The sequence below is a fragment of the Serratia sp. ASV30 genome (assembly GCF_016428815.1).
GTDB lineage: Bacteria > Pseudomonadota > Gammaproteobacteria > Enterobacterales > Enterobacteriaceae > Chania > Chania fonticola_C.
Map to the genome: position 1 here is coordinate 1 of NZ_JAELTL010000042.1, position 48,722 is coordinate 48,722.

The window sequence follows — 48,722 nt, forward strand, 5'->3', positions numbered from 1 at the left end:
CCGCGCGCGTTAATGCTTGGGCTGTTGGTGGCGGGGGCGGTCTATTGGGGCTGTACCGTAGCCGTGCTGCACTTCCATGCTTACGGCGAACATCAGGCGGCGGCCGCTTCGTTGCCGGGGATCGTGGTGCAACTGTTTGGCGAACATGCGCTGTGTATTGCCTGCATCATCGGCTATCTGGCCTGTTTTGCCAGCGTGAATATCTACACCCAGAGCTTTGCCCGCCTGGTCTGGTCTCAGGCCCAGGAAAAGCCTGCTAGCGGTTTAGCCAAACTCTCCGCGGGCCAGGTGCCGGTCAATGCACTGAGCGCGGTGGTCGGTTGCTGCCTGTTGTTCACTTTACTGATCTATACCCTGAAGCTGCCGTTGGATACGCTGCTGGTATACGCCAATGGCATTTTCGTGCTGATTTATCTGCTGTGTATGTTGGCGGGTTGGCGGATCTTGCAGGGGCGTTCGCGGTTGATGGCGATCGTTGGCTCCGCGTTGTGCTTGTTATTGCTGGTGATTATCGGCTGGAAAAGCCTGTATGCGTTGGCGATGTTGGTGCTGATCTGGTTGGTGCTGCCGCGTAAAACGCAGGCGGCGGTTTCCAAGCAATAAGGGCGCACTGGTGCGCCCCTTAGAACAACTTATTCGTCTGCTGGCTTGGCTACCGGCGCGGTATTCAGCTTGCCTTCCAGTTCGGTCAGACGCTGTTCCAGCAATGCCAGCTTTTCACGGGTGCGCAGTAGGATCTGGGTCTGCACGTCAAATTCTTCGCGGTTAACCAGATCCAGACGGGTCAACTGCGCTTGCAGTACCTGACGGATTTTTTTCTCAACGTCTTCCCCGAATTCACGTACGCCTTTAGGCATCGACTCTTGGACCTGGCGTGCGATCTGTTCAATTTTTTTCGGGTCAATCATGGCGTTTCCCTTTCTGATATTTGGTGGCTGATGCTTAGTGTAATGCGAGTTGCTCGCCGGATAAACTATTACCGTATTTGCTGCGCGATCCCTCATTACGCGACCGGATGGCTTGAAACACTAAAGCGATGGGGTTATAGTCGAGATGCTTATTCTCAGGGCGGGGTGCAAGTCCCCACCGGCGGTAAATCACCATTCACGGTGAAAGCCCGCGAGCGCTCAACCTATCTCTCAGGAGTGGGTTAGAGGTCAGCAGATCCGGTGTAATTCCGGGGCCGACGGTTATAGTCCGGATGGGAGAGAGTAACGACACCTGTCGGGCGTATGCCCCGCTTGCGTTATTTTTTTGGCTATTGGCATAGCCACTCCTCAAGATCGCCCTGGTTCTGGTAATCCATAATTTTAATGAGGTTTTTTACCATGAATCAGACTCTACTTTCAGATTTCGGCACGCCGGAAGAACGCGTTGAACGCGCTCTTGATGCATTGCGCAACGGGCGCGGTGTGATGGTGCTTGATGATGAAAACCGTGAAAACGAAGGTGACATGATCTTCGCCGCAGAAACCATGACCGTTGAACAGATGGCGCTGACCATTCGCCACGGTAGCGGCATTGTTTGCCTGTGTATCACTGAAGATCGCCGCCAGCAGCTCGAGCTGCCGATGATGGTCACCAACAACTCCAGTCAGTTCCAGACCGCCTTTACCGTGACGATTGAAGCGGCGCAGGGCGTGACCACTGGCGTATCGGCTAGCGATCGCCTGACGACTATCCGTGCAGCCATTGCAGACGGTGCCAAGCCAAGCGATCTGAACCGCCCAGGTCATGTGTTCCCGCTGCGTGCTCAGCCTGGTGGCGTATTGAACCGCCGTGGCCACACCGAAGCGACCATCGATCTGGTTTCAATGGCCGGTTTCAAACCCGCTGGCGTACTGTGCGAGTTGACTAACGATGACGGCAGCATGGCGCATGCGCCAGAAGTGATCACCTTTGCCAAGCAGCATGACATGGTGGTGCTGACTATCGAAGATCTGGTGGCCTATCGCCAGTCACGCGAAAAGAAAGCCAGCTGAGTTGCTGACTGAAGTGAAAAAGCCGCTGATGAAGCGGCTTTTTTTGTGCTTAAAATTCTTTAGCCGATACCGCCGCTTTGCAACAGCGTCAGGCTAAACCCCATCACCGCCATGCCGCACAGCACGCCGTAGCTTGGATTATTGTGTGGGTCGATCTCTTTGGCCAATGGCATCAGTTCATCTACCGACAGTGCCACCATAATCCCAGCCACCGCAGCCATAATCGACGCCATCACCACCGGTGAAACCATCGGGCCGAGCACCAGGAAGGCCAGTACGCCACCCAGAATTTCTGCCATTCCGGAGATCCCAGACCACAGTAGCGCTTTGGTTTTAGAGCCGGTTGCCGCATACACCGGCCCGGCGACTGCCAACCCTTCTGGAATATTGTGGATGGCGACCGCGAGCGCAATGCCCATCCCCAGTTCCAGATCGGCGCTGGCGGTGACAAAGGTGGCAATCCCTTCCGGGAAATTGTGCAGGCTGATGCCAAGCGTCAGCAGCATGGCGGTGCGTTTAAGGTTATGGGGCTTGATGGGTTTTTGCACCAGGTCTTGTGGGTGCTGGTGTGGCAGCATGCGATCCAGCGCAAAGTAGCCTAACAGCCCGAGCATAAACATGCCGTAGCCAAGCATGGGCGACATGCCGACGGTGTGCAGCGCAGCGGGCAGCATTTCCATCAATGAAATTAACAGCATAATCCCTGCGGCAAAGCCGAGCGCAAACGCCAGCAGGCGGTTGGAGGGCTTCTGGCCAATAATGCCGAGCAGGGCACCGACAAAGGTAGCGCCTCCGGCTAACAAGGTCAGGATCAGCGGTACAGACATGCATTCTCCTTGTATGCTAATAATATTTATCAGTTTCTGATACTAACAGAGCCAAGCCATAAATCGAGTGGATTTGGCTGATGGTTTCAATCGTTCCTGCCATTCAAATTTCTTGAAGATCACCATCAGGGTTATCCGGCTGCCTTGGTAAGGCAAACAGCGTAATGTAGTCAGCAGAACACTTGTCACGCTAACCAAGGATATTTTATGACCACCTCTCGTATGCCTGCACTCTTTCTTGGCCACGGAAGCCCGATGAACGTGCTGGAAGAAAACCGCTATACCCAGGCCTGGCGTGCGTTGGGTGAGCAATTGCCACGGCCAAAGGCGATCGTTGCTGTGTCTGCCCACTGGTACACTCGTGGGACGGCAGTGACGGCGATGGAACATCCAAAAACCATTCACGATTTTGGCGGCTTCCCGCAGGCGCTGTTTGATACACAGTATCCGGCACCGGGTTCACCAGAGCTGGCGGCAGAGCTGCAAAGCCTGTTGGCCCCGGCGCAGGTGATTGCCGATACCAGTGAATGGGGTTTGGATCACGGCAGTTGGGGCGTGCTGATCAAGATGTACCCGCAAGCCGATATCCCGGTGGTGCAGCTGAGCATCGATGGGACTCAACCAGCGGAATACCATTTTGAGCTGGGCCGTAAGCTGGCGGCGCTGCGCGATCGGGGGATAATGATCGTGGCCAGCGGCAACGTGGTGCATAACCTGCGCATGGTGAAATGGCAGGGTGACACCAGCCCGTATCCTTGGGCGGAGTCATTCAACCAGTACGTACGTGATAACCTGGATTATCAGGGCGAACATCACCCGCTGGTGAATTATATGCAGCATGAAGGCGCAGCGTTGTCGAACCCGACGCCAGAGCATTATCTGCCGTTGCTGTATGTATTGGGCGGTTGGGATGGTAAAGAGCCGATCTCGGTACCGATCGATGGGATCGAAATGGCCGCGCTGAGCATGCTTTCGGTGCAGGTTGGTTGAATAAAAAAGGCGCGAAAATTTCGCGCCTTTAGTTATTTCTGGTTTAACTGTTAGCCAAGAATAATATGCGGGTAGAAGCGCGACAGATCCTGGGTGATTAACTCGCGATCTTCACGCAGGCCAATACCGCAAGGCTGATCGTTGACCAACCAACTGCCGATCAGCGTATAACTGCCTTCAAACTGGGGCAATTGATGGAACTGCTGCACAATCATGCCTTCTTCGCCGTATGGCCCATCGACGCGCGCCACTTCCTGACCGTTCTGGACGATCTGGATGTTGGCACCCTCGCGTGAGAACAGCGGCTTGGTGACGTAATGATCCATTTGCGGATGATCGTCCTCGGCAAAGTAGGCTGGCAGCAGGTTTGGATGATCCGGGAACATTTCCCACAACAGTGGCAGCAGAGCCTTGTTGGAGATAATGCTCTTCCAGGCCGGTTCCAGCCAGCGTACGCCAGCATCTTCCAGCTTGGTGGAGAACATCTCGCGCAGCATAAATTCCCACGGATAGAGCTTGAACAGGTTACTGATAACCTGATTTTGCAGATCGGTGAACTGGCCTTTCTCGCCCAGGCCAATCTCTTCCATAAACAGGAATTCGGTCGGCAGGCCTGCTTCCAGCGCGCAGTCTTGCAGATATTGCACCGTACCGCGATCTTCCTCGCTGTCTTGGCAGCAGGCCAGATGCAGCAGGCTAAAGCCGTGGTTGGCTTGCAGATCGGCGAAACGTTCGATCAGTTTTTCTTGCAGGCTGTTGTACTGGTCAGCGGCGGGATCCAGCTTGCCGGCGTTGATCTGATCTTCCAGCCACAGCCATTGGAAGAACGCTGCCTCATACAATGAGGTTGGCGTATCGGCATTATTTTCCAACAGCTTGGGTGGATTGATGCCGTCATAGGCCAGGTCGAGGCGTGAATACAGCGAAGGCTGATTAGTGCGCCAGGAGCTGCGAACGAATTCCCAGGTGTGCTTGGGGATGCAGAATTTGGTCATCAGTTGATCGCTGTTGACCACCTTATCTACCACCTTCAGGCACATCTGGTGCAGTTCGGCGGTGGCATCTTCAATCTCTTCGATCTGTGCCAACGTGAATTGGTAATAGGCATCTTCACACCAGTAGGGTTCGCCGTACATGGTGTGAAAGGCGAAACCAAACTCGGTGGCTTTTTCGCGCCAGTCTGGGCGCTCGCTAATCGCAACGCGTTTCATGTCTTAACCGCCCATGCTGCGTGAGCTGCTGGAGGTAGCGCTGCTGCGTTGCATGCTGGTTTGTTTGGCCACGGACTCACCGAAGCCACCACGGGTAACGGTATTGGTCACCGCGGGTTTAGGGGCCATTGCGGTTTTAGGTACCGTCATGGAGCGGCCGCCTGCGGTTGCCGGGCCATAGCTTTTACCGCTGGCGTCAACAAACTTGCCGTTTGCTGGGCTGGCGGCGTTTTTAGAGGAAAACAGCGGCTGTTGAGCGTAGCCCCCGCCACCCATCATGCGGCCCATCATGTAGCCCGCCATCAGCGGCATCCACATGCTGCCACTGCTTTGTGATTCTGCGGCCATGCCAGCCTGTGCTGGAGCCTGAGTACATTGCGCTTCACCGAATTCGGCTACGCAGTCTTCACGAGTGGCATATTTAGGTGCGGTTTTTTCCGCTTCTTTCAGCGCGTTGTTATACGCGGTGGTGCACTGCTCGCTCATCGACGGGTTGGAGGTTGAACAATCGTCAGCATTTTTATACAGGGAAACCGTCTCATCCGCCTGTTCGCAGCCGGCCAGCATAAACACTGCGCTGATCGCCAAAGCCACGGGGGCAACACGGTAGCTGCGCCAGGATTTGCGGAAGGTGTCTTTGTTGATGTTTTTGGTCCGTTTCATCGATATTTATCCCATCATGCGGGCTGTATTCGCCCTTGCCCAGTAGTGGTCGATAGGATAGGTGAAAGATGCTCAAAATTAAAGCTGAAACACCCGCAGGATCCACTCTTTACGCACTTATACGTTACGGTGTGCGCCAGTTCGCTTTACTGCGTATAACTGCAGCAAAAGCGTTACATAATGGAACGTTTTGCCCGAAGCTACGTTCCATTATGTAACGTTTTTTTCCTTACTCGCCAAGCGGCCGGCAGGTCGTATAGTCAGCAACAGAACAATACGTCGATATCACCCTCTGAAATCTGAACGTTACTTGGTTAACGTCTCTACAAGGAGTCAGTTATGTTGAGAATCATTCAATCCCCGAGCAAATACATCCAGGGGGCCAATGCGTTGGCCTCCGTTGGCCAATATGCCAAAGCCCTTGCCGATCATTACTTTGTGATCGCCGACGATTTCGTCATGAAACTGGCGGGCGATACTGTGATGGGCAGCCTGCATCAGCACGGGGTGAAGTATCACGCTGGTACGTTTAATGGCGAATGCTGCCGCAAGGAAATCGACCGCCTTGGTCAGGAGCTGAAAAGCCACGGCTGCAAAGGGGTGATCGGCATCGGTGGCGGTAAAACGTTGGATACCGCCAAGGCGATTGCCTATTACCAGCATGTGCCAGTGGTTCTGATGCCAACCATTGCTTCGACGGATGCGCCTACCAGCGCGTTGTCGGTGATCTACAGCGAAAGCGGCGAGTTTGAAGAATACCTGATCTACCCCGCCAACCCGAATATGGTGGTGATGGACAGCGCCATTATCGCCAAAGCGCCGGTACGCCTGCTGGTGGCGGGCATGGGCGACGCGCTCTCCACCTATTTTGAAGCTCAGGCCTGCTTCGATGCCCAGGCCACCAGCATGGCGGGCGGCAAGTCTACGTTGGCGGCGCTCAATCTGGCGCGTCTATGCTATGAAACGCTGTTGGCTGAAGGAGTCAAGGCCAAGCTGGCTGCGGAGTCTGGTGTGGTCACCGAAGCGGTGGAGCGCATCATTGAAGCCAACACCTATCTGAGCGGTATTGGTTTTGAAAGCAGCGGTCTGGCGGCGGCGCATGCCATCCACAACGGTTTCACCGTGTTGGAAGAGTGCCATCATCTGTATCACGGGGAAAAAGTGGCGTTCGGCACCCTGTCTCAGTTGGTGCTGCAAAACAGCCCAATGGCACAGATTGAAACGGTGCTGAACTTCTGCCAGCAGGTCGGGTTACCGATCACCCTGGCACAAATGGGCGTCACCGGTGAACTGACAGAAAAAATCGGCAAGGTGGCAGAGGCCAGCTGTGCCAAAGGTGAAACCATCCACAACATGCCGTTTAGCGTAACGCCGGAAAGCGTATTGGCGGCTATCCTGACGGCAGACAAACTGGGCAGCGCCTGGTTGCAACGCGCATAAATCATCGGGCGCGCTCAACGCGCCCGCTGTTCTCTACAGAGGAATTAACCGTGAAAAAGCTAATCAATCAGGTCGATTCGGTACTTAACGAACAGTTACTCGGCATGGCTGCCGCTCACCCGGAGCTGCAGGTGCATCAGGATCCTGTGTTTGTGACCCGCACGGCGGGGCCGATCCCAGGCAAAGTGGCGATCCTGTCTGGCGGTGGTAGTGGCCATGAGCCGATGCACTGCGGCTTCGTGGGCGAGGGAATGCTGGACGGTGCCTGCCCAGGGGAGATTTTCACCTCACCGACGCCGGATAAAATGTACGACTGCGGCCAAGCTATTGACGGCGGCGCCGGGGTGTTGCTGATCATCAAGAACTACACCGGTGACATCCTCAACTTTGAAACGGCGACCGAATTGCTGCATGACAGCGGCGTGCCAGTGGCAACGGTGCTGGTGGATGACGACGTAGCGGTCAAAGATAGCCTGTTCACCGCAGGCCGACGTGGCGTTGCCAATACGGTGCTGATGGAGAAACTGCTCGGCGCGGCAGCGGTACGGGGTGACGATCTGGACGCGCTGGTCACACTGGGGCACAAAATCAACAACCAAGGCCACTCGCTAGGGATTGCTCTGGGCGCTTGCACCGTGCCTGCGGCAGGTAAACCGTCGTTTACTTTGGCGGATAACGAGATGGAGTTCGGCGTTGGCATCCACGGCGAACCGGGGATCGAACGGCGGACGTTCACCACCCTCGATCAAACGGTGGATGACATGTTCGCTACCCTGATCGATAACGGCGATTACCAGCGTACGATCCGCGTTTGGGATCGCCAGCAAGGGGAATGGCGTGAAGAGAGCCAAAGCAAACGAGCCTTGACGCAGGGCGATCGGGTGATTGCGCTGGTTAATAACCTGGGGGCTACGCCGCTTTCCGAACTGTACGGGGTTTACCACCGTTTGGCACAGCGCTGTGCTGCGGCCGGGATCGTCATTGAGCGCAATCTGGTGGGATCATACTGCACCGCATTGGATATGCAGGGGGTTTCCATCACCTTGCTGCAAGTGGATGACGAGCTGTTATCGCTGTGGGATGCGCCGGTGAACACGCCAGCGCTGCGCTGGGGCTGAGGAGGAAACATGACATTAAGCAAACAGCAGGTCGTTGAGTGGTTGATGCGTTGTGGTGAGGTCTTTACCCGCGAACGCGATTTCTTGACTCAGTTGGATAGCGATATCGGCGATGGCGACCACGGCCTGAATATGAACCGTGGCTTTAGCAAGGTGGTAGAAAAGCTGCCTTCGGTAGCGGACAAGGACATCGGCTTTATTCTCAAAAACACCGGTATGACGCTGCTCTCCAGCGTTGGTGGTGCCAGTGGTCCGCTGTTCGGCACCTTCTTCATCCGTGCGGCTCAGGCGGCCAACGCCAAGCAGAGCCTGGATCTGGCGGAGTTGAAGCAGGTGATCCAGGAAGGCGCGGAAGGCGTAGCGATGCGTGGCAAGGCAGAGCCGGGCGATAAAACCATGTGTGATGTCTGGGGGCCGGTCGTCGCAAGCCTGGGCGAGTCGTTACAGCAGCAGCTCAGCGTGACCCAGGCGCTACAACAGGCCGCCGTTCGGGCGGAGCAGGCAGCACAGGCCACTATCGTCATGCAGGCTCGTAAAGGGCGCGCCAGCTACTTGGGCGAACGCAGCATTGGCCATCAGGACCCAGGCGCAACCTCCGTCATGTTGATGATAAAAACGCTGGCCCAGGTGGTCGAGGAGGCAGGATGATCAACATCGTCGTGGTTTCACACAGTGTGCAATTGGCCCAGGGTGTTGAGCAACTTGCCCGCCAGATGATGCGCGGTGAGGGTTGCAAACTGGTGTTGGCGGCGGGGGTCGATGATGAGTTACACCCGATCGGCACCGATGCGATGAAAGTGATGGAAGCGATCGAATCCGTGGCTGACGGAGAGGGGATCGTGGTGCTGATGGATCTCGGTAGCGCATTATTGAGTGCGGAAACCGCGCTTGAATTGCTCGATCCAGAGGTGGCGGCCAAGGTGGTGCTGTGTGCGGCACCGCTGGTGGAAGGCACGTTGGCGGCGGTCGTAGCGGCTAACGCGGGCGGTAGTCTGGAGCAGGTACTGGCAGAGGCGCAAGGAGCCTTGCAGGCCAAGCAGGCACAGCTCGGTGAGGAGATACCCGCCAGCAAGCCACTGAATTTACCGCTGAGTCAGGGAAAAAGCCTGAGTTGGACGGTACAGAATCCACACGGATTGCACGCTCGCCCGGCAGCGCGTCTGGCAGAGGCTCTGGCTCCATTTGCAGCGGAACTGGTGCTGGAAAAGCATGGTCAATGTGCCAACCCACGCAGCCTTAATCAGCTGGCTTTGTTGCAGGTTCGCCACGGCGACACTATCCGCCTGATTGCCGATGGCGCACAGGCTGATGAAGCGCTGGCGGCTTTCAAGGCGTTGGCAGAGCAGCATTTTGGCGAAACCGTATCTGAGCAGCAACTGCCTTCGCTGCACGGTATCCCCGTGGAGGAAAGCGTCAGCAGTGGTCCGATATTCCAGGTATCGAGCTTCTGGCCACAAACGGAAGAACGCCAGCTAGGGGCCGATGACGTGCTCAATGAACAGCAGCGCCTGCGTATCGCATTGCAGCAGACGTTAGACGATTTGAACAGGCTGGCCGATCGCACTGGCAACCTGATCGGCAAACCGCAGGCGGCGATCTTTGGGGCGCACAGCATGCTGTTAGACGATCCCGATCTGCAACAGGCTGCCTTTACCCGTATTGCCCAACAGCAGTGCAGCGCGGAACTGGCGTGGCGGCAGGAGCTGGAGCAGATTGCCGCCGATTATCGGGCGCTGGATGATGAGTATTTGCAGGCGCGGGAACTGGACGTGCGTGACATGCTGCGCCGTACGCTGAGCCATCTGTCACGGCAGCCTATTCCGGCGATCGTGCTCAATGAGCCTGCGATCCTGGTGATGGATGAGCTGATGCCTTCCGACGTCGTGATGCTCGATCGGCGCATGGTTCTCGGGATTTGCCTGAGCGGCGGCAACGCCTTGTCACACACCGCTATTCTGGCCAAAGCGATGGGGATCCCGATGGTGGTCGGCATGAGCGAATGTATGAGCAAGACCCGTAGCGGCCAGAAAGCGATGCTGGACGCGGCGCGCGGTACCTTACAGCTCAGCCATTAACCCCGCAGCTTGAACTGGCTAATATCGATATTCAACTGTTTGACTTTACGCCACAGAGTGGTGCGGCTGATGCCCAGCAGCTGCGCCATTTCGTTAAGCTGCCCGTGGCTGACGTTGGCTACGCGGATAATAGCCTGCAACTCCATTTCCGCCAGCGTCATCAGTGGCATAGCCGGTTGAGAGTCACTTTCCACTAGCGGCTGATGGCTGAGCAAATGAGCGGGTAGGTCGGCCAGTTGAATATGGTGGCCGTGGCAAATCATCGCGGCGCGCTCTATCACCCCTTTCAGTTCCAGATCGTTACCCGGCCACAGGTACAGACCAAGCTGGGTCATAACGTCGTCGTCCACCCGGAAACGACATTGGAAGTGATGCTCCAGGGCGCGCAGATGGTGCTGAACCAGCAAAGGGATGTCACTGAGGCGCTGGCGTAACGGCGGAATTTGGATCTCAAAGGCCTGCAGACTATAAAACAGCTGGCGGCGGAAGCGGTTCTGCTGCACCAACAGCGGCAGGTTGGCGGCGCTGGTAGCGATCACCCGTACGTTCACCGGGATCACGCGGCTGGAATTCATACGCATCACCACTCCGGTTTTTAGCACCTGCAACAGAGCGGACTGCATGGCCAGCGGCAGGTATTCGACCTGCTCAAGATGCAGCGTGCCGCCGTTGGCCAGTTCGAACTTACTGAGTTGGCCCGCTTCTTCTTCATTGGCGTCACTGCCCAACAGCTCCTTCAACCCTTGCGCTTCGGGCAGCAACTGGCAGTTTAAGGCGATATAAGGCCCGGCGGCACGTTCGCTGGCATTGTGGATGGCCTGGCTGACCAGTTCTTTCCCCACCCCTTCTTCACCGCAAAGCAAAATCGGGTGCTGGCCCTTCGCCGCCTGCTGGCCATAGCGGATCAGGCGGCGCATTTCCTGGGTGCCGGAAGGCATCTGTTCGAAGGTGTGGCTGACCCGGCCGATCTGGCTGCTGACGTACTGATGCAGCCTTTCCAAGGGATGCAGCAAGGCGATAAAGCTACAGTGCTCACCGTCCAGGATCGGTTTGAGGGTGAGTAGCGCGGCGATAAACTGGCCCTGGCTTTCAAAGGTGACTTCCACATGCTGTAACGGCTGGCGTTGGCTGATGGCGCGGTTAAGCAAGGCCGGTAGCGTCAATAACTGTGTCAGCGGCTTGCCCTGGCTCTGCTGTTCGTGCAGCTTCAGCATAGCGGCGGCGCGCGGGTTGATATATTGCAGATAACCCCGGTGATCCCAGGCCATGACACCGTCGTCTACGCTGTCCAGTAGCCCGTTGAGCTGATTGAGATGGCGGTTGGATTCGGCCAGCAGGCCGTCGGCGTTCAGGGCATTGCCGATCTCCCGGGCGATCGCCAGGATCAGGGAAAGATCGCCCGCATTACAATCGGCCAACTGGCAACCCAAAGCCAGCATACCGCGCTGGCGGCCGCTATTGTCATGCACCGGTGCGGCGCAGAATGACCAGCCATGCAGCGCCTGGCGCACGTGTTCATCGCTATGGATCTGTACCGGATGGCCCTCGGATGCGGCTAGAGAAGGGGCATTGGTGCCGATGTCGCCTTCTGCCCAATAAGCGCCGGGAGCAAAACCCAGTTCGAGCAGCTGTTCGCCGGTCGTCTTGTCGCCACATTGCCACAGCGTACAGCCGCTTTCGTCGAGGATCAGCAACACGCAGTGGCGCTGTTCCATATATTCCCAGGCATCCTCCAACGCCGCCTGGCCGAGCGTAATGAAATCATCCTTACGCCGGCAGATCGAGTCGAAGGTGGTGCCCAGGGCGCGATGTGGGGCTTTCCACACGGCGGGTTGCATCAGGTGGCTGCAGCGTAGCCAGGATGCATAAATGGCAGGGGAAGGGCGCAGCTGTGGCGGTAACGCGCCTTCGGTGATCAACCGTTGCCAGAGTGAAGCGTTGTCCATCAGATCCCGTTCAGCAGGTAAACCCAAATAGGGAACTAATCATAACATTAACCCATTTACAGAGGCTGTGAGGCGATGGGCAGAAGCAGGATCATTGGATAAAAAAACGGAGCGCGGTAAAAACCGGGCTCCGTTATTCGGTAGCTCAAAGCCGCCGCAGATTATCTGCTGGCCGTTGGCCGGGTGGTGCTGGAACCGTCAACGTAGGCATCTTGCGCCGTTGTTGGTGGGGCCACCACGTCTGGTGCGGTGGAGATTGGCTTGCCTAGTGCTCCGTTCAGCATCATCAGATCGTTTTCGTTCAGCGTGCCGAGCGCGGATTTGATGTTCAACTGGTTGATCAGGTAAGAATAACGCGCATTGGAAAGCTGTTGCTTGGCGTTATACAGCGTGGTTGTCGCATCCAACACGTCAACGATGGTACGGGTACCCACTTCATAACCGGCTTCGGTCGCATCCAGAGAACTCTGGGCAGAAACCACCGCTTGTTTATAAGCGCTGATGCTGCTGATGGACGCAGAAACGTTGTTGAAGGAGGAACGTACGGTTTGCACCACGCTGCGGTGGGCGCTTTCCAACTGCTCGCTGGCACCGACGAAGTTGTACTGCGCCTGTTCTACCCGCGAGTTGGTTACGCCGCCGTTGTACAGTGGCACGCTAACGCTGATGCCGACCTGGTTCTGGCCATTAATCGAGTCGTTGCCACTAGTACCAGTGTTAGCTCTGGAACCACTGTATTTGGAATTGGTGATCCCGGTAGAAGCATTTAAATCAACCGTTGGCATATAGCCGGTTTGCGCCGATTTGATCTGCTCACGGGCCAGATCCTGGCTCAGGCGGGCAGACAGCAGGCTCAGGTTACGGCTTTCTGCTTCCTTCAACAGGCTGTTGACGGCATCCGGGCGCTTGGTGCTGAACTTGTTGGTATCCAGCGAGGCCAGTTCCGGGTAGAAGGTGCCGGTAATTTGGCGTAACGATTCTACCGCGTTATCCAGGTTGTTACGGGCGGTTACTTCGTTGGCCAACACGGTATCGTAGTTGGCACGGGCGTTCTGCACGTCGGTAATGGCAACCAGGCCTACGTTAAAACGCTGGGTGGTCTGATCCAACGTACGGTAAACCGCTTGTTTATTCGCCTGGGTGTAGGACAGGGCATCGATCGCCTGTAGTACGTTGAAGTAGGCGGTGGCCGTATCCAGGATCAATTTCTGGGATGACGTCTGGAAAGTGACATCGGTAATGCCGGCGGTCTTTTCCTGCAGCGTCAGCGCGCGCCATTTGGACATATCAAAGATAGTCTGGGTCAGCGCCAGCGAGCCTTGGGTGGTGTTGCTGTTAAGCCCATTGGCATCGCGGAAGCCGTTGTTATAGGTATAACCGGCAGATAAGCCAAGCTGTGGCAGCAACGGGCTGCGTGCCTCGTTGATTTTTTCATACGCCGCATCACGGTCGGCAGCGGTTTTACGCAGATCCGGGTTACTTTCCCTGGCCTGTTTGTAAACCTGCAACAGGTTCTCTGCCTGGCTCATGGTGCTGAAGCCTGCGAGGCTCAGACCAATAAGAAGGGGGAGCAGTTTCTTCATTTGCATTCCTTGTTGTGCAGCAATATTGCTATGTTAGCGCTGACGATAGACGAATAGTTGCCAATTCTAGCAGAGTCTGCCGAGCGCTGAGGGTGGCTTAATGTGCCATCTCACAGAACTTTTACCTTGGTGTACGCTACGTTGACTGACACTTGGCTATTTGCATCTGCGCTACCTGATATCATGGTTCACAATCTAACACAAAGCGGGTGAAGATAACCCCGCCGTTTCTGTCATCAAATCCCTTTATTTTGCCGGCATAATCACACAGGAGAATTCGTAGATGAAACGCTCGCAACCTTCACCCGTTACTTTCGACAAAAATGATGTAGAAATTATTGCACGAGAGACGCTATACCGTGGTTTTTTTTCACTCGACTTATATCGCTTTCGCCATCGTCTGTTCAACGGCGAAATGAGCGGTGAGGTCACTCGCGAAGTTTTTGAGCGCGGCCATGCGGCGGTGTTGCTACCCTATGATCCCATCAGGGATGAAGTCGTGCTGGTTGAACAACTGCGGATCCCGGCCATCGATAGCTCAGCTTCTCCTTGGCTGCTGGAAATGGTTGCGGGTATGATCGAAACGGGAGAGAGCGTTGAAGACGTATGCCGCCGTGAAGCATTGGAAGAGGCTGGCGTGGTGGTGGGGCGCTGCAAGCCGGTGCTGAGCTATCTGGCCAGCCCTGGTGGCACCAGCGAACGTCTGTCTATTATGGTTGGTGAGGTTGACGCCCTGACGGCCGAAGGGATCCACGGATTGCCCGAAGAGCATGAAGATATCCGTGTCCACGTGGTCAGCCGCGAACAGGCTTACCGCTGGGTTGAAGAAGGCGCGATTGATAATGCCGCATCAGTGATTGCATTGCAGTGGCTGGCGTTGCACCATGAATCGCTTAAAGCAGAATGGGCCAACTAAATGCAAAAGCGCTATACCCCTGACTTCCCCGAAATGATGAGATTGTGTGAAACCAACTTCGCGCAATTGCGGCGTTTGATGCCGCGTAACGACGAAGTCGATGAAACCGTCACTTATCAGGTGAATGGCGCCCACTATCGTCTGACTATTGTTGAATCTACCCGTTACACTACGCTGGTGCAGATCGAGCAGACTGCGCCTGCGGTCAGCTACTGGAGCCTGCCTGCGATGACGGTGCGGCTGTACCACGACGCGATGGTTGCGGAAGTGTGTTCCAGTCAGCAGATCTATCGGTTTAAAGCGCGTTATGATTATCCGAACAAAAAGTTGCATCAACGTGACGAAAAGCATCAAATTAACCAGTTTCTTGCTGATTGGTTGCGCTACTGTTTAGCGCATGGAGCAATGGCGGTTCCGGCTTGTTAGGTCGACGGAGATAACAAAGGACACCATTTGGAAAGCCTGTTTAGACTGCCCGTGGCGAGTGGGGCCAAGGTCAGGATCCTACAAATAACTGATACCCACCTGTTTGCTGGCAAGAATGAGACCTTGCTTGGCATAAATACCTATGCCAGCTATCACGCGGTGCTGGATGCGGTGATCGCGCAGCAGCGTGAGTGCGACCTGATCGTGGCAACCGGCGATCTGGCGCAGGATCATTCCCAGGCGGCATACCGGCACTTTGCCGATGGCATCACCCGTTTGCCCGCGCCCTGTGTCTGGCTGCCGGGGAACCACGATTTTCAGCCTGCGATGGTAGATGCGCTGGCCGCAGCCGGTATCTCACCTTCCAAGCAGGTGCTGCTGGGGGACAACTGGCAGGTGTTATTGCTGGATAGCCAGGTGTTTGGCGTGCCGCACGGCGAGCTGAGCGAATACCAGTTGGAGTGGATGGAACGTTGTCTGGAGGCTCATCCAGAGCGCTACACGCTGCTGTTACTGCATCACCATCCGTTGCCTTCCGGCTGCACCTGGCTTGATCAACACAGTTTGCGTAACCCGCATACGCTGGCGGCCGTGCTGTGGCGCTATCCGAAAGTGAATACCTTGCTGTGCGGGCATATCCACCAGGAATTGGATCTGGGTTGGCACGGGCGTCGGCTGTTGGCCACGCCGTCCACCTGCGTGCAATTCAAGCCGCACTGCACCAATTTTACGATCGACGACGTTTCCCCAGGTTGGCGCTATCTCGACCTGTTGCCAGATGGCCGGGTGGAAACCCAGGTATTCCGGCTGGAAAACGATGACTTCCGCCCCGACATGGATTCGGACGGCTACTGATGCCTTCAACCTTACTTTACCTGCACGGTTTCAACAGCTCGCCGCTTTCGGCCAAGGCCACGGCTTTCAAAGCCTGGCTGGCGGAAAATCATCCCCATATCGACATGCTGGTACCGCAGTTGCCGCCCTACCCGGCGGAGGCGGCGGAAATGCTGGAAGATATGGTGATGGCTCGGGCAGGCCAGACGATGGGCGTCGTAGGCTCCTCGTTGGGCGGCTATTATGCCACCTGGTTATCGCAGTGTTTTGCGTTGCCAGCGGTAGTGGTAAACCCTGCGGTGAAGCCGTATGAGCTGTTGATCGACTATCTGGGGAGCAACGAGAACCCCTACACCGGGCAGCAATATGTGTTAGAGTCACGCCACGTTTATGATCTGAAAGTGATGCAGGTCGATCCCTTGGAGTCGCCGGATTTAATCTGGTTGCTACAGCAAACGGGCGATGAAATTCTCGATTACGGTCAGGCAGTGGCTTATTACACCGCCTGCCGGCAAACGGTGGAGTCGGGCGGGAACCACGCTTTCGTCGGTTTCGAGCACTACTTCCCCCAGATTGTGGATTTTTTAGGGCTATGACGCCGCAGCAACTTCAGCTATCACAGATATACTGAACAGGCAGCGGGCGATTTCGGCACCTTCCCTCAACCACGAAAAAATAATCAACGATGACTCAATCCAGCTATAACGCTGATGCCATTGAAGTACTCAGCGGTCTAGAACCAGTGCGCCGTCGTCCCGGTATGTATACCGACACGACGCGTCCGAACCACCTCGGTCAAGAGGTGATAGATAACAGCGTCGATGAAGCGTTGGCGGGCCATGCCAAGCGTATCGACGTGATCCTGCACGCCGATCAGTCACTGGAAGTGATCGACGACGGCCGCGGTATGCCGGTGGATATCCACCCTGAAGAAGGCGTGCCGGCGGTTGAGTTGATCATGTGTCGTCTGCATGCGGGCGGGAAATTCTCCAATAAAAACTACCAGTTCTCCGGCGGCCTGCACGGCGTGGGGATTTCGGTGGTCAACGCCCTGTCCAAGCGGGTGGAAGTCAACGTCAAGCGCGACGGTAACGTCTATAGCATCGCTTTTGAGAACGGCGACAAGGTGCAGGATTTGGCGGTGACCGGTAGCTGCGGCAAGCGCAACACCGGCACCAGCATTCACTTCTGGCCTGACGAGCAGTTCTTCGACAGCCCGCGCTTCTCGGTTTCCCGCCTGTCGCACCTGCTTAAAGCCAAAGCGGTGCTGTGCCCCGGTGTTGAAATCTACTTTATCGACAAGCTGAACAACACCGAGCAACGCTGGTGCTACCAGGACGGCCTGACCGACTACCTGATGGAAGCGGTGAACGGTCTGATCACCCTGCCGGAAAAGGCGTTTGTCGGCAATTTTGCCGGTGATACCGAAGCGGTGGACTGGGCATTGCTGTGGCTGCCGGAAGGCGGGGAACTGCTGACGGAGAGCTACGTCAACCTGATCCCCACCATGCAGGGCGGCACGCACGTCAACGGCCTGCGCCAAGGGCTGCTGGATGCGATGCGCGAGTTCTGTGAATTCCGCAATATTCTGCCGCGCGGCGTGAAGCTGTCTGCGGAAGATATCTGGGATCGCTGTGCCTACGTGCTGTCGGTGAAAATGCAGGATCCGCAATTCGCGGGACAGACCAAAGAGCGGCTCTCTTCCCGCCAGTGCGCGGCGTTTGTTTCCGGCGTGGTGAAAGATGCCTTCAGCCTGTGGCTGAATCAGAACGTCCAGGCGGCTGAGCAACTGGCCGAACTGGCGATCTCCAGCGCTCAACGTCGCCTGCGTGCGGCGAAGAAGGTGGTGCGTAAGAAGCTGACCAGTGGGCCTGCGTTACCGGGCAAACTGGCGGACTGCACCTCGCAGGATCTGAGCATGACCGAACTGTTCCTGGTGGAAGGGGACTCGGCGGGCGGCTCGGCCAAGCAGGCGCGCGATCGCGAATATCAGGCGATCATGCCGCTGAAGGGTAAGATCCTCAACACCTGGGAAGTTTCCTCAGACGAAGTGTTGGCCTCGCAGGAAGTCCATGATATCTCGGTGGCGATCGGTATCGATCCCGACAGCGAAGATCTCAGCCAACTGCGCTACGGCAAAATCTGTATCCTGGCGGATGCGGACTCCGATGGCCTGCACATCGCCACGCTGCTGTGTGCGTTGTTTGTGCGCCACTTCCGTTCGCTGGTAAAGGGTGGCCATGTGCACGTTGCGATGCCACCGCTATACCGTATCGACCTGGGCAAAGAAGTCTATTACGCCCTCGACGAGGAAGAGAAAGCCGGCGTGCTGGAGCAGTTGAAGCGTAAGAAGGGCAAGCCGAACGTACAGCGCTTTAAAGGGCTGGGTGAAATGAACCCGCTGCAACTGCGTGAAACGACGCTCGATCCCAACACTCGCCGTCTGGTGCAGTTGACCATCGATGACGAGAATACCGATCAGACCATGGCCATTATGGACATGCTGTTGGCGAAGAAGCGCTCGGAAGACCGCCGCAACTGGCTGCAAGACAAGGGCGATACCGCCGAGCTTTCAGTCTGATGCCTGTGGGGCCGCAACCGCGGCCCCACGTTTTTACATTGTGCCATCCCTGGCGCACTGCGTGCTGCGCCCGATAACCCAGGGCGGAATGCATGAAAATCACCCTCGAAGAACTATTGGCTTATACCTCCGTGATCGACAGCGGTTCGATTACCGCCGCCGCCGAGCAGCTTGGCCAAACCACCTCTGGCATCAGCCGGGCGCTGAGCCGTCTGGAAAAAAAACTCGATACCACGTTACTGCGCCGCACCACACGTCGTCTGGAATTGACCGAAGAGGGGCAGAGCTTTTTGGCCCATGCGCGGGAAATTATCAATTCGGTGGAACATGCCGAGGAGCAGATGGCGCTACGTCGTCTGAACCCGGCGGGCAGGCTGCGGGTTAACGCTGCCGCGCCCTTTATGGAGCATGTGATCGTGCCGCTGGTCGCCGGTTTCCGCCAACGTTTCCCACAGATTGAGCTGGAGCTGAACACCGATAACCTGATTATCGATCTGCTGGAGAAGCGCACCGATATCGCCATTCGTATTGGCGCATTGCGAGACTCCACCATCCACGCGCGCTTGCTGGGGGCCAGCCGGTTACGCATCCTTGCCAGCCCGGACTATATTGCCCGCTTTGGGGCACCGCAGAGTGTCGAAGAGCTAAACCACCATAGCCTGCTGGGTTTTACGCAACCCGAGTCGCTTAATCTGTGGCCGCTGCGCCATCGGCAGGCGGAGCGCTTTGCCATTACCCCAACGCTATCAGCCTCCAGCGGCGAAACGCTGCGGCAACTGGCGCTACGGGGGGAAGGGATTGCCCAATTGGCCGATTTTATGACGCGGGAAGATCAGCGGGAAGGGCGTCTGGTTCAGTTGCTGGCGGCCGAAACGTTGGATGTCCGCCAGCCAATCAATGCGGTGTATTATCGCAATGCCCAGTTGGCCGCACGGATCACCTGTTTTCTAGACTATGTCAGCGCGCATATCACCGATGCACAGATGTGAGTCAGGCGTTATCCAGTACGTAAATGGTCGTGTCCAGCACGCTGTCCTTGATGATTTCACGGTGCTTGAGCATGTGATCCATCTGTAGGTGCTGCTCCAGATGCGCCTGGCTCTGCCATTTTTCCAACATAAAGATCGAATCCGGCGAACGCTTCTGCCACGGTGCCTGGGTGTCGGCGTCGATCATTGGCTGATAGCCGCCACAGCCCTCTTCCGCCAACACCGCTGGCAACAGCTTCTCAATCGCTTTTAATACGCTTTCACGATGACCTGGTCTGGTTCTGATTTCTGCAATTACGGTGATCATTACGGCCTCACTGGTTAAAGGTATGATTGATAAAACCCATCACAGTTAAGCAAAGACTTCGCCCAGATGTGCGCGCAAACGTGCGATATCGTTGGCAATATCCGGCTGTTTAATCACATCGTTGCAGATAAAGGTCGGCAGTGCTTCCATCCCCAGGAACTGGTTGGCCTTGTGGAAGTGCAGATAAACGCCGTCTACGCCCACGCCGTGGAAGAATTGGTCAGGGTCGGTAAAGGCTTCCAATGGGGCATTCCAGGTCAGGCTCAGCATGTAGGTCTTGCCTTGGATCAGCCCGCCAGAACCGTATTTTTTGCTGGCATCGGAACGGGTGCGGCCATCGCTGGCATACAGGCTGCCGTGGCCAGCGGTGAACACTTCGTCGAGATATTTTTTCAGGATCCAGGGCTCGCCCATCCACCAGCCTGGCATCTGGTAAATCACCGTATCGGCCCACAGGTATTTCTGCACTTCGGCGTCGATATCATAGCCGTCATCGACTACGGTGACCTGTACATCGTGCTTGGCATCGCGCAGGAAAGTTTCCGCTACGTCGCTCAGGGTCTGGTTCAGCTCACCGTTGGAGTGGCCGAATTGCTTCTTGGCGTTAATAATCAGGATATTGCTCATGGATGCTGGGTTCCTGTCAGAATGTAGAATGTGATGGCCGTAAGGCATATCGTTGAAACGGAGTGTAATCCTTCCTGAAGCAGGGAAAAATGCGATCTAGCGCACAACAGTGTTGACTGTGAGTCAAGAAAGGCGGCCACTGATGGCAAAATTTCGCATAAACCGGGGCGATCGCCAGCATCAATGGCCGATCCACGCAGCATCTGTGACAGCCACCCCGCAGATGGGTTACTATCGCGGGCAGAATCGACCCTTTGTCGTCTGAGGATATCTGAGTAATGAGCGAACTGACTCATGACGGTGTTGAGCGTCTACCGCTGCACACATTCACTGAAAACGCCTATCTGAACTATTCCATGTACGTCATCATGGATCGGGCGCTGCCGTATATCGGCGATGGTTTAAAGCCGGTACAGCGCCGCATTATCTATGCCATGTCGGAGCTGGGGCTTAGCAACAACGCCAAATTCAAAAAATCTGCCCGTACCGTCGGTGACGTATTGGGTAAGTATCATCCGCATGGTGATAGCGCCTGTTATGAAGCTATGGTGCTGATGGCGCAACCCTTCTCTTACCGTTACCCGTTGGTAGATGGCCAAGGGAACTGGGGGGCACCGGATGACCCTAAATCTTTCGCCGCGATGCGTTATACCGAATCGCGCCTGTCGAAATACGCCGAAGTGCTGCTGGGCGAGCTGGGCCAGGGCACCACGGACTGGGTGCCCAACTTCGACGGCACCATGCAAGAACCGAAGATGCTGCCTGCACGTCTGCCGAACATCCTGCTCAACGGGACGACCGGTATCGCGGTAGGGATGGCAACGGATATTCCACCGCATAACGTGCGTGAAATTGCCGCCGCGGCGGTAGCCCTGATCGACAAGCCAGGCTCATCGCTCGACGATTTGCTGGAGTTTGTGCAGGGACCGGACTTCCCGACGGAAGCGGAAATTATTACCCCGCGCGAAGAGATCCGCAAAATTTACCAGAATGGCCGTGGCTCGGTACGCATGCGTGCCATCTGGAAGAAAGAAGACGGTAGCGCGGTGATCACCGCCTTGCCGCACCAGGTTTCAGGTGCCAAAGTGCTGGAGCAAATCGCCAGCCAGATGCGCGCCAAAAAGTTGCCGATGGTGGAAGATCTGCGCGATGAGTCCGACCACGAGAACCCGACCCGTCTGGTGATTGTGCCGCGCTCGAACCGTATCGATCTGGATCAGGTGATGAACCACCTGTTTGCCACCACCGATCTGGAGCGAAGCTACCGCATCAACATGAACATGATCGGTCTGGACAACCGCCCGCAGGTCAAAGGGCTGGTGGAGATCCTTTCCGAATGGCTGGTCTTCCGCCGTGATACGGTGCGCCGCCGCCTGAATTACCGCCTGGAAAAAGTGCTCAAACGGCTGCACATTCTGGAAGGTTTGCTGGTTGCGTTCCTCAATATCGACGAAGTGATCCACATCATTCGCAGCGAAGATGAGCCGAAGCCGGTGTTGATGCAGCGGTTTGGCATCTCCGATACCCAGGCCGAAGCGATCCTCGAGCTGAAGCTGCGCCATTTGGCCAAGCTGGAAGAAGTGAAGATCCGCGGCGAGCAGGATGAGCTGGCTAAAGAGCGCGATCATCTGCAGGCGCTGCTGGCTTCCGAGCGCAAGTTGAACAACCTGATCAAGAAAGAGATCCAGGCCGATGCGCAGGCTTATGGCGACGATCGTCGTTCACCGTTGACCGAACGTGAAGAAGCCAAGGCCATGAGCGAGCACGATTTTGTGCCTTCAGAGCCGGTGACGATTGTGCTGTCGCAAATGGGCTGGGTGCGTAGCGCCAAGGGCCACGATATCGATCCGAGCGGCCTGAGCTACAAGGCCGGGGATAGCTTCCTTGCCGCCGCGCGTGGCAAGACTAACCAGCCAGTGGTGTTCATCGATTCGACTGGCCGCAGCTATGCGCTCGATCCGCTGACGTTGCCTTCGGCACGTGGCCAGGGTGAACCGTTAACCGGCAAGCTGACGCCACCGCCGGGTGCCTCCATCGAGCAGGTGCTGATGGCTGCGGACGATCAGAAGCTGCTGATGGCTTCCGATGCTGGCTACGGCTTCGTGTGTACCTTCAACGATCTGGTTGCACGCAACCGCGCCGGTAAGGTGATGATTACGCTGCCGGACAACGCCAAGGCACTGCCGCCGATGGAAATCCACGGCAGCGACGATATGCTGCTGTCTATCAGCGCCGCTGGCCGTATGTTGATGTTCCCGGTCGCCGATCTGCCACAGCTGTCGAAGGGCAAGGGCAACAAGATTATCTCGATACCGTCGGCGCAGGCCGCCAGTGGGGAAGATAAACTGGCCTGGCTGTTCGTACTGCCGCCGCAGACCTCGATCACCCTGCACGTGGGCAAACGCAAGCTGAAACTGCGCCCGGAAGATCTGCAGAAATTCCGCGCCGAGCGTGGCCGTAAGGGCACGTTGTTGCCACGTGGCCTGCAGCGTATCGATCGGGTTGAGGTGGATATGCCGGAGCGCGAATCGATGGGTGACAGCGAAGAGTAAATCTCAACGGTTTCGCAGAACGTAGGGGCGCAGCATACTGCGCCCGCTTAACTATCGATCAGACTTTTTTCTTGGTTTATTTTCTTAAGTTAGTTAATTTTTCCGGCTATAAATTTATTGTGCCGATCGCTGGCTGGCGGGAAAATAGAGAACTTAGAAGCGCCGTGCGTTCTTCTGCCTGCGCTCCTCATACAAAAAGAAATCTTCGCGGCCGCTCAGTGGCCGGGTTGGCAGTGTGCTAATGAGGTTGTTATGTTATTGATATTACGTGCGATAATCGTCACGGTCTATTGCCTGTTGGTGAGTTTTTTCGGTTCGCTTTACTGCTTGTTCAGCCCGCGTAACCCCCGCCATGTAGCGACCTTTGGCCATCTGTTTGGCCGCCTGTCGACAGTGTTCGGCATCCAGGTTGAACTCCGCAAGCCTGCTGGCGCGGACAATAACGGCAAATGTATTTACATTGCCAACCATCAGAACAACTACGACATGGTGACGGTTTCTAATGCGGTACAGCCACGCACCGTGACCGTGGGCAAAAAAAGCCTGGTGTGGATCCCGTTTTTCGGCCAGCTTTACTGGTTGACCGGTAACCTGCTGATAGACCGGGATAACCGCGCTAAAGCCCATGGCACCATTGCTCAGGTGGTGGATGCTTTCAAGAAACAGGACATCTCGATCTGGATGTTCCCGGAAGGAACCCGCAGCCGTGGCCGTGGCTTACTGCCGTTTAAAACCGGTGCGTTCCACGCGGCGATCGCGGCCGGTGTGCCGATTGTGCCGATCTGTGTTTCTTCTACCGACAAGATCAAGCTGAATCGTTGGAACAACGGCCATGTGATTGTGGAGATGCTGGAACCTGTCGATACCAGTAATTACAGTAAAGAACAGGTGCGTGAGCTGGCGGCCCATTGTCGCGAGCTGATGAAGGCGAAGATTGACCAGTTGGATGCGGAAGTCGCCAAGTTAGACGCCGCCAAAAAATAATAGAACGCAGTTAGCTATTTTCATACGGCCTCATGCCGTTTATGCCCCGCTTTAGCGGGGCTTTGCACACGGTTCAGCTTTGTTTTCATGGAGAAGATATGTCACTCAGTCGACGTCAGTTTATTCAGGCATCGGGCTTGGCGCTATGCGCGGGAACCGTGCCGCTGAGGGCCGAAGCGAGCGGGATGCCAACTCCGTTACCGATCCCGCCACTGCTGGAATCCCGCCGTGGTCAGCCGCTGTTTTTAACCCTGCAACGTGCCCATTGGGCCTTTATGGACAACCGCAAAGCGTCCGTCTGGGGCGTCAACGGTATGTATCTGGGGCCGACGGTGCGGGTCTACAACGGTGACGACGTCAAACTGATCTACAGCAACCGCCTGCCCGAGCCGGTATCGATGACCATCAGCGGGTTGCAGGTGCCAGGTACCCTGATGGGTGGTGCGCCGCGCATGATGTCGCCCAACGTTGACTGGTCGCCGGTGATCCCTATTCGTCAGGCGGCTGCCACCTGCTGGTATCACGCCAACACGCCGAACCGTATGGCACCACACGTTTACAACGGCCTGGCTGGCCTATGGCTGGTCGAGGATGAAATCAGTAAAAACCTGCCGCTGCCGAACCATTACGGTGTCGATGATTTCCCACTGATCATTCAGGATAAGCGCCTGGATAACTTCGGTACGCCGGAATACGATCCTCCGGCGCAGGGGGGCTTTGTTGGCGATACGCTGTTGGTCAACGGCGTGCAGAACCCGTTTATCGAAGTCTCACGTGGCTGGGTTCGCCTGCGCCTGTTGAATGCCTCGAACTCACGGCGCTATTCGTTGCAGCTTAGCGATGGGCGGCCGATCAACGTGATTGCCAGCGATCAGGGATTCCTGCCTGCACCGGTCGCGGTACAGCAACTTTCTCTGGCTCCTGGTGAGCGCCGCGAAGTGCTGATCGACATGTCGCAGGGGGCCGAAGTGACTCTCACCGCCGGTGAAGCGGCAGGGATCATGGATCGTCTACGTGGCCTGTTTGAACCTTCCAGCATGCTGGTTTCCACCCAGGTACTGACGTTGAAACCGACAGGCCTGTTGCCGCTGGTCACCGACAATCTGCCGATGCGCCTGCTGGCAGATCAACTGCTGGATGGTAACGTCAGCCGCTCACGTGAATTCCGTCTGGGCGACAAGATGGCCGGGATCAACGGGGCTATCTGGGATATGAACCGCATCGACGTACAAACGATGCAGGGCACCTGGGAGCGTTGGACCATTCATGCCGATACGCCACAGGCGTTCCACATTCAGGGCGTACAGTTCCTGATAAAACGCGTCAATGGCGCGCAGCCGATGGCGGAAGATCGCGGCTGGAAGGATACCGTCTGGGTCGACGGCGACGTGGAGCTGCTGGTGTACTTCAACCAGGTTTCCTCGGAGCACTTCCCGTTCCTGTTCTACAGCCAGACGTTGGAAATGGCCGATCGCGGTTCGACCGGCCAGTTTGTGGTTCAGGCTTCCGCTTAAACAGCCCCGGGCGTTCGCAGCATTTTCAGGAACGCCTTCACCACCGGTGTGGCACTTTCGGCGTGGTAGATCGCATACAGATCCGCCGAAGGGGCCGCCTGCAACGGGCAGAAGCGTACGCCCGGCCAGGGTATGCGCCCGTAGCTGTCCGGCAGTAACGTAATACCAAAGCCTTCCGCCACCAGCGCCATCAGGGTTTGCGGTTCATTAACCTGATGGACGATGTCCGGCGCAAAGCCATGTTGCAGACACAGGTTGTGCAGATACAGCCCCAGGCTGGCCTCGTTGGGCGGCAGCACGATAAATTTGTCATGCTCCAGGGCTTGCAGTTGGATTTCTTCCCCGGTTGCCAGTGGATGCCCCGTTGGCAGCACCACCGAGATCTTCTCCCGCGCCAATAATTGACAGGCCAGCCCCGGCAGCGCCTGTTGTTTTGCCTCACGCCAGACCCCGATATCGATATGCCGCTTCTGCAATGAGACGATCTGCTGGCTGGGAGTTTGTTCATTCAACGTCCAGGTGACCTTCTCTTCCTGCCCGGTAAAGCGTTTTAGTGCCGGGATCAAACCGCCCCAGACAGAGGTGCCTACCATGCCAATCACCATATGGCCGGCCTCGCCACGGCCCAGTTGCTGCACCTGATTGAGCGCATTGCCCGCCTGATCGAGCAACGTTTCGACGTTATGGAACAGCGTGCGGCCAGCCTGCGTCAGCGCCATGGAGCGGGTGGTGCGTTTGAACAGTTCCACCCCCAGCTGGCTTTCCAGCTCTTTGATATGTTTGCTGAGCGGCGGTTGGGACATGTTCAGCCGCTGTGCGGCCTGGGTAAAGTTCATCTCCTCCGCCACCACGCGGAAATAGTGCAGCAGGCGAAAGTTGATCCGGCTAGGGTCGGGTAGTGGCTTTTTCATGGTTTTTTCGGGCCTCCCGATGCAGGGTATTTATAGGTAAACAGAATAAATCAGCGGGCAACAATGTATTGGTCGCCACCCGCTGTCGCTCTCTACTATGGGGATCAGGCTGTGTCCCTTAATTGCACATGAGCGCCGCTGGAGGTCATTTGGACGCGTTGCAAGGCACGAGCCGTGAATCTTGGTGGGCCCAAATAAGCGGGGAGAAACGCAGATACGCGTCCAAATGGCCCCAGCCCTAAGGGTCGCGCCCCAAAAGCCCGTACTCAGCGTTGTCGGGCTTGAACTTAGCCCACTAGGCCCTGCACCCTCCGCCTTGATTACGGGCTTTTGGGGCTGCGACGGCACCATGGTCAATTAAGGGACACAGCCTAATTCATCCCCCTACAGAAGAGAATACTATGTTTAATCAAGACGATGCTTTTTCTTGTGCCGACGTGCTGCGGACCAGACTACCCGGCTTTCAACCTCGCGCTGCATTGATTTTGGGATCGGGGCTGGGGGCACTGGCAGACGTAATGACCGACGCCGTGACCATCGACTATACCGAACTTCCGGGTTTCCCGGTGAGCGGCGTAGTGGGCCATGCAGGGCAACTGGTGGCGGGCTGGTTGGAAGGTGTGCCAGTGTTGTGCATGAAAGGGCGCGGACATTTCTATGAGGGCCGTGGCATGCAGGTGATGACCACCGCCGTGCGCACCTTCAAACTGCTGGGCTGTGAATTCCTGCTGGCGACCAATGCTGCTGGTTCACTGCGTAAATCGGTCGCCCCGGGTAGCCTGGTGGCGCTGACCGACCACATCAACTTTATGCCGGAATCCCCGCTGGTGGGGGCTAACGACGAGCGTTTTGGTCCACGCTTCTTCAGCCTGGCTAACGCCTACGATCGAGACCTGCGTGCGCAGCTTGCGGCGGTAGCGGCTAAGGCTGGTATCCCACTGGCAGAAGGGGTGTTTGCCGCCTACACCGGCCCGAACTTTGAAACCCCGGCCGAGATCCGCATGATGCAGACGCTGGGTTGTGACGTGGTGGGGATGTCGATCGTGCCAGAAGTGCTTTCGGCCCGGCACTGCGGCCTGAAAGTGTTGGTGGTTTCAGCGATGACCAACTATGCCGAAGGGTTATCCGATACGCCGCTTTCCCATGAGCAGACGCTGAGCTGTGCCGCGCTGGCGGCAGACGACTTTATGCGCCTGATCCGTGAGTTCTTCAAAACGCTGTAATCCTTATTTCCATCTGACTACCCCGCGGCAAGCCCCTACCTTGCCGCGTAAATCACAACAATAAGGTGATGGTAATGGCAATAAAAACACGATTGAAGGTGATGATCTTTCTCCAGTTCTTTATCTGGGGCGCCTGGTTGGTGACGTTGGGTTCCTACATGATCAACACCCTGCACTTCAGCGGGGCGCAGGTTGGTATGGTGTACAGTTCGAAGGGGATCGCCGCGCTGATCATGCCAAGCCTGGCCGGGATCATTGCCGATCGCTGGATCAAGGCCAACCGTCTGTATGGCCTGTGTCATCTGCTGGGGGCGGTGGCGTTGTACTACGCCGCACAGGTCGATCAGCCGATGGTGATGTTCTGGGTCATGCTGTTCAACGCGATGGTCTATATGCCCACCATGGCGCTTTCCAACGCTATCTCTTACTTCTGCCTGGAAAAGCACGGTTTTGATACGGTAAAGGATTTCCCGCCGGTGCGGGTTTATGGCACCGTGGGCTTTATTCTGGCGATGTGGCTAATCAGCTTTAGCCGCATTGAACTGAGCAATATGCAGTTGTATCTGGCTTCCGCGGTGTCGCTGCTATTGGCAATCTACTCCCTGACGTTGCCAAATTGCCCGACCAACAAGGTGAAACGCTCGCAAAGCTGGGTCAGCATGTTGGGGCTGGATGCATTCGTGCTGTTCAAGCAAAAACGCATGGCGGTGTTCTTCCTGTTTGCCATGTTGCTGGGGGCGGCGCTGCAAATCACCAATACCTTCGGCAATCCGTTCCTGCACGATTTCTCTCTTAACCCGCTTTATCAGGACAGCCTCAGCGTGCGCTATCCTTCGGTGCTGCTCTCCCTGTCGCAAATCTCTGAGGTGTTTTTCATCCTCACCATCCCGTTCTTCCTGCGGAGATATGGCATCAAGCAGGTGATGCTGATCAGCATGGCGGCCTGGACGTTACGTTTCCTGTTCCTGGCCTACGGTACGCCTGCCGGGTTCGGCTTCCTATTGCTATTGCTTTCAATGATCGTTTACGGCTGCGCGTTTGATTTCTTCAATATTTCCGGCGCCATCTTTGTGGAGAAAGAAACCGACCACCGCATCCGTGCCAGCGCTCAGGGGCTGTTTATGACCATGGTCAACGGTGCAGGGGCTTACGTTGGAGCCATCGCCAGCGGCGAGGTTGTGGACTTCTTCACCCATAACGGGGTGAAAGATTGGCAGAGTATCTGGCTGGTGTTTGCCGCCTATACGCTGGTGCTGGGGGGGATTTTTGCCCTGTCTTTCAACTATCAACATCGACCGGAAGCGATGAGCGGCGAGCTGCAGAAGGCGCATTAAGGTAAAACACAGGGGCTGAGTTCAGCCCCTGTGATATCAGGCAGGAAAACGCTGTTGCAGTTGTTGCCAGTCTGGAGCTCCGGCGGCACCACGGCTGGCCACCACGCAGGCGGCCACGCGGTTGGCAAGATCGACCGCTTGAACCAACGGCAGGCCAGCGGAAAGTCCGGCTAGCAAACCCGCGCAGTGGGCATCCCCCGCGCCGATGGTATCAACGACGTCAACCGGGTAAACGGGCACATGCTGCGGTTCATTGCGGCCATCACAGACCCAGGCACCGTCACGATCCAACCGGCAGATCAGGGTAATGTTATGCGCTGTGGCATAACGTTGTGCGGCGCTGACGGCGTCGCCTTCCCCACACAAGATCGCGACTTCGTCGCGGTTGAGGGTGAGTAAGGTGTGGCTATCGCTAAGCATGGCGAAAAACTCTTCACCTAGTTGATCGACGCGCGGGCCGGGATCCAGCAGCCGCCACTGATCGAACGGCAGGCGGGTAAGCCAGTCTCTCAGTGCTTCACCGGGTTCTCCCACCAGTTCATAGCCGTTGGCATAGACCACCGTTTCTGGCGTTAGCGGCAGGGTGGCCAGTTGCGCCTTATTCCAATGGGCTTCACAACCGGTCACGGTAACAAAAGTACGTTCACCGTTGGGTTCCACCAACGCCAGGCACCAACCATTATCCAGTTGGCCGTGGCGTAGCAGCACCGGCAGATCCAGTTCCTGCATGGCGGCTTCGATGGCCGCTCCCCAGTCTCCGCTACCAACCGGCATACCGTTAATCACGGGGACATCCAAGCGGCGTAGCGCCCGTGCTACGTTGAAGGCGCAACCGCCAATCTGCCGCTCTTGTGGCTGCGCTTCGATATCTTCACCGCTGGCTGGCAGCTTTGGCAGCGTGAGAACTACGTCACCTACGGCACCGCCTACCACCAGAATGGGTTTTACTGCGACAAATTCACTCATTGCTGTCCTTTGTTACTTGCCAGATAGAGGCCATAGGCAACCAGGCTGACCAGGAAGGAAACGAACAGCCCCAGGCTGGAATCAGCGAACAGGCCTTTAGCCAATGGGCCATCGATAAAGCCGGTTTTGGTCACCAAGAGTCCGCACAAGGCGCCGAGGAACCAGCAGAATAGTGGGACCTTACGCACGCCCCGGTTCTGGCCGTTCAGACCGTACAGGGCATTACCGTCGTAACCATGATGACGGCGCACTTTAGCATAATCGAGAATGAAAATGGCTTCCCAGGCGGCAAGGAATACCCCGCAGAACACCAGGAAAGAGATAAATGGCCCCATAAAGTCGCCAGAAATAAACAGCACATAGATGGCGATGCCAAGGATCACCACGGCGTCAATGGAGACGGCCAGCGATTGTTTCACCTTCACGCCTAGCGTTAGCAGGTTAAGACTGGCGGAGTAGAGGCTGAGCACGGCAATAGTGACGATACCTGCGGTCGCGGCCAACAGATAAGGGATGGCCATCCACTTTGGCAGTACCGAGCCGATTAACGCAATCGGGTTGGCGGCGCTGGCCAGATCCGGCAGCTGTACCGAAAGCAGAATGCCGGTGAACATCAGCAGGATCAGGGGCAGACAGGCACCGCCCACTACGGCGGCAAAGATGCTTTTATCTGAAGATTCTGGGCTTTGATAACGGCTGTAATCGGCCCCGGCAATGGCCCAGCTGATACCGGTACCTGCTGCGATCACCGAAACGGCAGGCAGGAAGCCGGTCAACCAACTGCCGGAAGGCAGTGACAGCACTTTGCCCCATTCGGTGGTAAAGACGATATACAGCACCACAATCAGCGTCATGGTGCCGAATATCCGGCTGAACCAGCTCTGCATCCAGACTACCGTGTTCTGGCCCAGCAGGCTGACCACGATGGTCAAGCCACCAAACAGCAACAGGCTGAAAGCGGTAAGGGAATGGCTTTCACCCAGGCCTATGGCCTGGAACAGCGCCGCCAGGGTGAGTGTGCCGGTGATGACGTTCACCGCTTCCCAACCCATCAGGTTGATCCAACTGAAGGTGGTGGGGGCAATGTTGCCCTTCAGGCCAAAAATCACCCGCGATAAGGTCAAAGTAGAGGTACGGCCACGTTTGCCGGCGAAGCTGGTGTAACCGACCAAAGCAAAACTGGCTACCCCGACCAATGCGGCCAGGATGGACTGGATAAAGGACAGGCCAAACGCGACAATAATTGCCCCGTACACCACGCCAAGAATGCCGATGTTGGCGGCAGACCATATCCAGAACAGCTCGAGCGGTTTACCTGTCTGCTCAGCATCCGGTACGCGATCGATGCCTGTGCTTTCTACTTTCCATGTCTCACTGCGGTTGATTTCACTCATAGTGCGATTTATTCCTGTTTTCGCAGCCTAAGGAGAGCGGCCGCGTAGGGCTCAAAATCTATTTGATTGGCGCTATTGATCGTGGCAATCCACTCCGCCGGGAAGGCGGTTACGCCGCGTAAGGCTCCGCAGATTGCCGTTGCCATGGCACCAATGGTATCGGTATCTCCACCCAGATTGGCGGCCAGGATCGCACAACGTTGCGGATCGGTGTCTGCCAGTTCAACCAGTGCCAACGCCATCGGGATTGACTCGATAGTGTCCATCCCGGCACCGACGGTATGGTAAAGCTCCGCCAATGCTTCGCTATCCGGCAGATGGCCCAGGTTAGCGGTGAACTCCAGCGCCCAAACCAGACGGCGGCTGAGCGAAGGGCTGAAGGTGGTGATATGTTGCTGTTGCACCTGCTCTACCCGTGCGGGCAGTTCTTGCTTGATGGTGGCCCAATCCGCACCTTCGACAGCCCGGCTAACGGCCCAGGCAATGGCAAAAGCGCCAGCTACGGCGATATCCGATTTGTGGGTCGGGCTGCAAGACAGCCTTACCGCTGTGATAAAGGCTGGCAAATCGCCGCTTGGCAGCAGGCAACCTAACGGAGCTACACGCATGGCCGCTCCATTGGTCACGCCGTTAGCGGCGATCTCTGCTACCGGCGTACCGGCGCGGAACGCCAACAGCGCGGCTTTGGAGCTGGGGCCGAGGATATTTTTCTCAAAGGCTCCGATCCGTTCTGCCCACAGCATGATGTGGTGAGCTATACGTTCCGGCTCGACCCGGCCCTCTGCAGCCAACAGCGCATCTATCAAGGCCACTGCCTGCTGGGTGTCATCCGTGTATTCCCCGGCGATAAAGCCGTTTGCTGCGATATTTTCTGCCGGGCCAGGCAGGAAGCTGGTGATCCAACCAAAATAATCACTAACCTGTTGTAATGGCCACAGTTCTGACGGCATCCCCATCGCATCGCCCACGGCTTGCCCATAGAGCGCTCCGAGTATGGCGTGGTGAGGATTTTTTATATTTTTCATTTATATGGGTGTTCCCTGGTGTTGGTGCTAACCGATGCAAAACATCAGTGTCGCTAATGTTAGTCGTAAAATAGATCCAATTAAAGTCCAATAGTTGAAAAATGTGATTCCAATCTAAGTCCAATGCAAGCGCGCATGATGTAATTACCTTGAATGTGACAAATATGGTAAAAACGAGGCGGTTGAGGAATGCGAACAAATCAGAGGTGGGTCCGATGAATGATTTTATTGCCTGGCTGCGTCAGCAGTTTTCACAGGCAGCGGCGGCACCACGTTACATCCAGTTGGCGAACTCCCTCGAAATTGCCATTAAACAGCGTGTCTTGGGCGTTGGCGATTTTTTACCGCCGGAACGCATGCTGGCTGAAGCATTGGATCTGTCACGCGTTACCGTCAGTAAGGCGATGAGGTTGCTGGAAGAAAAAGCGCTGGTCTCGCGCCAACAGGGCATTGGTACTCGAGTGGCTATGCACATCGGCTATTCCCTCAATCAGGATAACGGCTTTACCGCGCAGGTTTTACGCAGTGGCAGCAGCGTCAGTAACCAATGGCTGTTGCGTTCCTGCATAAAGGCACCCAGCGAGGTAGCCAAGGCGCTGGAGTTGGCAAGCGACAGTATCGTGGTCAAGTTACGTCGCCTGCGGTTGATGGATGGCAATCCGGTGTCGTTGGAAACCACCTATATCCCGACCCGTTTTCTGCCCGATCCCGAAGAGCTGGAACACTCGCTGTATGCCCTATGGAAGTCGCGAGGCATTGTGCCAGAGGGCAGGCATTTTTTATTGAAGGCGGTTGCCAGCAATGACGAGAACGCCAGCTTGCTCAATGTGCAAAGCGGTACACCACTGTTACGCATTGTCCAGACCAGCCGCAACGCCCAGGGCGAAGTGCTGGAGTTCAGCGAAACGCTGTGCCGCAGCGATGTGTACGAGTTTGAGGTCAAAAGCTGAGTTATCTGAGAAATAACCATGCTCTTTTGGCGGCGAGTGCGTATAATCGCCGCCCGGCGATAAATTAACCTGCACAAGAGCACCCGAATGAGCACTACCAGCCTGATCCAACCCGAACGTGAATTGTTCTCCTACGAGCCTTATTGGGCCGAATGTTTTGGCCCCGCGCCGTTTTTACCGATGTCGCGTGAGGAGATGGACCAATTAGGCTGGGATAGCTGTGATGTGATTGTGATCAGCGGGGACGCTTACGTCGATCACCCAAGCTTTGGCATGGCGATTGTGGGCCGCATGCTGGAGGCTCAGGGCTTCCGCGTGGGGATCATTGCCCAGCCGGACTGGAGCAACAAAGAAGACTTTATGCGTTTGGGCAAACCGAACCTGTTCTTCGGCGTGACCGCTGGCAATATGGACTCGATGATCAACCGCTATACCGCCGATCGTAAGCTGCGTCATGACGATGCCTATACCGCCGGTAACGTGGGCGGCAAACGCCCGGATCGCGCCACGCTGGTCTATAGCCAACGCTGTAGAGAAGCCTATAAAGATGTGCCCGTCATCCTGGGCGGTATCGAAGCCAGTCTGCGCCGTATTGCCCATTATGATTACTGGTCGGATACCGTGCGCCGCTCGGTCCTGGTGGACTCCAAGGCTGATATGCTGATCTACGGCAACGGCGAACGTCCGCTGGTGGAGTTGGCGCATCGCCTGGCGGCGGGTGAAAAAATTCAGGATATCCACGATATCCGTAACACCGCAGTGATGCGTAAAGGGGCCATGCCGGGCTGGAGCGGGGTGGATTCCACTCGCCTGGACAAGCCGGGCCGTATCGAGCCAATTCCTAATCCTTACGGTGAAGATTTGCCCTGTGCCGACGGCAGCACGCCAGAGCCAGAGGCCAAGCCGGTCACCGTACGTGCCGCCAAGCCCAAGCCGTGGGAAAAAACCTACGTGCTGTTGCCTTCCTTCGAGAAGGTGAAGGCGGACAAGGTGCTGTATGCCCACACTTCGCGCATCCTGCATCATGAAACCAACCCTGGCTGCGCCCGTGCGTTAATGCAAAAACATGGCGACCGCTACGTGTGGATCAACCCACCGGCGATCCCGCTCACCACGCCGGAAATGGACAGCGTGTTTGCCCTGCCGTATCAGCGTGTGCCGCACCCATCCTATGGCGAAGAGCGCATCCCGGCCTACGATATGATCCGCTTCTCGGTGAACATTATGCGTGGTTGCTACGGTGGCTGTTCGTTCTGTTCAATCACCGAGCATGAAGGGCGCATTATCCAGAGCCGTTCGGAAGATTCGATCGTGCGTGAAATCGAAGAGATCCGCGACAAGGTGCCGGGCTTTACCGGGGTGATCTCCGATCTGGGTGGCCCAACGGCCAACATGTATATGTTGCGCTGCACCAACCCGCGTGCCGAGCAAACCTGCCGCCGTGCTTCCTGTGTGTATCCGGAAATCTGTACCTATATGGATACCAACCATGAGCCGACCATCAAACTTTACCGCCGCGCCCGTGAGCTGGAAGGGATCAAGAAGATCCTGATCGCCTCCGGGGTGCGTTACGATCTGGCGGTTGAAGATCCGCGCTATATCAAGGAACTGGCGACCCATCACGTGGGCGGCTATCTGAAGATCGCGCCGGAGCATACCGAAACCGGGCCATTGTCCAAGATGATGAAGCCGGGGATGGGGAGCTACGATCGTTTCAAGCAGTTGTTCGATCAGTATTCCAAACAGGCAGGTAAAGAGCAGTATCTGATCCCTTATTTCATCTCCTCGCATCCGGGCACCCGCGATGAGGACATGGTGAATCTGGCGCTGTGGCTGAAGAAAAACCGTTTCCGTCTCGATCAGGTACAGAACTTCTACCCGTCGCCAATGGCGAACTCCACCACCATGTATTACAGCGGCAAGAACCCGTTGGGTAAGGTGGGATATAAGAGTGAAGACGTGTTTATTCCGAAGGGCGATCGCCAGCGTCGCCTGCATAAGGCATTGTTGCGCTATCACGATCCGCTTAACTGGCCGCTGATCCGTACGGCGTTGGAAGAGATGGGGATGAAGCACCTGATTGGTGGCCGTCGCGAATGCCTGGTGCCAGCACCGAGCATTGACGAGCAGCGCGAGGCCAAGCGCTTACAGCGGCATACCCGCCCGGCGTTGACCAAGCACACGGACATTACCCGCCAGCGCACACCTTCCAACAAGCCACCGCGCAAGCCTATCCGCAACGGTAAGGCCTGATAGAGCAGGGAGCCCAAGCGGCTCCCTTTCTTTTATCCTCTCTAGGGGATATTCCATAAATTATCCCTTGGTGAGGATATTATTTTGTTATCCCTTTCAGGGAAGACTCTATGGAGCTAGCTATTGCCAGGCTACAAACTGTTATACGCCGCCTCGACCTTCAGCATATAACGCGGTGCCTGTGGTGACGGATGGTACTGGCGCACATGCCAGTGAAAGGCTTCCGGTGAAAGGCTGTTGATCATTCTGATGGCTTTTTGGCGATCGCTGGAGAAGGTACGTAGCAAGGCTCCCGCGCCGTTGGCATAAGCCACCTCAGTGGCATAGCGGCGGGTCACCGGATCGTCAATCCATTTCAGTTGCTGCTGTTGCAGCGCCCCGATATAGGCCGCCCCCAGATCGATATTGGTTTCTGGATCCAACAGGTCGTCATCATCCGGGCAGCCGCGTTTGCCTTTAAAACGGTAGGCATCACAACCGGCGGTGTTCGCCTTAAGCTGCATCAGGCCGATGGCGTTGGAAGGGCTGACAGCTTTAGGGTTAAAGCCGGACTCTACCTGAATAATGGCGGCGATCAGCTTGCGATCGATTTTGTATTCGTCGGCCGCGTCTTCGATTTCATCGTCATAGGCGTGAGGATTGTGGCTGGTGCGCTGGTGCTTGCTGGAACAGCCTGCCAGCACCAATAGCATTAACACCATGGTCAGGCGCGGCAAAGATGAGAAAGTCATGAAACTCCAAGCTGCTGTGATCGGATTGCTGCGCCATATCATAGCGTCAGCGACCGATAAGATCTTGGGTTAAAAGCCAATTAACGCGAGAGGCTACCAACAATATAGCAACGGGGCCGACAGTGCGGCCCCGCCATGTTTACAGAGAATCAGGATCCGGCCCTAGGCGGTTGCCGATATCCAGCTTGGTGATTTCGCCCAGTTCATCCTTATCCAGTTTGAAATCAAATACCTCAAAGTTTTCGCGAATGCGCGCGGGTGTAACCGATTTCGGGATCACGATCAGGCCGCTGTCCAGATGCCAGCGCACGACGATCTGTGCTGGCGTCTTGTTGTACTTCTCTGCCAGCTTCTTGATCAGCGGTTGATCGAAGACGCCTTCGCCCCCTTGCGCCAACGGGCTCCAGGATTCGGTAGCGATATGGTGGGTGGCATTCCAGGCGCGCAGCTGGCGCTGTTGCAGCAGCGGGTGCAGTTCGATCTGGTTGATCACCGGCGCGACGCTGGTTTCATCCAGCAGGCGTTGCAGATGTGGTGTGTGGAAGTTACAGACGCCGATGCTTTTCACCAGCCCTTGCTCACGCAGTTTGATCAAGCCGCGCCAGGCTTCGACATACTGATCCTGTGCCGGTTTCGGCCAGTGGATCAGATAGAGATCGACGTAATCCAGCTTCAGCTTTTTCAGGCTGGTTTCCAGTGCTGCCTGCGGATTGCCCTGATCGTCGTTCCACAGCTTGGTGGTGATAAATAGCTCTTCACGTGGGATCGAGGTAGCTTGCAGCGCGGCACCTACCCCTTCCTCATTTTTGTAAATCGCGGCGGTATCGATGGAGCGATAGCCGACTTCCAGCGCCTTGGTGACGGCCTGCGTGGTTTCTTCAATGCTGGCTTGCCATACGCCGAGACCCAACTGCGGCATCAGATTACCATCTTGGAGTTTGATGATGGGTTGCATGCGTTATCTCCTTATGACTGCTTTCAGGCCAAGGCCTGCTTACATGAATTTTAGTTCGCCACCTCAGTGCTTGCCGAGTTTGCGACCTCAAGCGTGCATATCCAGTACGATACGGTAACGGGCCTTGCCCGCCTCCAGATGCGCGATGGCATCGTTGACCTTGCTCAATGGAAAATGTTCTACCTGCGGCTCTATGCCATGGCGGGCGCAGAAGGCCAGCATGTCAGCCAGGCGTGAAGGGGCGCCGGTAGGCGAAGCGGAAAGTTCAGCCTGTTTGCTGATAAACGAGAACACCTGAACGGGTACCGGGTCGGGGATCGCCCCAACGAAGTGCAGGCGGCCTTTCGGGGCCAAGGTACCGATAAAGGCGTCCCAATCTAAAGAGGCGCTGGCGGTGACCAGAATAAAGTCGAGTTGATTGGCAATGGCCTGTAATGCGGCGCTGTCATTGCTTGCCACTACGCGGTGAGCTCCCAACGAAAGTGCTTCGTCGCGTTTGCTATTGGACGAGGTGAAGGCGGTGACTTCACAGCCCCAGGCGTGCATAAAGCGGATCGCCATGTGACCCAGGCCGCCAATACCGACCACGCCAACGCGCTGTGTCGGGCGGACATCGTATTGCAATAGTGGGTTGAACACCGTGATCCCACCGCAGAACAGCGGCCCGGCACTGGTCACGTCAACGCCTTCCGGCAGTGGGATCGCCCAGGCCCAGTGGCTGCGGATGCGATCGGCAAAACCGCCGTGGCGACCAATAATGGTAGGTTGTACCTCGTTGCACAGATGCTGATCCCCAGACATACAGGGGTGACAGTGCATACAGCTGCCGCGATTCCAGCCAACGCCCACCACCTGGCCAATCTTCAGCCCTTTGTTCTGCGCATGGGCACCCAACTTGGTGACTTTACCCACCACCTCATGGCCGGGTACGAACGGGTAGTGGGTCATGCCCCATTCATTGTTCAGCATGGAGAGGTCGGAGTGGCAGACGCCACAGTAATCAATAGCAACTTCAATCTCATCGTCGCCTAATGCACCGGCGTCGAAGGTAAAAGGTTCAAGCGGCTGTCCCTTGCCGGGCGCGGCCCAGGCACGAATGCTATTGTCAGATACGGAGCTGGATTGATTCGCCATAAAATTCTCCCATGGGTTAACGAGACGATGTTATGCGATGCGATCGAAAGCGCGGATAAGGCGCACAACCGTGCCCGATGATCGGTCGGGCACGGTAAGTAGAAACTAAAGCCTAGCAGGAAACTGTGATGTTGCGATGAAATCGTGTGCTGGCAATTAGCGTGCCGCTTGATAAATGCGTTGGCTGACTTCCAGTGTAATATCCCCATGCTCGCCCAGCGCGGTCATACCGTGCTGATGCAATTTTTCGAGCAGCGCAGGGATAGAGCTACCGTCGAGTTGATAATCAGACAGGCGGGTTGGCACGCCCATTTGCTCAAAGAAGGCACGGGTGGCGGCGATTGCACCGTCGATACGGCTTTCTTCGGAACCCTCACGCAGGCCCCAGACGCGATCGGCGTACTGCAGTAGTTTTTCGCGTTTCTGGGCTTTTTTCTCTACCAGCAAGGCAGGCAGGACGACGGCCAGGGTTTGCGCATGATCCAAGCCGTGCATGGCGGTCAGTTCATGGCCGAGCATATGCGTTGCCCAATCTTGCGGCACACCGGCACCGATCAGGCCGTTCAGCGCCATGGTGGCACTCCACATCACGTTGGCACGTACCGCATAGTTTTCCGGTTCGGCCAGCGCACGTGGGCCATCTTCGAGCAACGTTAACAGCAGGCCTTCGGCAAAGCGATCCTGCACCTTGGCATCGACCGGGTAAGTCAGGTATTGCTCAATGGTGTGGACAAAGGCGTCCACTACGCCGTTGGCGATTTGGCGCGGTGGCAGTGAATAGGTCACCACCGGATCGAGCACGGCGAACAGAGGCTGCACCAGCGGTGAGAAGAAGTGCTGTTTGTCACCGCTGCTTTTACGGGTGATCACCGCGCCGCTGTTGGACTCGGAGCCTGTCGCTGGCAAGGTCAGCACGCAACCCATCGGTACTGCGCTGACGATCTCGCTGCCCACGGTTTTCAGGATATGCCACGGATCGCGATCGGCCTGGTAGTCGGCCGCCGCCGCGATGAATTTGGTGCCATCAACCACCGAGCCACCGCCGACTGCCAGCAGGAAGTCGATCTTTTCTGCCCGCACGATTTCTACCGCTTTCATCAGGGTTTCATAAGTCGGGTTAGGTTCGATACCGGAGAACTCCTGCACGTTACGGCCAGCCAGCGCAGCATAGACCTGATCCAGCACGCCGTTGTTCTTCACGCTGCCACCGCCGTAGGTGATCAGGATGCGGGCGTCTGCCGGGATTTGTTTGCCTAATTCGGCAATCTGGCCTTTACCGAACAGGATTTTGGTTGGGGTGTGGAGGATGAAGTTTTGCATTATCGTATTCTCTTTTCGTGTCAGGGAAGCGCCAGCGGCGCAAAATAGCTGGAGTCTATTGTCGGTAACCTGGCCCGCTCGCACAATGCACATTCCTGTCGGTGTCTTGCCTATTTCTACACTACACTGTAGAAAAAGCATCTTTATGGTTATTATCCGTGTCGAATTATTCAGGTGATTAGAGGGGCTTGCTGATGGAGAACGTTGAATTACGTAGCCGTATGGCGCGCCAGGCGATGCGCTTTGCCGCCGCCAAAGGCTATAGCCCAACGCCCGTACCTATGGTGAAGGTGTTGTATAGCGATGAATATTACCCGCGTCAGCCGGTGATGTATGAACCTGGTATTGTCATCATCTTTCAGGGCCACAAGGTGGGCTACTGTGGCAGCAAGGTGTTTCAGTACGATCCGCGCAATTACCTGCTGATGACGGTATCGCTGCCGTTTGAGTGTGAAACCTTTGCCAGCCCGGAACAGCCGCTGGTGGGGCTGGCGGTCAATATCGACACCCAGATGCTACAGGATCTGCTGATCGATATCGGTGATGACGATTATCTGATGCAGCCTAGGGGGGAAAGCAGCGGCGTTAATCTCTCAGTGCTTAGCGATGAAATGCTGTGCGCCACCGAGCGTCTGTTGGACGTGATGGAGAAACCGCTGGATGCTCGGGTGCTGGGGCCACAGATCGTGCGTGAGCTGCTTTATTACGTGCTGCGTGGCAGTTGCGGTGCTTCGTTGCAGGAACTGGTTAACCGGCATACCCATTTCAGCCAGATCGCCAAGGCGTTGCGGCGGATTGAGAATCAGTATGCCGAGAACATCAACGTTGAACAGTTGGCGTACGAAGTGAACATGAGCGTGTCGGCGTTTCACCATAACTTCAAGGCGGTGACCAATACCTCGCCGCTGCAGTATGTGAAGTCGTATCGTCTGCACAAGGCGCGTTTGCTGATGCTGCATGACGGCCTTAAGGCCAGCACGGCAGCGATCCGCGTGGGCTACGAGAGTGCTTCGCAGTTCAGCCGCGAGTTTAAGCGGCTGTTTGGCATTACGCCGAGCGATGAGATCGCCCGGCTGCGGGACAATAGCGCCATCATGCAGGGTTAACGCGTCAGTACGATTTTGCCGAACGGGCCGCGATCGAGGTGATCGAGCGCCGCGGGTAGCTGATCGAAACGGTAACGCTGGTCGATGACAGGCTTGATGCCGTTGGCGTCGACGGCGCGTACCAAATCTTCCAATGCGCGGCGGTGGCCTACACCGATGCCCTGGATCTGCGGCGATTTCAGCAGCAATAGGCTAGCTGGAATGGCAATATCAAAACCCTCCAGCACGCCAATGACCGAGATACGGCCATGTATCGCCACGGCGCGTAGTGAATTGACCAGATTGCTGCCACCAACGGTTTCGACAATATGATCGATACCGCGATCCTGCGTCAGTTGATAGATCGACTCCACCCAATCCTCTCGCAGGCGGTGAATGCCGTGATCGGCCCCTAACGCCTTGGCACGTAGTAGCTTCTCTTCGCTGCCGGAGGTGACAAAGACCTGTGCTCCGTGGGCTTTGGCAATCTGTAGCGCGAACAAGGCAACGCCACCGGTGCCTTGTACCAATACCGATTCCCCGGCACGCAAATGACCGCGTTCTACCAAGGCAAACCAGGCCGTCAGCCCAGCGCAGGGTAAGGTACTGGCTTCGGCATCGTCTAGCGTGCCGGGAGCTGCGCTCAGCCAGTTTTCATCGACCACCACGTATTCGGCCAGCATCCCTTGATAGGTACCGCCTGCCGTACGATAAGGTGGAATGCGCGCATCACCATCAGGCTTACCCTCTATCCAGTCCGGGCTAAAGGTAGAGATCACCCGATCGCCAGGGCGAAAACGCGTGCTGCCGCTTCCCACCGCGTCTACCACGCCAGCCATATCCGAGGCTGGGGTAAACGGCAGCGGCAGATCCAACGGCATGGTGCCTTCTATCACCATTTTATCGCGGTAATTCAGCGCTACGGCGTTCACTTTCACCCGCACCTGATGTGGGCCGGGCTGTGGAATGGCGCTCTCGGTTAATTGCAGATGTTCACGCCCAACGGCGTTCATCGTCCAACGTTGCATGGTTTCGGTCATGAGGTGCTCCTGATGGGTTGAAGATATTCACAGATAATAGCGTTGATTTAAAATCACCAGTGGCGATAAAATTTCACAAGATTGTTTCCTAAAAGGCTACAAATAATAAGATTGAATGCTTCGGTATAACTCACGGTTTAACTTAATGTCTAAGTAACTCTTATCAGAAATATGCATGTTGCTTGTTTCTCAATGAGCTACGTAGAATTATCGATGCCCTTTGAAAGCGAAAACACTTTTTTGTATTCATGCACTAATTGTATAGTAGATTTATATTAATCTAAGGAGTTTATTGATTACTTATATCATTACAATGTGAGCATGTGGCTAAATGGGAAAAAATCAGCGCGTAATTGGTATAGTATTACTGAGAGAAAAATGGTTTTATGTGATGATATTAAAGTTATAGATTTGTGTTTTTCATGTTTTAATATCAAGGAGATCGCGTTGAGATGGATAATCTGAGTGGGCTAATAGCATTTGTTCGTGCAGCCGAAAATAATAGTTTCACTTTAGCTGGCAGAACATTAGGTATATCACCTTCTGCAGTGGGTAAGAGCGTTAGTCGATTGGAGGAACGCATTGGGGTGCGTCTTTTCCACCGAAGCACAAGACAGATTAGTTTGACCAGCGAGGGCTTAGATTTCTTCGGTCGTTGCCGTTCTCTGTTACAACAATTAGAGGATGCAGAAGCCGTTTTGGCTAATTCGAAGGTGCGCCCTAAAGGTGTGTTACGTGTGAGCCTACCTGCAGTGGGATATCGTCTGATAGCCGGAAGTATGCGTGAGTTTTGCAGTCGCTATCCAGAAATAGAACTCGATCTGGATTTTAGTGATCGAATGGTTGATGTAGTTGATGAAGGGTTCGATTTGGTCATTCGTAGTGGAACATTACCGGATTCTAGTCTAGTAGCTAAGAAAATCGGTACTTTCAAATTCGTTTTATGTGCAGCACCAGAGTATTTACGTATATATGGCACAGCTCAAAATTTGCAAGATCTGAACAGCCATAAGGGTATTGCTTATAAACTCCCCTCGAGTGGAAAGCTTCAACCTTGGATCCTCGAATCGAATGGTGAGCGAGTTCGGGTTAATGTGGAGTCAGCAATGGTCATGAATAGTGTTGACGCGGTATTAGCCGCCTGTCGTAATGCTATGGGGCTGGCTTATCTACCTGACTTTGTGATCCAAGAATACTTAGACAGTACTGAATTGATACTAGTCATTCCGGAACTTAGCCTCGCTGGCAACTTTTGGGTCGTTTGGTCTCCTAGTCGGTTACTGTCACCGAAGACACGTGCTTTTATCGATTTTCTAGGGGAAAACGGTTTGATGAGCAACGCCTACTGAGTCTGGTCGGCAGGCATTGCTACAGTATCAAGAAGCGATTAGCAGCTTCTTATAACGTGAGGAATATCGTATTGCTTCGACTATCTTGAGCCTAATCGGAACCTTGTAGTTGTCCATACGCTCACGGCTGAATTGCCGTATGGCACGGAGAACGTCGTTTGAGGTTTCGCCGTAATCAGCGTCTAGCACAACCTCGGCGGCAACGAACTGTCCTGTCAACCCGTTTTGTTCACCATAGGCCTTACAGTCCTTCACTTGGGGATGTTGCATTAGTACCGACTCGACCTCTGCGGGATAAACCTTCTCGCCACCAACGTTGATAATTTCCTTACTCCTGCCGAGTATCTTTAAGTAGCCATCCTCATTGATTTCGACCAGATCTCCGGTCTTGAACCAGCCATCTTTGGTGAAATTGTCCATACTGTGGTTCAGATAGCCCATAATCTGTGTGGCGCTGCGCAACCACAACTCACCGTCAACGATCCGGTATTCCGTATCACCTTCTTGAAAGCGCATAAACAGGCTATCGGACGACAGGGAGTCGGTGTTCATGATACCGGTTTCACTAGTGCCGAAAGTTTGCAGGAACTTGACATGGGGCAGGTGTGCACGAAGGGTGACGAGCAGACTTTCCGGCATAGGCTCAGTCCCGTAGGTGATCATGCGCAGCGCACCAAGATCGTAATGGATGAATACATTGTTGATGATCATCAGGTTTAGGAAGGTCGGTGATGTTGGCAGAACTGTGATGCGATATTTTTCAATGAGACTAGCAACAACATCCGGGCTCTTGATTCTGGCGATAGTTGCAGTCCCACCTATTGAGAGAATATTGAGCAGGGTATTGATCCCGCCAATATGGTCGAAAAGTAAGAATAAGAAGATACTCAGACGTCGTGGGCGCTTATGTTGGTAGCTTTCTACTAGACGGCTGAGATCATGAAGCATCGCTTTAGGTTCGCTCGTGGTTCCACTGCTGAATAAAATCAGGCCTGCATGTCCGCAGGCTTTAAGCGATTCCATCAATGGGTTTTCCTGTGTGCTCATTGGGTAACGTATAATCTGAGCCGTCTCAGTATCAATCAGGTATTGTGCCTGCGCCACGGCGAGCTTGTTTACCATTTCCTGTTCGTTGGCCGCAGTGTTCAGTGCAATTACATTGTCGTTTTGATACAGGGCAAGGAATAAGGCTATACCGGAGAGTGAAAAATCTCCTTGGATGAACACCGTGCTATGCCGTGCCACATCATTCTCCTGAAGATATTTTAGCTGGCGTAGGACTTCCTGCTTGAGTTCTGCATAGCTATAAGTATGTGTTTCGGTATTTAGGAATGGATTGTTCGTAAAAACGTCAAGATTGGCAATCAAGGGTTTGATATTCATCTAAATACTCCTTTTATATGGTTTGCTCAAAAGCGTATCGGCAGTTCATTCGGGCGTCTAAGGACGGTGCCGTTGATCCAGTCTAGGGTTTCCGGTGCCTGGCTAAGTTCGAGACCCGGCAGTTCTTCTATCAAGGTTGCCAGTACGATGGAAATCTCTAGGCGCGCCAGGGCATGCCCCATGCAGCCGTGGATCCCATGACCGAACTGGAGATGTTTAGCTTTGTCTTGCCGTTGGGGATTGATTAAAAGCGGCGAGGTGAAGACTGACGGATCCCGGTTGGCTAGAAATACATTGGCGTAGACGCAGGTACCTGCGGGAATTTCCCCGCGGCTGGTTTCTACAGTGCATGTGGTGATCCGGGGAAATGTCGATAGCCTGCCGATTGGAATAAGTCGGATGAGTTCTTCGATTAGTGTAGGTATCAGTTCTCGGTTGCTTTTAGCGTAATCCCATAGGGATGGTGCACAAAGTAGCGTGTAGATAGACTTGGTCATCACACATAGGGCGTTGTGATCGCCACCCAAGAGAATACCTGATAGGACTCCGACGAAATCTTCGTCGCTCAGAGGGTCACGAGTACTTGAACGATGGTTGACATACTGCTGGATGAAACCATCAGGTTCAGCATTTCGGCGTCCCTGTACGAAATCCATCAAATAATTGGAACTCGCCTTAACAGCCACTTCGATACCAGCAATATCGTCTGCTGGAGCCGTTTGGATGATCTGACTCCAGGGGCGAAAAATTTCGCGATCCTGCAAAGGGATGCCTAAGATCTTACAGACTGTTGACGAGGTTAGGTCTTGGAGCACGGAAGCGAACAGATCCGCAGGCAATTGTTCGCTACGCATAAGTTGAATGTTTTTGCGCGTGGTCTGCTGAACGTGCTGTCTAAGGCCTTCTACACTGCGTTTGCTGAAGGTGCGGGTAACTGTTGCACGTGAGCGCATATGAGCTGGGTTGTCGAGATTAAGTAAGAGCTCCGGCTGGGTTGGGCCAGGCAAGAAGGTTGGGCCGCCCTCAACGTTGCACAATGTTCTGCTAATGCCGGGGTCGGCAAGGAAGTTTCGGCAATCGTCATAGGTGGTCAGATGTGTTGCAATATGTCCACTTGGAAGTCGTATTTGCTGAATATCATTATTACTTTCAATGACCTGGTAGTAAGGCACTGCATCCAAGTTGGGAATATCCGTGACATGGGGATAGTTGTTAGAGTTCATGGTTTTTACCTACTACGTTAGTAGTCTGCGGCGAGTTGAGCAAGAAGCGAACTGCGTCTCGAGTCTCAATGTTGTCAACGAAATGAATAGCTTGCCAACCAACCGAACGTGCAGCTTCGCAGTTTTCTTCTACATCATCGATCAGCACACAGCTCTCGCCGGGGACCCCTAGGCACTCAGCAGCTAGAACGAATATACGCGGATCGGGCTTACGAAGGCCGACCTTGCAGGAGTCAACGATACAATCGGCAACGCTGTCCAGTCCGACCATTCGTCTCCACGGTGCTTCCCACTCGACAACATTATTAGTGAGGATGGCAGCCTTGATCCCTTTGGTCTTGACTTCATGGAATAGGTTAAACATGTGTATGTTGACTTCGTGGCCTGCAAACCACTGCTCGCCGTGGTTATCGAAATCGCAGTGGCTGATGTCTATGTCTGGATAAAGCTTTTTAAGTGCTTCGCTCATCGCCCGCCCCCATTCCACTTGGGTCATCAGGGCTAGTTCAATAGGCGCCTGGAACTGAACACCTAACGGATGAGCGACTTCGTGCATGGCTGCTTCCATCTGTTGGCGACCGATTCCGGTTTTACCTTCGTAGACTCGATAGAGTTCATCGATAGATGGAGATAGCACACCACCGAAGTCAAACCAGATTGCCTGAATGTTCATGCGTTTTTTCCTTGTGTTTGAGGTTGCTCAAGATCCACAGGGGGAATGAGCTGGGTGTTGCCCAGGGATATATGAGCAACTCCAATGGACAGCCCAACCCCGAAACCGCAGGTAACTAGGTTGTCGCGGCATAGCTGCTGTGCATGTGGTGATGTCGAGAGCAATACAGGGATCGAGGACGGGCCGGTATTGCCGGTTTTTGCCACTTGCAAAGGAATGCGTTCTTGGGTGATACCGAGTTTTTTTCCCAGATACTGCAACATGAAGGCATTGGCTTGATGTAGGAGAAAGAATGGTACGCTGCTGACATCGATCTGGAGCTCCTCCAGGAAGCCGAGTATGGCTGCAGGCACTTTCTCCAAGGCGAAATTCATCACTTGTGCCCCGTCCATAAACAAGCTGCCGATCTCGGCGCTGCAGGAGCTTTCTACCAGATAGTTCAGTGGTGTATTCAGATACGCAGCCCCTTTACCATCGGTGCTAAACGAAAAACTGAAGCTGTGTGAACCCGCTTCTACTAAGGTGGCACTGGCCGCATCACCAAAGACCATTCTTACGTGATGTTGATGGGGCCTTAGTAGCTTGCTGATGACGTCGCTGGTGCACAATAGAACTCTTCGACAGCCACCAGCCGAAACCAACATGGCGGCCTGATAAAGACCGTAAATGTAACCAGAGCAACCGAAGTTAAGATCGAAGGCGGCGATGTTTTTCTTCAACCTCAGACGAGCCGCCAACAGAGCACTACTTGCTGGTATTAGTGAGTCAGGGGTTTGGGTCACTAAAACCAATGCATCGATGCTATTGGGATCTATATCCGCATTACTGAACAGATTATGTGTCGCCGCCGCAGCAAGATCGACGCTGGTCAGATCACCAGCTATTCGAACGCTGTCGATGCCAGTGCTTTTAGCTATACGCACAGATTCCCTTGCACCGAACAAGGCAGAGAAGTCATCAAGCGTTAGCCTCCGGCTGGGTAGGGCAGAGGACAGTGCTCGGATCGAAAGACCATGAAGGATGGAAATCATTACAAACACTCACATAGGTTCAGGCATACTGCGGGAAATGGCCTCGTATAATTCGCCGAGGGTTTGTACTTCGTCGAGAATATCTGGGAACAATGTTAAGCTGAACTGATCGCTCAATATGCCTAGTAGAGAGATTTTTGCCAGGGAATCCCAGTTAACCAGTGTTTGCAGTAGGAGTTCGTCGTCGAGTTTTGATTCGTGTAGTTCAAGCAGTGCAGCCAACTCTTTTTTAAAGGCGAGTTTGTCCATGTTTATATCTCCTGATGAGTGGAACCATTGTAATGGCCACGTTTTAGATTCCACCCAGATAAATGATCTGACCGGTAATGAAGTTACTTTGGGCTGATAGGAAGAAATCGATAACGTGATTAACATCGTCGAAGGTTCCGTAACGTTTTATGGACTGCTGTTCGATCAGGGATTTCATTTTCGCCATAGGGATAGCACGAGTTAGATCGGTAATAATCGGCGTTGGCCCTACAGCGTTGACTGTGATCTTGTAGCAGGCAAGTTCTTTGGCCATCACTGTGGTGAGAGTTTCAACGGCAGCTTTCGATGCGGCATACAGTGCCTCTCCTTCAAGCTTGAGAGGTTTGGCTACGGTGGAGAAATTAACGATTCTTCCCTGTTTATTACCTTTCATCAGTTTAGCTGCTTCGCGGCTCAGTAGAAAAGTGCCCAGAAAATTAGTCCTAACGATCATTTTGGCTGTGCTATAAGGGGTAAGTAGGGAGTGGTTCATACTGGCAATACCGGCATTGTTGATCAGATTGTCCAGGCGTTCATATTGCTTACGTATTCGGCCAATCATCTCTAACACAGAGGCTTCATTCGCTACATCTACTATAAAGTGATCGTAACCGGGAATATCAAGATCGCTTGGTTTCCTGCTGCAACCGATAACACGATGTCCGAGGGACAGGTAGTGTTGTGCGAGGTGTCTGCCAATGCCCTTACGTGTGCCAGTGATCAGTGTGAGTGGTTTATATTGCATGGTTAACCTCAGAGCAGCGCTTTATAATATAATTGGCGAATGAGCCGACTGTAGAGCTGTCTCTTATACACATCTCCGAGCCCACGAGACAGGAGGTATCATCGCGTATGCCGTCTTCTGCTTGAAAAGGGGGGGGGGGGGGGGGGGGGGGGGGGGGGGGGGGGGGGGGGGGGGGGGGGGGGG

General features: G+C 55.2%; 45 protein-coding genes and 1 riboswitch. Of the genes, 22 read left to right on the top strand and 23 right to left on the bottom strand.

What is annotated here, in order from left to right; genetic code table 11:
- Window positions 1-603: amino acid permease (locus tag JHD74_RS17695; RefSeq protein WP_199063190.1), on the top strand; the 603-nt coding region annotated here is incomplete at its 5' end.
- A 29-nt stretch (window positions 604-632) separates the two neighbouring features.
- On the opposite strand, the gene JHD74_RS17700 is transcribed toward JHD74_RS17695, so the two are convergent.
- Window positions 633-908, bottom strand: a complete 276-nt coding sequence (locus JHD74_RS17700; protein ID WP_199063191.1) for an accessory factor UbiK family protein — start codon at window positions 906-908, stop codon at window positions 633-635.
- Between the two features lie 147 nt (window positions 909-1,055).
- Window positions 1,056-1,217, top strand: a riboswitch (FMN riboswitch).
- Between the two features lie 111 nt (window positions 1,218-1,328).
- Between JHD74_RS17700 and ribB the strand changes: the two genes are divergently transcribed.
- The gene (gene ribB / locus JHD74_RS17705; RefSeq protein ID WP_024528279.1) at window positions 1,329-1,982 is read left to right on the top strand and encodes a 3,4-dihydroxy-2-butanone-4-phosphate synthase; all 654 of its coding nucleotides are present in this window, start codon (window positions 1,329-1,331) and stop codon (window positions 1,980-1,982) included.
- A 59-nt stretch (window positions 1,983-2,041) separates the two neighbouring features.
- Here ribB and zupT read toward each other — a convergent pair whose 3' ends face one another.
- A complete protein-coding gene (gene zupT, locus JHD74_RS17710; protein ID WP_021806868.1) occupies window positions 2,042-2,809 on the bottom strand; it encodes a zinc transporter ZupT in 768 nt (255 codons plus the stop codon).
- Between the two features lie 207 nt (window positions 2,810-3,016).
- On the opposite strand from zupT, the gene ygiD reads away from it, so the two are divergent.
- Window positions 3,017-3,799 (top strand): 4,5-DOPA dioxygenase extradiol, encoded by a 783-nt coding sequence (gene ygiD / locus JHD74_RS17715; protein ID WP_074031215.1) that lies wholly within the window; start codon window positions 3,017-3,019, stop codon window positions 3,797-3,799.
- Window positions 3,800-3,849: 50 nt separating this feature from the next.
- Here ygiD and JHD74_RS17720 read toward each other — a convergent pair whose 3' ends face one another.
- Both JHD74_RS17720 and JHD74_RS17725 read right to left on the bottom strand, forming a co-directional pair.
- A complete protein-coding gene (locus JHD74_RS17720) occupies window positions 3,850-5,010 on the bottom strand; it encodes a glutathionylspermidine synthase family protein (RefSeq protein WP_024483037.1) in 1,161 nt (386 codons plus the stop codon).
- Between the two features lie 3 nt (window positions 5,011-5,013).
- On the bottom strand, window positions 5,014-5,673 hold the full coding sequence (locus JHD74_RS17725) for a DUF1190 family protein (protein WP_024483036.1): 660 nt from the start codon (window positions 5,671-5,673) through the stop codon (window positions 5,014-5,016).
- Window positions 5,674-6,012: 339 nt separating this feature from the next.
- On the opposite strand from JHD74_RS17725, the gene JHD74_RS17730 reads away from it, so the two are divergent.
- Genes JHD74_RS17730 through dhaM form a run of 4 tightly spaced genes read left to right on the top strand, consistent with a single transcriptional unit; the run spans window position 6,013 to window position 10,306 of the window.
- Window positions 6,013-7,113: a glycerol dehydrogenase gene (locus JHD74_RS17730; protein WP_024528281.1), complete on the top strand. Its 1,101-nt coding sequence runs from the start codon at window positions 6,013-6,015 to the stop codon at window positions 7,111-7,113.
- 50 nt (window positions 7,114-7,163) lie between these two features.
- The gene (gene dhaK, locus JHD74_RS17735) at window positions 7,164-8,231 is read left to right on the top strand and encodes a dihydroxyacetone kinase subunit DhaK (protein WP_024528282.1); all 1,068 of its coding nucleotides are present in this window, start codon (window positions 7,164-7,166) and stop codon (window positions 8,229-8,231) included.
- A gap of 9 nt (window positions 8,232-8,240) precedes the next feature.
- Window positions 8,241-8,879, top strand: coding sequence for a dihydroxyacetone kinase subunit DhaL (gene dhaL / locus JHD74_RS17740; protein WP_098929767.1), 639 nt, complete (start codon window positions 8,241-8,243; stop codon window positions 8,877-8,879).
- A complete protein-coding gene (dhaM, locus tag JHD74_RS17745; protein ID WP_199063192.1) occupies window positions 8,876-10,306 on the top strand; it encodes a dihydroxyacetone kinase phosphoryl donor subunit DhaM in 1,431 nt (476 codons plus the stop codon). Before dhaL ends, dhaM begins: the two co-directional genes overlap by 4 nt.
- On the opposite strand, the gene dhaR is transcribed toward dhaM, so the two are convergent.
- Entirely contained in the window at window positions 10,303-12,252 is a 1,950-nt protein-coding gene (dhaR, locus tag JHD74_RS17750; protein WP_199063193.1) for a dihydroxyacetone kinase operon transcriptional regulator DhaR, read from the bottom strand. The two genes, dhaM and dhaR, sit on opposite strands and share 4 nt — an antisense overlap.
- 161 nt (window positions 12,253-12,413) lie before the next feature.
- On the bottom strand, window positions 12,414-13,835 hold the full coding sequence (gene tolC / locus JHD74_RS17755) for an outer membrane channel protein TolC (protein ID WP_074031224.1): 1,422 nt from the start codon (window positions 13,833-13,835) through the stop codon (window positions 12,414-12,416).
- 283 nt (window positions 13,836-14,118) lie between these two features.
- Between tolC and nudF the strand changes: the two genes are divergently transcribed.
- From nudF to JHD74_RS17785, 6 genes are all read left to right on the top strand, one after another.
- Window positions 14,119-14,751, top strand: coding sequence for an ADP-ribose diphosphatase (gene nudF, locus JHD74_RS17760; RefSeq protein ID WP_074031225.1), 633 nt, complete (start codon window positions 14,119-14,121; stop codon window positions 14,749-14,751).
- Window positions 14,752-15,177 carry a DUF1249 family protein gene (locus tag JHD74_RS17765; RefSeq protein WP_021179514.1) on the top strand — a complete coding sequence of 142 codons (426 nt, stop codon included), beginning with the start codon at window positions 14,752-14,754 and terminating at the stop codon, window positions 15,175-15,177.
- A 27-nt stretch (window positions 15,178-15,204) separates the two neighbouring features.
- Complete coding sequence (gene cpdA, locus JHD74_RS17770) at window positions 15,205-16,032, top strand: 3',5'-cyclic-AMP phosphodiesterase (RefSeq protein WP_024529152.1); 828 nt, start codon at window positions 15,205-15,207, stop codon at window positions 16,030-16,032.
- Window positions 16,032-16,607, top strand: a complete 576-nt coding sequence (gene yqiA / locus JHD74_RS17775) for an esterase YqiA (protein WP_065684669.1) — start codon at window positions 16,032-16,034, stop codon at window positions 16,605-16,607. Before cpdA ends, yqiA begins: the two co-directional genes overlap by 1 nt.
- An 89-nt stretch (window positions 16,608-16,696) precedes the next feature.
- Window positions 16,697-18,592 (top strand): DNA topoisomerase IV subunit B, encoded by a 1,896-nt coding sequence (gene parE / locus JHD74_RS17780; protein ID WP_021179517.1) that lies wholly within the window; start codon window positions 16,697-16,699, stop codon window positions 18,590-18,592.
- A gap of 92 nt (window positions 18,593-18,684) precedes the next feature.
- Window positions 18,685-19,581 carry a LysR family transcriptional regulator gene (locus JHD74_RS17785; RefSeq protein WP_024529150.1) on the top strand — a complete coding sequence of 299 codons (897 nt, stop codon included), beginning with the start codon at window positions 18,685-18,687 and terminating at the stop codon, window positions 19,579-19,581.
- Between the two features lies 1 nt (window position 19,582).
- On the opposite strand, the gene JHD74_RS17790 is transcribed toward JHD74_RS17785, so the two are convergent.
- Together JHD74_RS17790 and JHD74_RS17795 are read right to left on the bottom strand one after the other, a co-directional pair.
- The gene (locus JHD74_RS17790) at window positions 19,583-19,888 is read right to left on the bottom strand and encodes a putative quinol monooxygenase (protein WP_065684667.1); all 306 of its coding nucleotides are present in this window, start codon (window positions 19,886-19,888) and stop codon (window positions 19,583-19,585) included.
- Window positions 19,889-19,933: 45 nt separating this feature from the next.
- Window positions 19,934-20,515 (bottom strand): NAD(P)H-dependent oxidoreductase, encoded by a 582-nt coding sequence (locus tag JHD74_RS17795; protein ID WP_024529148.1) that lies wholly within the window; start codon window positions 20,513-20,515, stop codon window positions 19,934-19,936.
- Between the two features lie 278 nt (window positions 20,516-20,793).
- Between JHD74_RS17795 and parC the strand changes: the two genes are divergently transcribed.
- The 3 genes from parC (at window position 20,794) to ftsP (ending at window position 25,565) form a co-directional block, all read left to right on the top strand.
- Window positions 20,794-23,067 carry a DNA topoisomerase IV subunit A gene (parC, locus tag JHD74_RS17800; RefSeq protein ID WP_199063194.1) on the top strand — a complete coding sequence of 758 codons (2,274 nt, stop codon included), beginning with the start codon at window positions 20,794-20,796 and terminating at the stop codon, window positions 23,065-23,067.
- 252 nt (window positions 23,068-23,319) lie between these two features.
- A complete protein-coding gene (locus JHD74_RS17805) occupies window positions 23,320-24,051 on the top strand; it encodes a 1-acylglycerol-3-phosphate O-acyltransferase (RefSeq protein WP_065684664.1) in 732 nt (243 codons plus the stop codon).
- Between the two features lie 98 nt (window positions 24,052-24,149).
- Window positions 24,150-25,565, top strand: coding sequence for a cell division protein FtsP (gene ftsP, locus JHD74_RS17810; protein WP_199063195.1), 1,416 nt, complete (start codon window positions 24,150-24,152; stop codon window positions 25,563-25,565).
- Here ftsP and JHD74_RS17815 read toward each other — a convergent pair.
- Window positions 25,562-26,476, bottom strand: coding sequence for a LysR family transcriptional regulator (locus tag JHD74_RS17815; RefSeq protein ID WP_024529144.1), 915 nt, complete (start codon window positions 26,474-26,476; stop codon window positions 25,562-25,564). The two genes, ftsP and JHD74_RS17815, sit on opposite strands and share 4 nt — an antisense overlap.
- A 401-nt stretch (window positions 26,477-26,877) precedes the next feature.
- Between JHD74_RS17815 and xapA the strand changes: the two genes are divergently transcribed.
- Together xapA and JHD74_RS17825 are read left to right on the top strand one after the other, a co-directional pair.
- Window positions 26,878-27,699, top strand: coding sequence for a xanthosine phosphorylase (xapA, locus tag JHD74_RS17820; RefSeq protein WP_024529143.1), 822 nt, complete (start codon window positions 26,878-26,880; stop codon window positions 27,697-27,699).
- 74 nt (window positions 27,700-27,773) lie between these two features.
- Window positions 27,774-29,033 (top strand): nucleoside permease, encoded by a 1,260-nt coding sequence (locus tag JHD74_RS17825; RefSeq protein WP_199063196.1) that lies wholly within the window; start codon window positions 27,774-27,776, stop codon window positions 29,031-29,033.
- Window positions 29,034-29,069: 36 nt separating this feature from the next.
- Here the strand turns inward: JHD74_RS17825 and JHD74_RS17830 are convergent, their stop codons facing one another.
- Genes JHD74_RS17830 through JHD74_RS17840 form a run of 3 tightly spaced genes read right to left on the bottom strand, consistent with a single transcriptional unit; the run spans window position 29,070 to window position 32,418 of the window.
- Entirely contained in the window at window positions 29,070-29,999 is a 930-nt protein-coding gene (locus tag JHD74_RS17830) for a PfkB family carbohydrate kinase (RefSeq protein ID WP_199063197.1), read from the bottom strand.
- Window positions 29,996-31,393, bottom strand: a complete 1,398-nt coding sequence (locus JHD74_RS17835) for a cytosine permease (RefSeq protein WP_199063198.1) — start codon at window positions 31,391-31,393, stop codon at window positions 29,996-29,998. The genes JHD74_RS17830 and JHD74_RS17835 overlap by 4 nt, the downstream gene beginning before the upstream one ends.
- Before the next feature lie 8 nt (window positions 31,394-31,401).
- Window positions 31,402-32,418 carry an ADP-ribosylglycohydrolase family protein gene (locus tag JHD74_RS17840; RefSeq protein WP_199063199.1) on the bottom strand — a complete coding sequence of 339 codons (1,017 nt, stop codon included), beginning with the start codon at window positions 32,416-32,418 and terminating at the stop codon, window positions 31,402-31,404.
- Window positions 32,419-32,633: 215 nt separating this feature from the next.
- Between JHD74_RS17840 and JHD74_RS17845 the strand changes: the two genes are divergently transcribed.
- Window positions 32,634-33,368 (top strand): GntR family transcriptional regulator, encoded by a 735-nt coding sequence (locus JHD74_RS17845; RefSeq protein ID WP_199063200.1) that lies wholly within the window; start codon window positions 32,634-32,636, stop codon window positions 33,366-33,368.
- An 87-nt stretch (window positions 33,369-33,455) separates the two neighbouring features.
- Window positions 33,456-35,621 carry a YgiQ family radical SAM protein gene (locus tag JHD74_RS17850; protein WP_021179531.1) on the top strand — a complete coding sequence of 722 codons (2,166 nt, stop codon included), beginning with the start codon at window positions 33,456-33,458 and terminating at the stop codon, window positions 35,619-35,621.
- Window positions 35,622-35,752: 131 nt separating this feature from the next.
- Here the strand turns inward: JHD74_RS17850 and JHD74_RS17855 are convergent, their stop codons facing one another.
- The 4 genes from JHD74_RS17855 to yqhD all read right to left on the bottom strand — a co-directional run bounded on the left by JHD74_RS17855 (window position 35,753) and on the right by yqhD (window position 39,761).
- On the bottom strand, window positions 35,753-36,352 hold the full coding sequence (locus JHD74_RS17855) for a transglycosylase SLT domain-containing protein (RefSeq protein ID WP_199063201.1): 600 nt from the start codon (window positions 36,350-36,352) through the stop codon (window positions 35,753-35,755).
- A 139-nt stretch (window positions 36,353-36,491) separates the two neighbouring features.
- On the bottom strand, window positions 36,492-37,307 hold the full coding sequence (dkgA, locus tag JHD74_RS17860) for a 2,5-didehydrogluconate reductase DkgA (RefSeq protein ID WP_199063202.1): 816 nt from the start codon (window positions 37,305-37,307) through the stop codon (window positions 36,492-36,494).
- 87 nt (window positions 37,308-37,394) lie between these two features.
- Entirely contained in the window at window positions 37,395-38,441 is a 1,047-nt protein-coding gene (locus tag JHD74_RS17865) for an NAD(P)-dependent alcohol dehydrogenase (RefSeq protein ID WP_024529133.1), read from the bottom strand.
- 156 nt (window positions 38,442-38,597) lie between these two features.
- Window positions 38,598-39,761: an alcohol dehydrogenase gene (gene yqhD, locus JHD74_RS17870; protein WP_199063203.1), complete on the bottom strand. Its 1,164-nt coding sequence runs from the start codon at window positions 39,759-39,761 to the stop codon at window positions 38,598-38,600.
- 221 nt (window positions 39,762-39,982) lie between these two features.
- Between yqhD and JHD74_RS17875 the strand changes: the two genes are divergently transcribed.
- On the top strand, window positions 39,983-40,867 hold the full coding sequence (locus tag JHD74_RS17875; RefSeq protein ID WP_223499722.1) for an AraC family transcriptional regulator: 885 nt from the start codon (window positions 39,983-39,985) through the stop codon (window positions 40,865-40,867).
- Here the strand turns inward: JHD74_RS17875 and JHD74_RS17880 are convergent.
- Window positions 40,864-41,886 (bottom strand): NAD(P)-dependent alcohol dehydrogenase, encoded by a 1,023-nt coding sequence (locus JHD74_RS17880; RefSeq protein ID WP_074031231.1) that lies wholly within the window; start codon window positions 41,884-41,886, stop codon window positions 40,864-40,866. The two genes, JHD74_RS17875 and JHD74_RS17880, sit on opposite strands and share 4 nt — an antisense overlap.
- Window positions 41,887-42,338: 452 nt before the next feature.
- On the opposite strand from JHD74_RS17880, the gene JHD74_RS17885 reads away from it, so the two are divergent.
- Window positions 42,339-43,235 carry a LysR family transcriptional regulator gene (locus tag JHD74_RS17885; protein WP_074031232.1) on the top strand — a complete coding sequence of 299 codons (897 nt, stop codon included), beginning with the start codon at window positions 42,339-42,341 and terminating at the stop codon, window positions 43,233-43,235.
- Between the two features lie 27 nt (window positions 43,236-43,262).
- Here the strand turns inward: JHD74_RS17885 and JHD74_RS17890 are convergent, their stop codons facing one another.
- The 6 genes from JHD74_RS17890 to JHD74_RS17915 all read right to left on the bottom strand — a co-directional run bounded on the left by JHD74_RS17890 (window position 43,263) and on the right by JHD74_RS17915 (window position 48,539).
- The gene (locus tag JHD74_RS17890; protein ID WP_081375828.1) at window positions 43,263-44,618 is read right to left on the bottom strand and encodes a fatty acid--CoA ligase family protein; all 1,356 of its coding nucleotides are present in this window, start codon (window positions 44,616-44,618) and stop codon (window positions 43,263-43,265) included.
- Between the two features lie 26 nt (window positions 44,619-44,644).
- The gene (locus tag JHD74_RS17895; protein WP_074031233.1) at window positions 44,645-45,841 is read right to left on the bottom strand and encodes a cytochrome P450; all 1,197 of its coding nucleotides are present in this window, start codon (window positions 45,839-45,841) and stop codon (window positions 44,645-44,647) included.
- Window positions 45,831-46,514 carry an HAD family phosphatase gene (locus JHD74_RS17900; RefSeq protein ID WP_074031234.1) on the bottom strand — a complete coding sequence of 228 codons (684 nt, stop codon included), beginning with the start codon at window positions 46,512-46,514 and terminating at the stop codon, window positions 45,831-45,833. Before JHD74_RS17900 ends, JHD74_RS17895 begins: the two co-directional genes overlap by 11 nt.
- A complete protein-coding gene (locus JHD74_RS26895) occupies window positions 46,511-47,437 on the bottom strand; it encodes a ketoacyl-ACP synthase III (protein ID WP_199063204.1) in 927 nt (308 codons plus the stop codon). The genes JHD74_RS17900 and JHD74_RS26895 overlap by 4 nt, the downstream gene beginning before the upstream one ends.
- 117 nt (window positions 47,438-47,554) lie before the next feature.
- Window positions 47,555-47,794, bottom strand: coding sequence for a hypothetical protein (locus JHD74_RS17910; protein ID WP_074031235.1), 240 nt, complete (start codon window positions 47,792-47,794; stop codon window positions 47,555-47,557).
- A 43-nt stretch (window positions 47,795-47,837) separates the two neighbouring features.
- Window positions 47,838-48,539, bottom strand: coding sequence for an SDR family NAD(P)-dependent oxidoreductase (locus JHD74_RS17915; protein WP_074031236.1), 702 nt, complete (start codon window positions 48,537-48,539; stop codon window positions 47,838-47,840).
- Window positions 48,540-48,722 lie beyond the last annotated feature (183 nt).

Coding starts and splice junctions, on each gene's coding strand:
- JHD74_RS17700 (WP_199063191.1), bottom strand. CDS start 908: ATGATTGACCCGAAAAAAATTGAACAGATCGCACGCCAGGTCCAAGAG.
- ribB (WP_024528279.1), top strand. CDS start 1,329: ATGAATCAGACTCTACTTTCAGATTTCGGCACGCCGGAAGAACGCGTT.
- zupT (WP_021806868.1), bottom strand. CDS start 2,809: ATGTCTGTACCGCTGATCCTGACCTTGTTAGCCGGAGGCGCTACCTTT.
- ygiD (WP_074031215.1), top strand. CDS start 3,017: ATGACCACCTCTCGTATGCCTGCACTCTTTCTTGGCCACGGAAGCCCG.
- JHD74_RS17720 (WP_024483037.1), bottom strand. CDS start 5,010: ATGAAACGCGTTGCGATTAGCGAGCGCCCAGACTGGCGCGAAAAAGCC.
- JHD74_RS17725 (WP_024483036.1), bottom strand. CDS start 5,673: ATGAAACGGACCAAAAACATCAACAAAGACACCTTCCGCAAATCCTGG.
- JHD74_RS17730 (WP_024528281.1), top strand. CDS start 6,013: ATGTTGAGAATCATTCAATCCCCGAGCAAATACATCCAGGGGGCCAAT.
- dhaL (WP_098929767.1), top strand. CDS start 8,241: ATGACATTAAGCAAACAGCAGGTCGTTGAGTGGTTGATGCGTTGTGGT.
- dhaM (WP_199063192.1), top strand. CDS start 8,876: ATGATCAACATCGTCGTGGTTTCACACAGTGTGCAATTGGCCCAGGGT.
- dhaR (WP_199063193.1), bottom strand. CDS start 12,252: ATGGACAACGCTTCACTCTGGCAACGGTTGATCACCGAAGGCGCGTTA.
- tolC (WP_074031224.1), bottom strand. CDS start 13,835: ATGAAGAAACTGCTCCCCCTTCTTATTGGTCTGAGCCTCGCAGGCTTC.
- nudF (WP_074031225.1), top strand. CDS start 14,119: ATGAAACGCTCGCAACCTTCACCCGTTACTTTCGACAAAAATGATGTA.
- JHD74_RS17765 (WP_021179514.1), top strand. CDS start 14,752: ATGCAAAAGCGCTATACCCCTGACTTCCCCGAAATGATGAGATTGTGT.
- yqiA (WP_065684669.1), top strand. CDS start 16,032: ATGCCTTCAACCTTACTTTACCTGCACGGTTTCAACAGCTCGCCGCTT.
- parE (WP_021179517.1), top strand. CDS start 16,697: ATGACTCAATCCAGCTATAACGCTGATGCCATTGAAGTACTCAGCGGT.
- JHD74_RS17785 (WP_024529150.1), top strand. CDS start 18,685: ATGAAAATCACCCTCGAAGAACTATTGGCTTATACCTCCGTGATCGAC.
- JHD74_RS17790 (WP_065684667.1), bottom strand. CDS start 19,888: ATGATCACCGTAATTGCAGAAATCAGAACCAGACCAGGTCATCGTGAA.
- JHD74_RS17795 (WP_024529148.1), bottom strand. CDS start 20,515: ATGAGCAATATCCTGATTATTAACGCCAAGAAGCAATTCGGCCACTCC.
- parC (WP_199063194.1), top strand. CDS start 20,794: ATGAGCGAACTGACTCATGACGGTGTTGAGCGTCTACCGCTGCACACA.
- JHD74_RS17805 (WP_065684664.1), top strand. CDS start 23,320: ATGTTATTGATATTACGTGCGATAATCGTCACGGTCTATTGCCTGTTG.
- ftsP (WP_199063195.1), top strand. CDS start 24,150: ATGTCACTCAGTCGACGTCAGTTTATTCAGGCATCGGGCTTGGCGCTA.
- JHD74_RS17815 (WP_024529144.1), bottom strand. CDS start 26,476: ATGAAAAAGCCACTACCCGACCCTAGCCGGATCAACTTTCGCCTGCTG.
- xapA (WP_024529143.1), top strand. CDS start 26,878: ATGTTTAATCAAGACGATGCTTTTTCTTGTGCCGACGTGCTGCGGACC.
- JHD74_RS17825 (WP_199063196.1), top strand. CDS start 27,774: ATGGCAATAAAAACACGATTGAAGGTGATGATCTTTCTCCAGTTCTTT.
- JHD74_RS17830 (WP_199063197.1), bottom strand. CDS start 29,999: ATGAGTGAATTTGTCGCAGTAAAACCCATTCTGGTGGTAGGCGGTGCC.
- JHD74_RS17835 (WP_199063198.1), bottom strand. CDS start 31,393: ATGAGTGAAATCAACCGCAGTGAGACATGGAAAGTAGAAAGCACAGGC.
- JHD74_RS17840 (WP_199063199.1), bottom strand. CDS start 32,418: ATGAAAAATATAAAAAATCCTCACCACGCCATACTCGGAGCGCTCTAT.
- JHD74_RS17845 (WP_199063200.1), top strand. CDS start 32,634: ATGAATGATTTTATTGCCTGGCTGCGTCAGCAGTTTTCACAGGCAGCG.
- JHD74_RS17850 (WP_021179531.1), top strand. CDS start 33,456: ATGAGCACTACCAGCCTGATCCAACCCGAACGTGAATTGTTCTCCTAC.
- JHD74_RS17855 (WP_199063201.1), bottom strand. CDS start 36,352: ATGACTTTCTCATCTTTGCCGCGCCTGACCATGGTGTTAATGCTATTG.
- dkgA (WP_199063202.1), bottom strand. CDS start 37,307: ATGCAACCCATCATCAAACTCCAAGATGGTAATCTGATGCCGCAGTTG.
- JHD74_RS17865 (WP_024529133.1), bottom strand. CDS start 38,441: ATGGCGAATCAATCCAGCTCCGTATCTGACAATAGCATTCGTGCCTGG.
- yqhD (WP_199063203.1), bottom strand. CDS start 39,761: ATGCAAAACTTCATCCTCCACACCCCAACCAAAATCCTGTTCGGTAAA.
- JHD74_RS17875 (WP_223499722.1), top strand. CDS start 39,983: ATGGCGCGCCAGGCGATGCGCTTTGCCGCCGCCAAAGGCTATAGCCCA.
- JHD74_RS17880 (WP_074031231.1), bottom strand. CDS start 41,886: ATGACCGAAACCATGCAACGTTGGACGATGAACGCCGTTGGGCGTGAA.
- JHD74_RS17885 (WP_074031232.1), top strand. CDS start 42,339: ATGGATAATCTGAGTGGGCTAATAGCATTTGTTCGTGCAGCCGAAAAT.
- JHD74_RS17890 (WP_081375828.1), bottom strand. CDS start 44,618: ATGAATATCAAACCCTTGATTGCCAATCTTGACGTTTTTACGAACAAT.
- JHD74_RS17895 (WP_074031233.1), bottom strand. CDS start 45,841: ATGAACTCTAACAACTATCCCCATGTCACGGATATTCCCAACTTGGAT.
- JHD74_RS17900 (WP_074031234.1), bottom strand. CDS start 46,514: ATGAACATTCAGGCAATCTGGTTTGACTTCGGTGGTGTGCTATCTCCA.
- JHD74_RS17910 (WP_074031235.1), bottom strand. CDS start 47,794: ATGGACAAACTCGCCTTTAAAAAAGAGTTGGCTGCACTGCTTGAACTA.
- JHD74_RS17915 (WP_074031236.1), bottom strand. CDS start 48,539: ATGCAATATAAACCACTCACACTGATCACTGGCACACGTAAGGGCATT.